The organism is Maritimibacter alkaliphilus HTCC2654 (assembly GCF_000152805.1).
Lineage (GTDB): Bacteria > Pseudomonadota > Alphaproteobacteria > Rhodobacterales > Rhodobacteraceae > Maritimibacter > Maritimibacter alkaliphilus.
The window spans coordinates 1-50847 of sequence record NZ_CH902580.1 but is presented as its reverse complement, the minus strand read 5'-3'; the positions used below and the strand labels follow the sequence as shown (position 1 = coordinate 50847).

46 protein-coding genes and 3 pseudogenes are annotated in these 50847 nt (G+C 62.9%); 14 read left to right on the top strand and 35 right to left on the bottom strand.

What is annotated here, in order from left to right; all coding sequences use genetic code 11:
* Positions 1 to 245 (bottom strand): hypothetical protein (locus RB2654_RS23980; protein WP_254655621.1); only part of this gene is annotated, 245 nt, incomplete at its 3' end.
* On the opposite strand from RB2654_RS23980, the gene RB2654_RS21420 reads away from it, so the two are divergent.
* Together RB2654_RS21420 and RB2654_RS21415 are read left to right on the top strand one after the other, a co-directional pair.
* Positions 139 to 972: an electron transfer flavoprotein subunit alpha/FixB family protein gene (locus tag RB2654_RS21420; protein ID WP_367682855.1), complete on the top strand. Its 834-nt coding sequence runs from the start codon at positions 139 to 141 to the stop codon at positions 970 to 972. The two genes, RB2654_RS23980 and RB2654_RS21420, sit on opposite strands and share 107 nt — an antisense overlap.
* A 10-nt stretch (positions 973 to 982) precedes the next feature.
* Entirely contained in the window at positions 983 to 1825 is an 843-nt protein-coding gene (locus RB2654_RS21415; RefSeq protein WP_008335882.1) for a MaoC/PaaZ C-terminal domain-containing protein, read from the top strand.
* A 69-nt stretch (positions 1826 to 1894) separates the two neighbouring features.
* Here RB2654_RS21415 and RB2654_RS21410 read toward each other — a convergent pair whose 3' ends face one another.
* The 12 genes from RB2654_RS21410 to RB2654_RS21355 all read right to left on the bottom strand — a co-directional run bounded on the left by RB2654_RS21410 (position 1895) and on the right by RB2654_RS21355 (position 14878).
* Entirely contained in the window at positions 1895 to 3466 is a 1572-nt protein-coding gene (locus RB2654_RS21410) for an AMP-binding protein (RefSeq protein ID WP_161600718.1), read from the bottom strand.
* Positions 3466 to 4260 carry an enoyl-CoA hydratase-related protein gene (locus RB2654_RS21405; protein ID WP_008335885.1) on the bottom strand — a complete coding sequence of 265 codons (795 nt, stop codon included), beginning with the start codon at positions 4258 to 4260 and terminating at the stop codon, positions 3466 to 3468. Before RB2654_RS21405 ends, RB2654_RS21410 begins: the two co-directional genes overlap by 1 nt.
* A gap of 1 nt (position 4261) precedes the next feature.
* Positions 4262 to 6157: a TRAP transporter permease gene (locus tag RB2654_RS21400; RefSeq protein WP_161600717.1), complete on the bottom strand. Its 1896-nt coding sequence runs from the start codon at positions 6155 to 6157 to the stop codon at positions 4262 to 4264.
* A gap of 127 nt (positions 6158 to 6284) precedes the next feature.
* Positions 6285 to 7457 carry a TAXI family TRAP transporter solute-binding subunit gene (locus RB2654_RS21395; RefSeq protein ID WP_161600716.1) on the bottom strand — a complete coding sequence of 391 codons (1173 nt, stop codon included), beginning with the start codon at positions 7455 to 7457 and terminating at the stop codon, positions 6285 to 6287.
* A 60-nt stretch (positions 7458 to 7517) separates the two neighbouring features.
* Positions 7518 to 8288 (bottom strand): SDR family NAD(P)-dependent oxidoreductase, encoded by a 771-nt coding sequence (locus RB2654_RS21390; protein ID WP_202795889.1) that lies wholly within the window; start codon positions 8286 to 8288, stop codon positions 7518 to 7520.
* A gap of 17 nt (positions 8289 to 8305) precedes the next feature.
* Positions 8306 to 8686 carry a Zn-ribbon domain-containing OB-fold protein gene (locus RB2654_RS21385; RefSeq protein ID WP_202795888.1) on the bottom strand — a complete coding sequence of 127 codons (381 nt, stop codon included), beginning with the start codon at positions 8684 to 8686 and terminating at the stop codon, positions 8306 to 8308.
* A gap of 7 nt (positions 8687 to 8693) precedes the next feature.
* Positions 8694 to 9845, bottom strand: a complete 1152-nt coding sequence (locus RB2654_RS21380; RefSeq protein ID WP_008335894.1) for a thiolase family protein — start codon at positions 9843 to 9845, stop codon at positions 8694 to 8696.
* On the bottom strand, positions 9842 to 10960 hold the full coding sequence (locus RB2654_RS21375) for an acyl-CoA dehydrogenase family protein (RefSeq protein WP_008335897.1): 1119 nt from the start codon (positions 10958 to 10960) through the stop codon (positions 9842 to 9844). The genes RB2654_RS21380 and RB2654_RS21375 overlap by 4 nt, the downstream gene beginning before the upstream one ends.
* Positions 10957 to 12204, bottom strand: a complete 1248-nt coding sequence (locus RB2654_RS21370; RefSeq protein ID WP_008335898.1) for an acyl-CoA dehydrogenase family protein — start codon at positions 12202 to 12204, stop codon at positions 10957 to 10959. Before RB2654_RS21370 ends, RB2654_RS21375 begins: the two co-directional genes overlap by 4 nt.
* A 154-nt stretch (positions 12205 to 12358) precedes the next feature.
* Positions 12359 to 13129, bottom strand: coding sequence for an enoyl-CoA hydratase-related protein (locus RB2654_RS21365; RefSeq protein WP_008335900.1), 771 nt, complete (start codon positions 13127 to 13129; stop codon positions 12359 to 12361).
* The gene (locus tag RB2654_RS21360; protein ID WP_008335902.1) at positions 13126 to 13995 is read right to left on the bottom strand and encodes a MaoC family dehydratase; all 870 of its coding nucleotides are present in this window, start codon (positions 13993 to 13995) and stop codon (positions 13126 to 13128) included. The genes RB2654_RS21365 and RB2654_RS21360 overlap by 4 nt, the downstream gene beginning before the upstream one ends.
* A 1-nt stretch (position 13996) precedes the next feature.
* A complete protein-coding gene (locus RB2654_RS21355) occupies positions 13997 to 14878 on the bottom strand; it encodes an NAD(P)-dependent oxidoreductase (RefSeq protein ID WP_008335904.1) in 882 nt (293 codons plus the stop codon).
* 234 nt (positions 14879 to 15112) lie between these two features.
* Between RB2654_RS21355 and RB2654_RS22695 the strand changes: the two genes are divergently transcribed.
* Complete coding sequence (locus RB2654_RS22695) at positions 15113 to 15661, top strand: TRAP transporter small permease subunit (RefSeq protein WP_050772056.1); 549 nt, start codon at positions 15113 to 15115, stop codon at positions 15659 to 15661.
* Position 15662: 1 nt separating this feature from the next.
* On the top strand, positions 15663 to 16973 hold the full coding sequence (locus RB2654_RS21345; RefSeq protein ID WP_008335908.1) for a TRAP transporter large permease: 1311 nt from the start codon (positions 15663 to 15665) through the stop codon (positions 16971 to 16973).
* A 90-nt stretch (positions 16974 to 17063) separates the two neighbouring features.
* On the opposite strand, the gene RB2654_RS21340 is transcribed toward RB2654_RS21345, so the two are convergent.
* Entirely contained in the window at positions 17064 to 18185 is a 1122-nt protein-coding gene (locus tag RB2654_RS21340; protein WP_008335910.1) for a CaiB/BaiF CoA transferase family protein, read from the bottom strand.
* Positions 18186 to 18233: 48 nt separating this feature from the next.
* Positions 18234 to 19349, bottom strand: coding sequence for a CaiB/BaiF CoA transferase family protein (locus RB2654_RS21335; protein WP_148912643.1), 1116 nt, complete (start codon positions 19347 to 19349; stop codon positions 18234 to 18236).
* Between the two features lie 182 nt (positions 19350 to 19531).
* Here RB2654_RS21335 and RB2654_RS21330 point away from each other — a divergent pair, with 182 nt between their 5' ends.
* Complete coding sequence (locus RB2654_RS21330; RefSeq protein ID WP_083783491.1) at positions 19532 to 20566, top strand: LysR family transcriptional regulator; 1035 nt, start codon at positions 19532 to 19534, stop codon at positions 20564 to 20566.
* Positions 20567 to 20662: 96 nt separating this feature from the next.
* Here RB2654_RS21330 and RB2654_RS21325 read toward each other — a convergent pair whose 3' ends face one another.
* Positions 20663 to 21736, bottom strand: a complete 1074-nt coding sequence (locus RB2654_RS21325) for a C4-dicarboxylate TRAP transporter substrate-binding protein (protein ID WP_008335914.1) — start codon at positions 21734 to 21736, stop codon at positions 20663 to 20665.
* A gap of 192 nt (positions 21737 to 21928) precedes the next feature.
* On the opposite strand from RB2654_RS21325, the gene RB2654_RS21320 reads away from it, so the two are divergent.
* The gene (locus RB2654_RS21320) at positions 21929 to 22663 is read left to right on the top strand and encodes a FadR/GntR family transcriptional regulator (protein ID WP_040885933.1); all 735 of its coding nucleotides are present in this window, start codon (positions 21929 to 21931) and stop codon (positions 22661 to 22663) included.
* On the opposite strand, the gene RB2654_RS21315 is transcribed toward RB2654_RS21320, so the two are convergent.
* Entirely contained in the window at positions 22660 to 24090 is a 1431-nt protein-coding gene (locus RB2654_RS21315) for a hypothetical protein (RefSeq protein WP_008335917.1), read from the bottom strand. The two genes, RB2654_RS21320 and RB2654_RS21315, sit on opposite strands and share 4 nt — an antisense overlap.
* Positions 24091 to 24185: 95 nt before the next feature.
* On the opposite strand from RB2654_RS21315, the gene RB2654_RS21310 reads away from it, so the two are divergent.
* Genes RB2654_RS21310 through RB2654_RS21290 form a run of 5 tightly spaced genes read left to right on the top strand, consistent with a single transcriptional unit; the run spans position 24186 to position 29086 of the window.
* Positions 24186 to 24917 carry a FadR/GntR family transcriptional regulator gene (locus RB2654_RS21310; RefSeq protein ID WP_161600715.1) on the top strand — a complete coding sequence of 244 codons (732 nt, stop codon included), beginning with the start codon at positions 24186 to 24188 and terminating at the stop codon, positions 24915 to 24917.
* Between the two features lie 60 nt (positions 24918 to 24977).
* Positions 24978 to 26135, top strand: a complete 1158-nt coding sequence (locus tag RB2654_RS21305; protein WP_008335920.1) for an acyl-CoA dehydrogenase family protein — start codon at positions 24978 to 24980, stop codon at positions 26133 to 26135.
* Positions 26135 to 27271 carry a CaiB/BaiF CoA transferase family protein gene (locus RB2654_RS21300; protein ID WP_008335921.1) on the top strand — a complete coding sequence of 379 codons (1137 nt, stop codon included), beginning with the start codon at positions 26135 to 26137 and terminating at the stop codon, positions 27269 to 27271. The genes RB2654_RS21305 and RB2654_RS21300 overlap by 1 nt, the downstream gene beginning before the upstream one ends.
* Positions 27268 to 28275 (top strand): nitroreductase family protein, encoded by a 1008-nt coding sequence (locus tag RB2654_RS23105; protein WP_008335922.1) that lies wholly within the window; start codon positions 27268 to 27270, stop codon positions 28273 to 28275. The genes RB2654_RS21300 and RB2654_RS23105 overlap by 4 nt, the downstream gene beginning before the upstream one ends.
* A 31-nt stretch (positions 28276 to 28306) precedes the next feature.
* Positions 28307 to 29086 (top strand): short-chain dehydrogenase/reductase, encoded by a 780-nt coding sequence (locus tag RB2654_RS21290; RefSeq protein ID WP_246146619.1) that lies wholly within the window; start codon positions 28307 to 28309, stop codon positions 29084 to 29086.
* 18 nt (positions 29087 to 29104) lie between these two features.
* Here the strand turns inward: RB2654_RS21290 and RB2654_RS21285 are convergent, their stop codons facing one another.
* The 8 genes from RB2654_RS21285 to RB2654_RS21250 form a co-directional block, all read right to left on the bottom strand.
* The gene (locus tag RB2654_RS21285; RefSeq protein ID WP_008335924.1) at positions 29105 to 30073 is read right to left on the bottom strand and encodes a PDR/VanB family oxidoreductase; all 969 of its coding nucleotides are present in this window, start codon (positions 30071 to 30073) and stop codon (positions 29105 to 29107) included.
* Complete coding sequence (locus RB2654_RS21280) at positions 30070 to 31293, bottom strand: CaiB/BaiF CoA transferase family protein (RefSeq protein ID WP_008335925.1); 1224 nt, start codon at positions 31291 to 31293, stop codon at positions 30070 to 30072. The genes RB2654_RS21285 and RB2654_RS21280 overlap by 4 nt, the downstream gene beginning before the upstream one ends.
* Positions 31290 to 32516, bottom strand: a complete 1227-nt coding sequence (locus RB2654_RS22690) for a CaiB/BaiF CoA transferase family protein (protein ID WP_008335926.1) — start codon at positions 32514 to 32516, stop codon at positions 31290 to 31292. The genes RB2654_RS21280 and RB2654_RS22690 overlap by 4 nt, the downstream gene beginning before the upstream one ends.
* Positions 32513 to 33838: a Rieske 2Fe-2S domain-containing protein gene (locus RB2654_RS21270; RefSeq protein WP_008335927.1), complete on the bottom strand. Its 1326-nt coding sequence runs from the start codon at positions 33836 to 33838 to the stop codon at positions 32513 to 32515. Before RB2654_RS21270 ends, RB2654_RS22690 begins: the two co-directional genes overlap by 4 nt.
* 42 nt (positions 33839 to 33880) lie before the next feature.
* A complete protein-coding gene (locus RB2654_RS21265) occupies positions 33881 to 34222 on the bottom strand; it encodes a hypothetical protein (protein ID WP_008335928.1) in 342 nt (113 codons plus the stop codon).
* A 13-nt stretch (positions 34223 to 34235) separates the two neighbouring features.
* The gene (locus RB2654_RS21260) at positions 34236 to 35348 is read right to left on the bottom strand and encodes a thiolase C-terminal domain-containing protein (RefSeq protein WP_008335929.1); all 1113 of its coding nucleotides are present in this window, start codon (positions 35346 to 35348) and stop codon (positions 34236 to 34238) included.
* Positions 35345 to 35755, bottom strand: coding sequence for a Zn-ribbon domain-containing OB-fold protein (locus RB2654_RS21255; RefSeq protein ID WP_085986944.1), 411 nt, complete (start codon positions 35753 to 35755; stop codon positions 35345 to 35347). Before RB2654_RS21255 ends, RB2654_RS21260 begins: the two co-directional genes overlap by 4 nt.
* A 287-nt stretch (positions 35756 to 36042) precedes the next feature.
* Positions 36043 to 36807, bottom strand: coding sequence for an SDR family NAD(P)-dependent oxidoreductase (locus RB2654_RS21250; RefSeq protein ID WP_008335931.1), 765 nt, complete (start codon positions 36805 to 36807; stop codon positions 36043 to 36045).
* A 705-nt stretch (positions 36808 to 37512) separates the two neighbouring features.
* Here RB2654_RS21250 and RB2654_RS21245 point away from each other — a divergent pair.
* Positions 37513 to 38523, top strand: coding sequence for an IS30 family transposase (locus RB2654_RS21245; RefSeq protein ID WP_008335932.1), 1011 nt, complete (start codon positions 37513 to 37515; stop codon positions 38521 to 38523).
* 65 nt (positions 38524 to 38588) lie between these two features.
* On the opposite strand, the gene RB2654_RS21240 is transcribed toward RB2654_RS21245, so the two are convergent.
* The 5 genes from RB2654_RS21240 to dctP are packed head-to-tail and all read right to left on the bottom strand — an operon-like array spanning position 38589 to position 45100.
* Positions 38589 to 40139, bottom strand: a complete 1551-nt coding sequence (locus RB2654_RS21240) for an indolepyruvate oxidoreductase subunit beta family protein (protein WP_008335933.1) — start codon at positions 40137 to 40139, stop codon at positions 38589 to 38591.
* A complete protein-coding gene (locus RB2654_RS21235; protein ID WP_008335934.1) occupies positions 40136 to 42286 on the bottom strand; it encodes a thiamine pyrophosphate-dependent enzyme in 2151 nt (716 codons plus the stop codon). Before RB2654_RS21235 ends, RB2654_RS21240 begins: the two co-directional genes overlap by 4 nt.
* Before the next feature lie 15 nt (positions 42287 to 42301).
* Positions 42302 to 43588, bottom strand: a complete 1287-nt coding sequence (locus tag RB2654_RS21230) for a TRAP transporter large permease (RefSeq protein WP_254655618.1) — start codon at positions 43586 to 43588, stop codon at positions 42302 to 42304.
* Positions 43589 to 43620: 32 nt separating this feature from the next.
* On the bottom strand, positions 43621 to 44118 hold the full coding sequence (locus RB2654_RS21225; protein ID WP_008335936.1) for a TRAP transporter small permease: 498 nt from the start codon (positions 44116 to 44118) through the stop codon (positions 43621 to 43623).
* 4 nt (positions 44119 to 44122) lie between these two features.
* Positions 44123 to 45100 carry a TRAP transporter substrate-binding protein DctP gene (dctP, locus tag RB2654_RS21220; RefSeq protein WP_008335937.1) on the bottom strand — a complete coding sequence of 326 codons (978 nt, stop codon included), beginning with the start codon at positions 45098 to 45100 and terminating at the stop codon, positions 44123 to 44125.
* Positions 45101 to 45290: 190 nt separating this feature from the next.
* Here dctP and RB2654_RS21215 point away from each other — a divergent pair, with 190 nt between their 5' ends.
* Positions 45291 to 46196, top strand: a complete 906-nt coding sequence (locus tag RB2654_RS21215; RefSeq protein ID WP_008335938.1) for a LysR family transcriptional regulator — start codon at positions 45291 to 45293, stop codon at positions 46194 to 46196.
* Positions 46197 to 46585: 389 nt separating this feature from the next.
* On the opposite strand, the gene RB2654_RS21210 is transcribed toward RB2654_RS21215, so the two are convergent.
* From RB2654_RS21210 to RB2654_RS23975, 5 genes and pseudogenes are all read right to left on the bottom strand, one after another.
* A complete protein-coding gene (locus RB2654_RS21210) occupies positions 46586 to 47089 on the bottom strand; it encodes a transposase (protein ID WP_342779713.1) in 504 nt (167 codons plus the stop codon).
* A pseudogene (locus tag RB2654_RS24045) lies at positions 47078 to 47263 on the bottom strand (IS110 family transposase); the annotation flags it as partial. The gene RB2654_RS21210 and the pseudogene RB2654_RS24045, both read right to left, overlap by 12 nt.
* Before the next feature lie 482 nt (positions 47264 to 47745).
* Positions 47746 to 48624 (bottom strand): hypothetical protein, encoded by an 879-nt coding sequence (locus RB2654_RS21205; protein WP_008335950.1) that lies wholly within the window; start codon positions 48622 to 48624, stop codon positions 47746 to 47748.
* 471 nt (positions 48625 to 49095) lie between these two features.
* Entirely contained in the window at positions 49096 to 49935 is an 840-nt protein-coding gene (locus RB2654_RS21200; RefSeq protein ID WP_008335952.1) for a VHL beta domain-containing protein, read from the bottom strand.
* A gap of 159 nt (positions 49936 to 50094) precedes the next feature.
* Positions 50095 to 50289: pseudogene (locus RB2654_RS23975) on the bottom strand (IS6 family transposase); the annotation flags it as partial.
* A 70-nt stretch (positions 50290 to 50359) separates the two neighbouring features.
* Between RB2654_RS23975 and RB2654_RS23095 the strand changes: the two are divergent.
* Positions 50360 to 50847, top strand: a pseudogene (locus RB2654_RS23095) (transposase); the annotation flags it as partial.

The window sequence follows — 50847 nt, the reverse complement described above, 5'->3', positions numbered from 1 at the left end:
GAGAGCGTCGATGAGCTCGTGTCGAAACTCAAAGAGAAGGGGTCGTGTGATGACGTCTGCTCTGCTGAAGTCAACTCCGGCGAACTCGCGCTGGACGCCACCGCGAAAGCCGTCACCGCCGCCAAGGCGCTTGGCGATGTGACCGTGCTCTGCGCGGGCGCTCGGCCGCGGCCGCCGGTGAGGCCGCGTCCAAGATCGACGGTGTGGCCAAAGTGCTGGTCGCGGAAGGCGACAGCCTCGGCCACCGCCTTGCCGAGGCGACCGCGGACCCTCATCGTGTCGCTCGCCGGGGATTACTCGCACATCTGCGCGCCCGCGACGACGGACGCGAAGAACATCATGCCGCGCGTGGCCGCGCTTCTGGATGTGATGGTGATCTCGGATGCCTCCGCCGTTGTGGATGCCGATACGTTCGAACGCCCGGTCTACGCCGGGAACGCGATCCAGACCGTAAAGTCGAAAGATGAAAAGAAGGTTATCACCTTCCGGACCTCGACCTTCGACCCGGCCGGTGACGGCGGTTCGGCGAGTGTCGAGACCATCGGCGCGCCGGATGCCTCGGGCAAATCCGAGTGGGTCGAGGACAAGGTGGCCGAAAGCGACCGTCCGGAACTGACTTCGGCGGGCATCGTCGTGTCGGGCGGCCGTGGCGTCGGCTCGGAAGAGGACTTCGCGCTGATCGAAAAGCTGGCCGACAAGCTGGGCGCCGCCGTCGGCGCCTCGCGCGCCGCGGTCGACTCGGGCTTCGCCCCGAACGACTGGCAGGTGGGCCAGACCGGCAAGGTCGTCGCACCGGAACTCTACGTCGCCGTCGGCATCTCGGGCGCCATTCAGCACCTCGCGGGCATGAAGGACTCCAAGGTCATCGTCGCGATCAATAAGGACGAAGAGGCCCCGATCTTCCAGGTCGCCGACTACGGCCTCGTCGGCGACCTGTTCACCGTCGTCCCGGAACTGATCGAAAAGCTTTGAGAGGGTTCTCATGCCATTGAACGAAGACCGGGTCCGCAACTACGCCTTTCCTTCGCCGCGCTTCGAGGTCACGGAAAAGGATGCGATGCTCTATGCCCTCGGGCTGGGGATCGGGTCCGATCCGCTCGACCCGCGACAGTTGCGCCATGTCTATGAACAGGATCTCGTGGTGTTCCCGACGATGCCGGTGGTTCTGGGATCGCCGGGGCTCTGGTTCGCCGATGCGGGGCTCGATTTCCGCAAGCTCGTCCACGGATCGCAGACCCTGCAGATGGAGCGCCCGGTGCCGCTGGGCGCGCAGCTCGTCTCGCGTTCGAAGGTCGTGGGGCTTTACGACAAGGGCGCAGACAAGGGTGCGGTCGTGGATGTCGAGCGGGTGATCGCCAGTGACGACGGCACCGTCGTCTCGCGGCTGGTCTCGACCTATGTGCTGCGCGGGGACGGCGGCTTTGGCGGCGAGGCACCGCCGCGCGACGGCTGGACCCGGCCCGAGCGGGCACCGGAGGCGGACATCGTGCTGCCGACGTTGCCGCAGGCGGCGCTGATCTATCGGCTGAGCGGGGACATGAACCCGCTTCATGCCGATCCCGAGCGGGCCAAGGCGGTGGGCTTTCCGCGGCCCATCTTGCACGGGCTGTGCACCTTCGGGATGATGGGGCGTGCTGTGATTGAGGCGTTCAGCCCGGACGATCCGGGCGCGCTCAAGTCCATTTCAGGGCGCTTCACGCGGCCCGTCTATCCGAGCGATACGCTGAGCGTCAGCCTGTGGAAGGATGACGCGGGCATCCTGTTCGAGGCCCGGACGGACGCGGATACCGTGGTCTTTACCGGCGGGCGCGCGACGGCGCGTTGATCGCGCGAGCTTAGGCGAAAACAAAAAGGCCCGGCGATCTGCCGGGCCTTTTCGTGTCTTTTGAGGACCTTACGCTGTTCCTGCGATCACCGCGTCGCGCAGTTTGCGCTTCATGAGCTTGCCGCTTTCCTCGCGGGGCAGGGTGGGGACGATCTCGATCCGGCGCGGGATCTTGTATTTCGCGATCCGGGGTTCGAGGAAGGCGCGGATGCTGTCGGCATCGGGCGTGGTGCCCGGCGCGGGCTGGATGTAGGCCGCGACCACTTCGCCGAATTCCGGGTCGGGCAGGCCGAAGACGGCGCAGTCGGCGACCTCGGGGCAGAGCACCAGTTCGCTTTCGATCTCGGCGGGATAGATGTTGGTCCCGGCAAAGATGATCATGTCGCGCTTACGGTCGCTGATGAAGAGGAAGCCGTCTTCGTCGAGGTAACCCACGTCACCGATCGAGATGAAGCCGTCCTTTTCACATTCCGCCCGCGCCTCGGGGTTTTTGATGTAGGTGAAGTCCGAATAGGTGCCGTTCTTCACGTAAATCTCGCCCGGTTCGTTCGGGCCGAGGATTTCGTCGTTCTCGCCAAGGATGCGGACCTCGGCGTGTTCGACGCAGCGGCCCACGGTGCCGGGTTTCTTCAACCAATCCTCGGGCGAGGCGTGGAGCGCGATGCCGACCTCGGTGCCGCCGTAGACCTCGTGCACGATGGGGCCGACCCATTCCATGAGTTCGCGTTTCACCTCGACCGGGCAGGCGCTGGCGGTGTGGCTGATGAAGCGCAGGGACGAGACATCGTATTTCTCGCGCACCTCTTTTGGCAGCTTCAGCAGTTTGACGAAGATCGTCGGCACGGCAACGATCACATTGATGCGGTGCTTTTCGATGAGCGCCAGAAATTCCTCGGCGTCAAAGCGCGGGGTGATGACGAGAAGCTCACCCTGGGTCGCGGCATAGCGCGCAAAGCCATTGGGCGAGGCGTGGTAGAGCGGTGTCGCGATCAGGCCGCGCATGTCCGGGGCGATGCCGATGGTGTCGCGAAACACGCGGGCGTTGAGGCGGGTTTCCTCGGGCGTCATCGGGTCGCGCATGACGCCCTTGGGTTTGCCGGTCGTGCCGGAGGTGTAGATGATCACGCCGCGATCCGCCGGGTTCTCGCCCGCGTGGGGTTCGGCGGCGGCGATCCAGTCCTCGTAGTTCCGTTCGCCCGCGGGCACCGTGCAATCGGCCGGGTCGAGGCGGAAGGCTTCCCGGATCGAAGGCGGCGTTTCCACGACGATGACCTCGCAGCCCTCGGGCACGAGATCGCGGACCGGGCGCAGCAAGTCGGCGTGCGCGACGAGCACCTCGGCCCCGCTGTCTTCGAGCAGGAACTGGATTTCCGGGGCGGCGAGGTGCCAGTTGAGCGGCACCGAGTAGCAGCCGACGCGCCGCGCGCCCACGTTCACCTCGATGATCGGCGTGTCGTTGCGCATGAGTTGGGCGACGATCTGACCCTCGCCGAGACCCTTGGCCAAGAGCGCGCCGGCGACCTTGTCGATGCGGGCTTCCATCTCTTCGTGGCTGACCGTGCGGTCGCCGGTGATGACAGCGGCTGGCGTGCGGCTGTCGTTTTCGGGGTCGCGCATGTGTATTTCCTTGAGTTCAGTCATCATTTGGTCTCCGTCCTCGCCAAGGGAATCCTGGTGAAATCGGGAGCCCTTTTGTTGCGAAAGGCGTCACGGCCTTCTTGCGACTCGGGCCCGGAAGAACAGGCGATCTGAAGGCGATCTTCTTCGAGAAGCTGGCTTTCGAAATCGAGCACGGCCGCGCTGTTGTAGAGCTGCCTGATGCGAGACAGGGCGTTCACCGGCCCTTGGGCGAGCTGCTTGGCCAGCCCCAGGCTTTCCTCGAAGAGGTCGTCCGCCGGGAAGATGCGGTTCACGAGGCCCCAGTCGAGCGCCTGCTCGGCGGGAAGGCGTTCGGCCAGCAGCGTGAGTTCGCGCGCGCGCGCCTCGCCCACGCGGCGGGCGAGGAGCCAGCTCGATCCGCAGTCCGCCACAAGGCCGACCTTGGAGAAGGCTTGCAGGAAAAAGGCGTTGGGCGCGCAGGTGACGATATCGGCGAGAAGCGCGAGGCTCATCCCCGCACCCGCCGCGACGCCGTTGACGGCGGCCACGATGGGCAGGGGGCAGTTGCGCAGGTTGCGCACCATCGGATGATACCAGGTCTCCAGAACGGACTTGCCGGGATCGGTCGGCAGTTTTTCCGCCATGTCGCCCCCGGCGCAGAATCCCCGCCCGTTGCCGGTGATCAGGATGGCGCGGACCGCATCGTCGTTGATGCAGGCGGTGACGGCAGCATCCAGTTCGCGGGCGAGCGCCCCCGAGAGTGCGTTCATCGTCTCTGGCCGGTTCAGCGTCAGGACGGCCACGCCGTCGATATGGTCGATCAGAAGGTCTGGCACTTCATGCTCCCGCTGCTGTCGTTTCTGGTGCCTGAAAGATCGGGACGAAGCGGATCGCCAGTCCGGACAGAACGATCAGGGCAAGGCCGAAGGCGGCACATTCGAGTTGGGTGATGCCCAGTGCCTTGATCCCCGGGGAGGCGAGAGCGAGGCCGGCAAAGAGCAGGCCGCCGCGCAGAAGGACGCCCCAGATCGTGTCCGAGATCGCGCCGGACCCCAGCATGTAGCCTTGCAGCGACCATGAAATGGCCGCGACGCCACAGGCCGCCGTCGCCACGGCGACTCCGATCTGAAGCGGCGTTCCCTGCAACACGAGCGCCGGGTTGAGGACGAAGAAGAAGGGCACGAAATACATCACGCTGGCCAGCCGCATCGCGTGGAACCCGATCTTGATCGCCGAGACCTTGGCGATGGCGGCGGCGGCATAAGTGGCGATGGCCACGGGGGGCGTGATGAAGGACAGCATGCCCCAGTACATGACGAAGAGGTGTACCGCGATGGGTTCGAACCCGACCTTGACCAGCGCGGGGACCATGACGATCGCGAGGAAGATGTAGCAAGCCGACACCGTCATCCCCATGCCCAGCACAAAGGACGTGAGCGCCCCCATGATGAGCAGCATGATCGGCGCGTCGCCCGCAAGGAACACGAGTTCCGTGGACAGGGTGCTGAGAATGCCGGTGGCCGCCAGACCGCCCGCGATCATGCCAATGGCAAGGATGACCGCGATGATCTCGGACAGGCCGCACCCGATGCCCGCGATCATGTCGCGGACTCCGGCAATGGACAGGCGGTTTTCCGGGCGAATCTGGTTCACCACGAGCAGGAGACCCGTCGCGTAGAACGCTGCGCGGCTTTCGTTCATGCCCTGCGCCAGCATGGTGATAAGCACCACGAAAACGATCAGGTAGTGCCACCCGCCTTTGAGGGCAGACATGAGCGTGGGAAGCTGGGAACGCGGGACTCCGCGCAATCCCCTGCGGGCAGCGTAGGCGTCGACCTGAAGCATGAGGCCGAAGTAGAAGAGTGCCGCCGGAATGGCCGCGGCCATCGCGACCTCGACGTAAGGCACGGCGAGGAAGGTCGCCATGATGAACGCCGTCGTGCCCATGACGGGCGGTGTCAGAACCCCGCCGGTCGAGGCGACGGCTTCGATCCCGCCTGCATAAGAGGCCGAGAAGCCTGTCCTTTTCATCGCCGGGATCGAGACGGAGCCTGAGGTCATGACATTGGAAATCACGCTGCCGCTGATCGAGGCTTGAAGCCCGCTGGATACGACGGCGACATGGGCCGCCCCGCCGCGCACGGTGCCCATGAGGGCAAAGGCCACGTCGTTGAAGAACTTGGCGGCCCCGGTGAACTGAAGCGCGAGGCCGAAGACGATGAAGCCCACCACGAGATCGGCAAAGGCCCGCATCGGGATGCCGAAGACGCTTTCAAAACTGTAGAGGTGATAGGCTGCGACCTCGGCCGGGGGCAGTGACATGCTGTTGAGCGGTCCGGGCATCTTGTCGGCAAACATCGGGTAAAGCGACACGAACAGGACGACGATGGTCAGCGGCCACCCGTTGGTGCGGCGCGCGGCCTCGAGGATGAGAACCCAGAGCAACGCGGCGACGATCTGCGCGTCGAGGGGCGCGATGAACTGCCAGCTGGAAAAGACGATGTCTTTCGCGTAGGCGACCAGAAAGGCCGAACCGCCGAGGGACAGGGCAAAGAGCAGCCAGTCGATCCAGCCCGGCACCGCCGTGGTGGCGCGTTTGAACGGCACGATCAGGAAGATCAGCGGAAAAAAGACGAGGGTCAGGACATACAGGAACGTCTGGCCGTTCATCACCACGCCGATAGCACGGCTGAAGAGGAACGTCTGGTTGACGGTCAGCAGCAGTCCCGCCAAGGAGAACAGCAGAATGGTCCATCTCTTGAGAGCAAGCGACATAGCGACCCCGAAGCGTTTGAGGGACTGAACCGGGCATACCGGCGATGGCACGTGCCCGGCCGTCTGGCCGGACACGTGGGATGGATCACCAGTCGCGGACCGGAACGTCGAAGCCTTCGGCCTCGAGCATCTCGATGCGCTTGGCTTTCCAGGCCGTGGCGAATTCCGCCTCGTCCGAGATGTTCATCGCGACCACTTCGTCCCAGGCCGCCTTGAGCGCATCCTGACGGGCGACGAGCATGTCGTTGTGTTCCTGCATCTCATCGGTCCAGACGCCGGTCTCTTTGAAATAGGCGATGGCGCCGTCATGGAACGGGACGGTGTAGTCGAGGATCTGACGATCCAGCGCGAGCCCGTAGGTCGTGGGCGTCGCGCCGTTGATGTCGTCGAAATTGCCGTAGACCGTCGACAGCATCGCCTTGACGTAATCCGCGTCACGGTCGGCGGTGGTGTTCAGGAGCATGTCGGGATAGCTGGCCATCTCGATCCCGCCTTCGGGGATGTTCACGCCTTCGGTCACGACCTTCTTGATCCAGCGCGGATCGGTGGCGCGGATTTCCTCCCAGCAGGCGTCATTGTCGAAGGGCACCGGCACCCATGTCAGACCGCGCGACGAGGCATCGGCCTTGACCGAGGTGCCAGAGTTCGTCGAGGTGAAATAGACGTCGGCCTGATCGTTGATATAGGCATCGACCGAGGCGCCGAAGCCCGGGACTTCGACCTTTTCGACGTCGTCCCATGTCATGTCGCCACAGGCGATGACGAGCGCCTGAAGTGCGCCCTGAATCGAGGGCGACCCTTGAACATAGGCGACGCGCAATCCGCGCAGGTCGCCGGGGCCTGCGACGTTTTCGGCCACCTCGGGCGAGATGGCGAGGCCAAAGCCTTGGTCGGTCATGCTGGTCATGACGAGACGGACGGGCTGCGGACCCCAGTCGGCGGCCCCGAACTGGAATGCGCCTTCCTGTGCAAAGTAGACGTCGAAGCCTGCAAGCACAAAGTCGGCGCGACCGGCCTTGAGCGTGGATTGCTGGGCAACGCCGTTGCCCGCGCTGATGACCCGCAGATTCAAGTTGTCGTTCTGCTTGAGGGCGCTGCTGATTGCCACGGCGGCAGAGTGCATCGCGCCGCCGGTGTCGTAGGTCGTCCAGACGACCGTATTCGGCAGGGCCGCATCCTGTGCGAAAGCCGCCGGTGCGCCGCAGGTCAATGTCGCGGCAAGCGTGGCACCCGCAAGGGTGCGAAGTTTCGTTGTCATCATTTCAGTTCCTCCCTGGTAATGTGACGGCCCCGGTGAGGGCCGCTGTCTTGGTCTTGGTTACACGTTGATGTTCATGCCCCCGTCGATGCCGAGGTTCTGGCCGGTGATGTAGGACGCGCTGTCGGACAGCAGGAATGCGACCGGGCGCACCACTTCGCTCGTCTCGGCCCAGTAGCCCATCGGGATGCGGGCCAGGATGCTGTCGCGGAATTTCTCGCCCCGAACGGTTTCGGTCATCGGGGTTTCCACGACGCCGAAGCTCACGGAGTTCGACCGGATGCCGTAGCGCGCCCATTCCTTGGCCGCCGTCATCGAGATGCCGAAGATCCCGGCCTTGGCAGCGGCATAGTTGATCTGGCCGATAGAACCGCCCTGGCCCGCGATGGACGAGACATGGACCATCGAGCCGATGTTGCGGCTTTCCCCGTCCACCGCGCGTTCGAGGATCGCGCGGCCCACTGCCTGCGTCCAGATATAGGCGCCGGTCAGATGCACGCGGATCACGTCGTCCCACTGGCTGTGGGTCATCTTCTTGATCATCGCGGGGCGGGTGATCCCGGCGTTGTTGACGAGGCCGGTGAGGGTGAGACCCTTTTTCCCGATATCCTCGACCGTGGCGGCGGCGAAATCAGCGTCGGAGACGTCCCCGGTGTAGACTTCGGCCTGCGGAATGTCGGCCTTCAGTGCTTCCAGCGCCTCGCCGTTCAGGTCGACGGCGACGGGCGTTCCGCCGAGGTCAGAGATCATGCCCGCAAGCGCGCGGCCGATGCCCTGACCCGCGCCGGTGACAACGATGACCTTGCCTTCGAGTGTTCCGAGGTTGTTCAATTTAAGCTCCTGCATCTTCAGTTTCGGTCGAGGCGAAAGACCGGCACGGTCAGCCCCTCGGGATGGGTCTGAAAGTCGACGCGCACCGGGTCGCCGATGGCGACATCGTCGGGGGCGTCGATGATCTTGGTCATCATGGTCGGCCCCTCGGCCAGCGTGACGTAGGCCACGACGCGCAGCGGCTTGTCCGGCATCCGGGTGATCGCGAGGCTGTAGATTTCGCCCTTGCCCGAGGCCGGTTCAAACGTGACCGTCTCGGCCCGGCAGAACGGGCAGACGGCGCGCGGGTAATGATGGGCCTCGCCACAGGTTGTGCAGCGGGCCACGACGAATTCACCTTTGGCCGTCGCATCCCAGTAGGGCTGGGCGTCGAAGTTCGCCTGTGCCAGATCAGACAAGTCCATCTCAGAGCCTTTCCAGAATGACGGTGGCGCTGCCGTGCCGGGTGGCGAGCGAGCCGCCGGTGCCGTGGGCGAGCGCGAGGTCGCAGTTCTGGACCTGCACCGCCGGGTGGGCTTCGCCGCGCAATTGGCGAACGGCCTCGATCACCTTGGTCATGCCGCCGCGATTGGAGGGGTGGTTGTTGCACAGCCCGCCGCCGTCGGTGTTGAAGGGGAGCTTGCCCTGTCCGGAGATCAGGTTGCCGTCCGCGACGAAGGCGCCGCCTTTGCCCTTTTCGCAGAACCCGAGGTCTTCGAGGGCGACCAGAACGGTGATCGTGAAGCTGTCGTAGATCGAGGCGTATTTGATGTCCCCCGGCGTGATCCCGGCCTCGGCAAAGGCGCGGGGGCCCGAGACGTTGGCGGCCGAGGTCGTCAGATCGACGCGGCCCCCGTTGGCATGTCCGACCGCTTCGCCTGCGCCGCGCAGTTTCACGAGCGGACGGGCGAGCGACTTGGCCACGCTTTCACTCGTCATCACCAGCGCCCCGCCGCCGTCGCTGACCACGCAGCAATCGAGGCGGTGGAGCGGGGCCGAAACCAGTGGCGAGTTCACCACGTCCTCGACCGTCACCACCTTGCGCAGCATGGCGTGTTCGTTGTGCTGGGCGTGATGCGAGGCGGCGACCTTGATCCATGCCAGTTGTTCTCTGGTGGTGCCAAACTCATGCATGTGGCGCGCCGCGACCATGCCGTACATCTCGACAACGGACGGGGAATAGGGGGCTTCGAACGGGGTGTCGGGGGTCGGCGCGGGCGGCATCTTGGCCGATTTCATCCCGGCGGCGCGGGGTCGTCCGGCGAGGGTGATAAGCGCCACGTTGCATTTGCCGGACGCAATCGCCTGTGCGGCATGGGCGACATGGACGAGATAGGCCGAGCCGCCGCTGTCGGTGCTGTCGAAGTGATGCACGTCGAGGTTCATGTATTCGAGCATCGACATCGGGCCGAGACCCGGCGCATCGCCCGCGCAGAAATAGCCATCGACATCGTCGAAGGAGAGCCCCGCGTCGGCCAGAGCACCGGCGGCGCTTTGCATGTGAAGCTGGGCGACCGAGATACCCTCGGCCTTGCGGGTCGGGTGCTCGTAGGCCCCCATGATATAGGCGGCGCTCATTGGACCACCTCGCGCTGCATCTCGATGTCCGCGGCCAGCGTGGCGGCGCGGTCGCGCAGTGCGCCCGCCTCTTGTCCCATCATGGCCTGAAGGAAAATCAGTCGGCGGAAGTAGTGGCCGATGGCCATTTCGTCGGTCATGCCCATGCCTCCGTGCAATTGAATGGCGGTCTGCCCGACGGTCTGAGCCGCGCGGCAGATCCGGGCGCGCACGCGGTCGTGCAGTTGTTTCGGGTCGCCCGCGTCGCCTGCATCCTCTGCCGCAAAGGCGGCGAGGTCGGTCATGCTGCGGGCGGCCTCGAGCTCGACCAGCCGATCGGCGACCATGTGGCGCAGCGCCTGAAAGGCGGCTAGCGGCTGGCCGAACTGGTTGCGCTCGTCGATATAGGCGGTGGTCAGGTCGATGGCCTTTTCGATTGTGCCGGTGGCATCGGCGGTCAGCGCACTGACGGCCAGCGCATTACCGCGCCGAATCGCCGCGCGGGCGGCATTGCCGCTGGTGATAAGGGCTTCGGCGGGCACTACGCAGTCAAAGGCGAGCCGCGCGAGCGGGCGGCCGTCGATGGCGCCATAGGGCCTCACGGTCAGACCCTCGGTCGTTCGGGGCAGTCGATAGAGCGCTTCGGCCCGCTTGGTGGCGACGAGGAATTCGGTCGTATCGGGGCCTGCCTCGCAGATGCCGAGCGTGCCAGTCAGGTGATGACCGCCCGCTCCGGCGCTGGCCGTGATGGTGGATGAGACGCCGTCACAGGGCAGACCGAAACCCGCGGGCGCCGCGATGGTCGAGCCGTCGACCAGCGCGGTCACATCCTGACCGATCGAAGTGAGCGTGCCGACGCAGACGACGGAACTGGCCACAAAGGGTTCGGGCAGGCGCGCACGACCGATGGCCTGACACAGAAGCGACAGGGCGGCGGGGCCAAGCCCAAGACCACCGTGGTCGGGATCGGCCAACAGCCCGTGCCAGCCCATCTCGGCCATGTCAGCCCAACGGGTCGAGGAAAAGCCCTTCGACGCGCGCACGTCGCTGTCCGAAATGCCGCCGGTCCATTTCTCGGCCGACTCGCGGATCATGCCGGTTTCGTCCGAAGGAGTGAGATGTTCGAGGAAAGTCATGGCCGTGTCTCCAGCGCAGCGCGGGCAAGAATGTCGCGCTGTATCTGGTTGGTGCCGCCGTAGATCGAGACTGCGCGACCGAAGAGATATTCGTTGAGTGCCCCGTCCACAAAGTCGGGTGGCAGCCCACCGAGGTCGTCGAAAGCGTCGATGAACTCCGCGCCGCGCCCGGCAGCGTAGTGGCCCAGCGTCGAGACGATCAGCTCGGCGAGGGTCTGTTGAATCTGGGCGCTGGCGAGTTTCAAGACCGAGGGACCGGTCATCGCCGAGGGGCCGTTCTTGCCCTGCGACAGGATGCGGATTTCCGAGATTTCGAGCGCGGTGAGGTCGGCCTCGACCCGGGCCAAGTCGCGCAGGAAAGCGCCATCCTTGGACAGATCGACACCGGGGATCAGGTCGGCGCGGGCCAGACGTTTCAGGCGTTCGACCTGACGGCGGCAGCGGCCCACGTTGGTGATCCCGGTGCGTTCATTGCCGAGCAGGAACTTGGCGTAGTCCCAGCCCTTGCCGCGTTCACCCACCAGCCCGTCGGCGGGGATTTTCACGTCCTCGAAAAAGACCTCGTTTAGCGAATGGTTCATGTCGATCGAGATGATCGGTTTGACCACGATGCCGGGCGTGTCCATGTCGAGCACGAACATCGAGATGCCGCCCTGCTTGCGCGGGGCCTCGTCGGTGCGGGCGAGCAGAAAGATGCGGTCGGCGTATTGCGCCTTGGACGTCCAGATTTTCTGGCCGTTGAGCAGGTAATGGTCGCCCTTGTCCTCGGCCTTGGTCCGAAGGCTTGCGAGGTCCGAGCCGGAGCCGGGTTCGGAAAAGCCCTGACACCAGAAATCCTCGCCCGACAGGATGCCGGGCAGATACTTGTCCTTCTGCGCCTGCGTCCCGAAGGTGTAGAGCACCGGGCCGATCATCGACACGCCGAAAGGCGGGATACTGGGTGCTGCGTTGCGCGCCAGTTCAGTCGAATAGACCATACGCTGGAGTTGGGTCCAGCCGGGCCCCCCATATTCAGCGGGCCAGGCCGGGGCGACCCAGCCCTTGGCCGACAGTTTTGCGAGGAAATCGACGATCTCGGGCTTGGTCGCAGCATAGCCCCGGTCGATTCGGTCGCGTGTCTCTTGCGGGACGGCATCGCGCAGAAAGGCCCGCACATCCCTGCGGAATGCGCGCAATTCATCGTCCAGCAAAAAGTCGATGTGGTCGCGTTCGTCCTGAAAGTCGCGTGCACCTTGGTCTCTCACTTCACGAACTCCGGGGCCAAGTGGTCTGAATGTCGGTCACGTCACATCCTCCAAGCGCACAAAGGCGACTCTGCGCGTAATCATTATATTGGTCTTACCATTTAGAAATTGTTCAGCTGTGCTGTCAATGGTAAGAACGTCCCGTCCGAAAAACTCAGCGATTGCGGAAGTTTGGCGGGCGTTTCTCTTTGAAGGCGGCGATTCCCTCGGCCTTGTCCTGCGTGGCCAAAAGCAATTGCAGGGCCTTGCGTTCGATCATCAATCCGGCGTCGAGCGACAGGTCGGCCCCGGTGAGGACGGCCTGTTTGATCTGGGCGAGGGCGATGGGCGCGCGGCGCGAGATACGTTGTGCAAGCGCCAGTGCCGTGTCCATGACCTCGGCGTCGGCGACGAGGTCGGAGACTAGACCGAGGTCGCGCGCTGTCTCGGCCGTCATTGTGTCACCAGTCAGCAGATACCGCATGGCAAGATGTTTGCCGATGGCGCGGGGCAGGCGTTGGGTGCCGCCCGCGCCGGGCATGAGCCCGACTTTCGGTTCCGGGAGGGCGAAGGTCGCCGAATCCCCGGCGACGATGATGTCGCAATGCAGGACCATTTCGAATCCCCCGCCAAAGGCGCGCCCGTTCACGGCGGCGATCAGGGGTTTCGGGAAATCCGCGATTGCATTCCAGTATTGTTGCGGCGCGGCCTCCATCATCTCGACGGGTCCCATGCGGTCGATCTGGTTCAGATCGGCGCCCGCGGCAAAGACTTTCGGCCCGCCGGTCAGGATCACGGCGCGGATGTCCGGGTCGGCGGCAAAGACGGCAAGCGCATCGACCAGCTCCTGTCGCAGGTCGTAGGAGAGGGCGTTCAGAACTTCGGGCCGGTTGAGCGTGATGCAGCCGACGGCCGGGTCCCGGCGGTCCGTGAGAACGAGCGTCATGGAAGGGGCCCTTTCGAAAAAGTTAATGTTCCGTTCGTGGTGATCTGCACGTCGCGTTCGACCGCCCGGCAGCGAAACAGGGCACCGGATCCCGTGCGCCAGATTTCGGTGCGGATCGTGTCGCCGGGAAAGGCTGGGGCGGAGAACCTGAGCGACAGCGCCCCCATGCGCGCGGGTTCGTCGTCGCAGACCCCGTGCAGGAGCGCGTGCCCGGCGATGCCGTAGGTGCAAAGCCCGTGCAGGATCGGCCGGTCAAAACCCACGGCTGCGGCGACGGCGGGATCGGCATGGACCGGGTTCATGTCGCCGGTCAGGCGGTAGAGCAGCGCCTGATGCGGCCCGGTGGGCATGTCGCGTGTGAGGTCCGGGGCGCGGTCGGGCAACGCCCAGACCGGGGCAGGTGGCTGACGCCGACCGCCAAAGCCGCCCTCGCCGCGCAGATAGGCGGTGCGGTTCACGGTCCAGACCGGGCGGTCCTGCGTGTCGGTCACGCGGCACTCGATCTCGACCAGCGCGCCCTTGCCCGGCCCCTTGTCCCAGAGGTTCGCGACGCGGCTGTGTCCGGTCAGCGGTTCGTCCAGTGGAATCCTGCGGTGAAACTGAATGGCCTGTTCCCCGTGTAGAACGCTGTCGGCGTCGATCCCGAGGTCGGGGTCCGCGACCCAGTGGCCGGGGGTGCAGAGCGTGGCGGCAATCGTCGGCAGGATCGCCTGTCTGTCCTCGTAGACATAGGGCAGGTCGTCCGTATCCGTCGGGTCGCGGCCAAGGCCAAGCGCCACCGCATAGAGGAGCGCGTCCTGCTGCGTGACCGTGCGGACAACGGGGGGAAAGACCAGAGTTTGGAGCCTGTCGCGGTTGAACCCCATCTCAGCGCGCCCGGATTTCTGCCATGAGCGCGCCCATCGTCTGGACGAGGGGCATCCGAAGGTCCGCCGCCTGCGCGAGATCGGCGATGATCCCGAGGTCCTTGGCGAGGTTTGCGGGACTCGGACCGTCAGAGTCTGGCATCTGTGTGCCGGAGAGGTGGCCGAGGATCGCTTCGGTGTGCAGAGCGGGGCCGATCAGGCGTTCGTCGCTGTCGATCACGCGCATCCATTCCCGCAAGACGGGCGTGTCCGCAAAGCCGCCGGTCAGGGCTACGGCCAGATCCCGGGGCGCAATGTCATAGCGGGCGGCGAGTGCCAGCGCCTCGGCCAGCGCGGCAAAAGACAGGAAGCCGATCACCTGATTGCAGGCCTTTGCGACCTGACCGCTGCCGGTGGGGCCAAGATGGGTGACGGTCGTGCCGAGCGTCGTCAACACGGGCCATGCGCGGGTCACATCAGCGTCTTCGCCGCCGACGAAAATGGCAAGCTGACCAGCGGCGGCCCCCGCGAGACCGCCGGACACCGGTGCATCCACCCAGGCGGCCCCGGCTTCCGCCCGGACCCGGGCCGCGATCTGCCGGGTCGCGTCCGGCGGAACGGTGGAGTGATCGACGATCATGGCAGGCACCCTTCCCGCGCCAACGATGCCATCGGACCCGAACAGCACGGCGTCGAGCGCCTTGGCGTCCGTGACACACAGACAGAGCACATCGACCTGTCGCGCCAGATCGGCGGGCGAAGGTGCCACCGGAACCCCGGCGTCTCGAAACGACTGGGTTTTGGCCTGTGACCGGTTCCAGACGACAAGATCGTGGCCACGTTCCTGCAACCGCCACGCCATGAGCGCGCCGATGTTTCCAAGTCCCGCAAAGCCGACGCGCATGTGGCTGCCTCCGTCCCGAGTTTCGAAAAACCTAAGCGAGTCCCCCTTGAGCCGACCAAGACTATTCACGTTGCGCGCTATATCGCGAGCCAAGGATATAACATTGGTCTCGCACCCATAGGGTTGAGTATTGGACGTGGCCCCAAGGGTGCGTGCAGGGTATCGTCAACACTTCCGTTTTCGCGCGGTCCTGCGGGGCCGCCGGGAACGGTTGCGAGGAACAGGGAGGATTCCGTGATAGACCTGATCGACGCGATGGCATCCACGCTTGCGCGACTAACCTTATGGCTCTCGGCGGTGCTTTTGCTGCTGATGGCGTTTCACGTCACGGCCGATGTCGTCAGCCGTTCGTTCTTTAACGCCCCGATCGCGGCAACGCTGGAATTCGGCACCTATTACTACATGGTCGCCGCCTCGTTCCTTGCGCTCGGTTACGCGCAGATGCGCGATCACAATGTGTCGGTCGACATCCTGGTTCACGGGGCCGGCTCAAGGGTGCGCATGATCGTGGAGTGCGTGGCCCTGATCATCACGCTGTTCTACGGCGTGGCGTTCACCTGGGCCTCGACCCTATCCGCGCTCGAGAAGACGCGGGTCGGAGCCTATACGCTGACCCAGTTCTTCAACCTCGCGACCTGGCCGTCGAACTGGATTCTCGTGGTGGCGGGCGTGGTGTTCTGCCTTGTCCTGCTGGCGCAGATCCTGCGGCTCTTCGTGGCGCTGTCCCGGGGCGAGGACCGGAGCGTCGCCCAGTTGATCGGCCAGAACAGGGAGAGCGTCTGACATGGAACCGGGAACCATTGGCATCATCGGGATGGTCAGCCTGATCGTCCTTCTGGGCATCCGTGTGCCGGTCGGCATCGCACTATCTCTCGTGTCGCTCCTCGGGCTCTGGATGATCCGGGGTTTCAATGGCGCAATGGGCGCGTTGAAGGGCATCCCTTACGATTTCACGGCACACTGGACGCTGTCCGCGATCCCGATGTTCCTGCTCATGGGCACGATCGTCGCGAATTCGGGCATGACCACAAGCCTTTATGCAGCGATGCGGGTCTGGCTTGGCTGGCTGCCCGGCGGACTGGCGGTCGCCACGAACTTTGCGGGTGCCGGTTTTGCCGCGGCCAGCGGGTCGAGCATGGCGACGACCGCAACGCTGGGGCGGATCGCGGTGCCGGAAATGCTCAAGAGCGGGTATAACCCGGGTCTCGCGACCGGGGTGGCGAGCGCGGTGGGCACGCTCGGCGCAGTGATCCCGCCCAGTATCATCGTCGTGCTCTTTGCCATTTTCGCGCAGGCCCCCGTCGGTCAGGTGCTGATCGCGGGGATCATTCCGGGGCTTCTGACGGCCTTTGCCTATGCCACGCTCATTGTGCTGCGGGTCAAGCTGAACCCGGCCCTCGCCCCGCGCCAGTCCATCGAACGGGTCGGCTTTGCCGGACACATGCGGCTGCTCGCCCCCATCTGGCCCTTGCCGGTGCTGGTGCTGGGGGTCATCGGCGGGATTTACAGCGGGTTCATGACCGCAACGGAATCCGGTGCCGCAGGCGTCGTGCTGGCCATCATCGTCGCGATGATCCAGCGCACGTTTTCGCTCTCGATGCTCTGGAGCAGCCTGAAAGAGGCCGCCACGACAACCGCGAGCCTGATCCTAATCGCCGTCGGGGCTGCGCTTTTCACCCGGTTCCTTGCGTTTTCGGGCATTCCGAACATCCTGTCCGACCTGATCGCGGCGGGCGGCGCGAGCCAGCTTTCGATCATCCTGTCGATCGCGGTTGTCTACATCCTGCTGGGCTGCTTCCTCGACCCTCTGGGTGTGCTGCTTCTGACTCTGCCGGTGCTTTTGCCGGTCTTCGCCTCGGCCGACATGAACATCGTCTGGATGGGGATCATCCTCGTGAAGTTCATCGAGATCGGGATGCTGACGCCCCCTGTGGGGTTGAACGTCTTTGTCATGAAGGGGGTCGTCGGCGACGACGTGCGACTGGTGCAGATCTTCAAGGGCGTGACGTGGTTCCTGTTGGCTGAAGTCGTGGTCATGGCGATCCTGATCGCCTTTCCGCAGGTCACGCTGTTCCTGCCGAACCTGATGCGCTGAACCGAGAGTAACAGACACGAAAAGGCCCGCGCCGGATCAAGGCGCGGGCCAAATTTTCTCGGGGACCCTGCCAGGGCCCGCGAGCTCGGCTCAGAGGAAATCCGAGAGTTTATACTCCCCCAGTTCAGACACGGTGGGCACGGCGGACACGGTGCCGCCCGACATCTTGAACGGCAGGTTGGTGACGAGGTAGTCGCCCGCCCGGTCGGTGACCGTCTGGAACGCTTCGCGGTGTTTGAGTTGCGGGTCCTCCAATGCTTCGGCGACCGTGCGGTAGCGGCCACAGGGGACCGAAGCCGCCGAGAGGATGCGCTCGCACTCCTCGGAGCTGCGCTGGATCGTCCAGCCCTCGATTGTGGCGAGCAGTTCGGGGAAGTTGTTGTAACGCGCCTCGACCGTGGCAAAGCGCGGATCCGTGATCCATTCGTCGTGGCCCGTCGCCCGTGCCAGCATTTCAAAGTTGCGCTGGGTGTTGGGCATGATGATGACGAAGCCGTCGGTGGTGCGCGACGGCTTGTAGACCGGGCGCGAAATCTTGGCCGGGAACTGCGCCTCCTGCACGTCATAGGGCATGAGGTTGACCACGCTTTCCATCAGCGACACGTCGATATGCTGCCCGCGCCCGGTCTTTTCCCGGCTGTAAAGGGCCGTGTTGACGGCGCTGAGGGCGTAGATCGCGGCGAGGATGTCGGCATAGAACAGCACGCTGTTGGCGGGCCGGGTCAGTTCGTCCTGATAACGCAGGAGCGTGAGATCGTGGCCGGACGAGGCATGGACGTTCTGCGCATAGGCGGGGCGCTCGGCCCCCGGACCGGTCTGGCCGTAGCCCGACACCGCGCAATAGATCAGCCCCGGATTGCTGTCCGACAGGGTTTCGAAATCCAGCCCGAAGCGGGTCATGACGCCGGGGCGGAAATTCTCGATCACAATGTCGGCGGTGTCGATGAGCCGCTTCACATCGGCCAGCATTTCGGAGTCCTTGAGGTTCGCGACGACGCTTTTCTTACCACAGTTGACCTGCCCGAAGTACGTGCTCATCCCATCGCGCAGGGGCGCCTGCGAGCGCATGTAATCACCCTCGGCGCTTTCGATCTTGATGACCTCGGCGCCGAGATCCGAAAGGTATCGGCTACAATAGGGACCAGCGACGAGCGTCGAGAAGTCGACGACGCGCAGGCCTTCCAGCGGGCGGGTGGGGGTGTGTTGGGTCAAAACGCGCTCCTCTCACGTATCGGGTTATTGGGCCCCGGGGGGCTATGGTCAGGATGTCACCAAGGCAGCCCAACCCTGGGCACGCAGGCGCGTGGCCAGATCGGGGTCGGGTGCGCTTGGCGGTCTGGGCGTGTCCGGCTGGCTCTTGCTGAACCGCGGGGCAGGGGCGGTTTGTGCAATCCCCTCCACGTGGACGACGCCGTCGCGTTCGGTCACCTGCGGGTGCGTCAGCGCCTCGTCCATGTCGAGGACCGGGGCATAACAGGCCTCGCGCCCGGCAAAGACGGCGTCCCAGTCGTCGCGGGTCTTGCGGGCGAAAATCTGTGCGAACACCCGCTTTTGCTCGGGCCAGGTTGCCTTGTCCATCTGCCGGTCGAGGTAGGACGCATCGAGCCCCATGCCATCGAGCAACTGGGCGTAGAACTTGCGTTCCACCGCGCCGACCGAGACGTATTTTCCGTCCAGCGTCTTGTAGCAGGCATACCACGGTGCGCCGCCGTCGATGAAATTGCTTTCGTAATCGTCGGTCCAGAGGCCCGAGGCGCGAAAGCCGTGGAAGGTTGTCAGAAGCGATCCGACCCCGTCGAGGATGGCGGCATCCACCACCTGACCCTCGCCGGTCTCGCGAGCGTGCATCACGGCGGCAAGCATGCCGAACGCGAGGTAAAGCGCACCGCCGCCGAGGTCGGAGACGAGGTTCAGGGGAATCGCCGGTCCCTGGGCCTTGGAGCCGATCATGGAGAGGGCTCCCGACAGGGCGAGGTAATTGATGTCATGCCCGACGGTCTGGGCCAGCGGCCCGGTCTGGCCCCAGCCGGTCATGCGGCCATAGATGAGTGCCGGATTGGCCGCGAGACAGTCGTCGGGACCCAGCCTCAGCCGCTCCATCGCGCCTGGTCTGAACCCTTCGATCAGGGCATCGGCCCCCGAGACGAGTTCGAGCGCAGAGTCCCGGTCTTCGGGCGACTTGAGGTCGAGGGCGATCATGGGGCGGTTGCGTTTCGTAAGGTCGAAGCGCAGGTCCCGTTTGACGCCGAGGCCGGCATCCTGCTTGCGCTCCAGCCGAATGACAGTCGCGCCCAGATCGGCCATCAGCATCGCGCAGAACGGCCCGGGGCCGATGGCGCCGAATTCGACGATTTTCAATCCTGAGAGCGGTCCCATCACGTTCCTTTCGCGGTGCTGCTGCCGGGCAAGTCCTCACGGGACGAGCCTGTCGGCAGAAAGTCGGGTTACATTGGTAGGACCTTTAAAGTATTTGATTGGAGCAATGTAAAGATATAACCTGCCTTTCATGTTTAGCCTCTCCGATCGGATCGCAGGCGGGCAACAGGGAGGAAGATACTATGACCAGCCGAACCGCATTAGCTGCTGTCGAGGCGAGCCAAGTGCTCTCGCTTCGGATGCCCGTTCTCGAGGATCTGCCCAAGGTGGAACTGCGCCAGTTGCGTTATTTTCTTGCCGTGGCGGAAGAACTGAACTTCACGCGCGCTGCCGAACGGATGGGCATTGCGCAACCGCCGTTGAGCCAGCAGATCATTTCGCTTGAACATCAGCTTGGCGCGAAACTGTTCATAAGGTCCTGTCGGCGGGTCAAACTGACGGCTGAGGGCATCGAGCTTCAGGCTTATGCGCGGCGGATTATCAACACCACCATGCTGGCCACGGAATCGATCCGCTCGATCGCGAATGGCAAGAACGGGCAAATCGCGCTTGGCTCGGTCTGTTCCGCGATCCATTCGCTGGTGCCGCATATCCTGCCGCCTTTCGCGGCGCTGCATCCGGGGGTGCGGGTGCACCTTCAGGAGATGACGGTGAAGGAACAGTTCCGCGCGCTGAACGAGGAGCGAATCGACATCGCCATCGTCCGCGAACCTATGGCGACGACAGAATTTGCCACCCAACCCCTGTTCACCGAACCCTTCGTCGCCGCTGTGAACCGCAACAGCCCGCTTGCGCGAATGAACCGTTTGTCGCTTGAGCAGATCGCACGGGAGCCGCTGGTGCAGGTGTATCGCTCGGCCAACCGGGAATACTCTGACCACATGTTCAGCGCTCTCATGGAACAGGGCTATGAGCTGAATGTCGTTTGCGAAGCGTCGGACATGCATTCCTTGCTCGGCCTGGTTGCGTCCGGCATCGGCGTATCACTGGTTCCGGCGTCGCTGGTCAACATCCAGACGGCCAACGTGATCTATGTGCCGTTGTCGGACGATGTGCAGAGCAGCACCCTCTCGCTCGCATGGAACCCGGAGGCGCTGACACCGTCGATGGACCAGTTTCTCAAGTCGGTCAGCGACTACATGAAGGGCATCGATGACCTGTCGCGGTTCTGGACGGTGAGCGAGAACCGCATGCCGGCCAGCCTTCTGGCGAGCTAGGCTGCACGGAGCGCCGCCGCTCTGGGACGATGGTTGAGACAAAAAAATGGCCGCCGGTTGTGTCCGGCGGCCATTTCTTTCGGTCACGCTAGTGGATCACATGTCCGAATAGACCTCGTCCATCATCTTTTGAACGAATGCCTCTTCGTCGTCGCCGATCTCTTCCATCGCCGCGATCCACATGTCGAGTGTTTCGCGGAACCCGCTGACGATGCCTTGGGCGTCTTCGATGCCGTTCTCTTTGGCGCGCGTAATGAGCGTCTCGTTGAAGAACGGGTTGAAGTCTTCGAGTTTGGCAATCAGCGCATCACCCGGTTCGATGATCGAATACCCGGCCTCTTCGGCACCCGCGAGAACTTCTTCGTCGGTCGCGATATAGCCGTTCGCCGCGCGGAAGATCCCGACGGCAGCGCCAGTCTGGAACGCTGTCTTCTGGGTGTCGTCGAGTCCGTCCCACATGGATTTCGTCAGGCTGATGATCGGCCCGCCGTAAGACACGCCATAGCTGACATCGAGCACGTTCTTGGCGACCTCACCCAATGAGAACTGCTGAAGCCAGCCGACCGGCCCGAGCGTGCAATCCAGTGCGCCACGCTGAAGACCTTCGTAGGTCTCGCCGATCCCCATGTTCACCGGCGTCATGCCGAGGTGGGAGGCGAGAAACGCAAAGTCACCGGGCACGCGCACTTTCAAACCGGCGAGGCTTTCCAGCGTGTCGACCGGCTTGGTGCAGAGCAGGCTGTAGGACGTCGTCGAATAGGCGCCCAGGAACATCATGTTGTTGGCTTCCATCTCGGACTTGCAGCCGGGGCATTCGGTCAGGATGTAGTCGGTGATCGCCGCGGCGAGCGCGGGTCCGCCTGAGCGCAGCATCGGCGCCAGCCCCATGGCGAGGTTCGAGACCGGCAGTTCGGCCGGGTAATACACCGCAAGCACCTGTCCGCCGTCGATGACGCCGTCCTTCATGCCCCCCAGCATCGCCTTTGCGCCCAAGAGCGATCCGCCGGAGTGCAGAGTGTAGTCGATGGTGCCTTCGCTCATCTCTTTGGCCGTTTCGAGGAACGGGATAACCCCGAATTCCACGTTGGACGAGGTGGGCGGCCCATAGGCCGCGTAGGTCACATTGACGTCCGCTGCCTGTGCCGAAGCGCCGATCGTGAGCGCTGCCATTAGGCCTACACCATTGATAATTCTCATTTCTTCCTCCCGATTTGGATGATCGTAGCTTGTTTTGCCCCGATCTCTCCTATAGTCTAACAATCATTAAATGATCAGACCAATACACAAGGCAGCATGTGTTAGAGGTTATCCATATCATTCGGGTTCAGGATGATTCAGGAGCAACAGACAGGGCATAACGGCGTGGACGAGAATATCCGTTTCAAACCAGTCAAAACGAAACGCGCGTTCGAGGAAGTGTGCGACCAGATCCGGCTTGCGATCCTGGAAGGGCGTTTGGAGGCGGGAGACAAGCTGCCCGCTGAACGGCAACTGGCCGAGTCACTCGACGTCAGCCGCGCCACGGTGCGCGAGGCTTTTCGCACATTGGAGATCGCGGGCGTGCTGTCGCTGCGCAAGGGCGTGAACGGCGGGGCGGTTGTCATGCAGGGCGATGCCCGGCCGATCACGCAGACCATTTCCGATCTTCTGTCGCTGGGGGGCCTGTCGCTGTCCGACTACATGGAGGCGCGGGTCTGTCTTCAGCGCGAGGTGATCAAGCTGGCCTGCGAGCGCGGCGAAGAGGCGGATTTCCAGGCGCTGGAAGCCAACATCGACGCAACGGAAAAGCTGACGACCGTTGCGCAGATCGAGGATCGGACCGCGCTGACCATCGAGTTTTATCACTTGCTGGCGGCCGCCACCAAGAATCAGGCCATGTCCATACTCATGTCCGCAGTGACCGAGCCGCTGGGCTATTACATCAAGCAGATCGGCGTGGATCGGAGCTGGAACGTGGCTGAATCGCGCCAGCGTTTCGTGGCACATTTGCGCGACAGGAACGCGCCCGAGGCGGAAAAGGAAATGATGTCGCACATGGAGCGGCTACATAGCTACATGCTGCAGCGGGCTCAGGAAGCGGCCAACAATCGGGGCTAGAGCAGCAGGCTCCAGACCACGAAAATCGCAAAGATCAGCGCGATGAAGCATGCGATAAATCGACCGTTCCACTTCAGGCCGACCACGCTCGCCGGCTGATTCATCTCAGCAGATGTGATCGCGACGGTGGCGGTGACCGGCGAGAGGAGCATACTGACCGACCAGCCCGTCAGGGTCGCGAGGATCAACATCGGAGCAGGGATTGCGACATTCGCTTCGACGAAGGCGCCGACCAGCAATGTGCCGGTAATCATCGGGCTGATCGCGACCATGCTCAGGCCAAAGATGACAACGACTATGAAAATACCGTAAACGAACGCGGGCAGGGCGAGGGTCTCGATAAGGGCTTCCAGAGACTGGGTCGGCACCACCTCGACGAGGATCAGCCCGAGAAAGCCGGTCGCGAGGATCAGGCAGATTTCATTCACTGGTTTGCCGAGCGACCAGAAGGCGTCGGTCAAGAGCGATCCGATACTGTCGCCTTTCGCCGGTCGTTCTGCGAGACGCCAAAGAATGGCCACCGTAGGAATAACGATGAGCAGGGCGCCCTGAAGAGGGATACCGGTCACGAGATCGATCAACGTGGCCAGACCCATGATCCCGACTAGCAGACCCATGAGCCGCAGGATGTCGGTCCAGACACCGGGCGAGTTGATCGGGTAGGTGCGGCCCTTGGGGCGGGGACCGAGCCGGTCGAGAAAGTATTGGATGCCGACAAAACCGAGGGTCGCTGCAAGGCCATAGGGCGCGTAATCGAACCAGTCGAAATCGTCGATGAGTGGAACGATCAGGTTGATGGCCACGCCGATGGGTGACCACAAGATCGTGGCGCCGAAACCTGCGATGATCGCCCCGAGAATGCGGCGTTCCTGGATAAACCTGACACGCGCGTCGCGGGTCATCCGGTGACAATGGTCGATGGCCAGCCCGAGTAGCAGGCGATAGCCGCCGATGTTGAGCAGTATGCCAAACAGATGCCCGGCAAAGGCGAGCATCCCGAACCGCCGTCCGGGCGGTTGGTCGACAACAAATCCCGCGACGCGCATGACCGGGGCCGAGCTTTTCGTCGCCGCCTGAAGGACGGCCATTGCTGTCAGGAGTGCGGGCAGGAACAGGGCCCGGCTCGCCGCCAGCATGAATGCCTCGATGTCGCCGCCCGTGGCGAGAAAGCCGATAGAGGTGATCAGCCCGACGGCGGCGATGACCAGTGTGACCCGCGAAATCTCGCGCCAGGAAATGACAAAACTGAGCGAGATGAGAGACAGGCTGAGAAGCGAATAGGCATGGACCCCGGTAATACGGTCGGCAAGGGTCGCAAGCGTGGCGAGGATGAACACCCACGCCTGCGCCGCGACCCGGCCAGAACCCGTCGTGCTCGCGTCATCCAGACGCTGCGATGCGGAACTTGAGGCCTTTTCGTTTTCCATGATTGGTATTACCAATAGAAGAACCGAGGCGAATGCAATGCCTTTTGGAGGCGCGCAACGCCCTCGTCGCTATCGAACCCAGATTGGAAGACCCCATGACCGCGCCAGCCAAACGACCCGAACCGCCCGTTTTCGAGCCCGTCAAACAGAACCGAAACTTCGAGGTGGTGGTGCAGGTCGTGCGCGAAAAGATGATGCGCGGCGAGCTAAAGCCCGGTGACAAGCTTCCGCCGGAACGGGAACTCGCCAAGCAGCTTGACGTCAGCCGGAACGTGGTGCGCGAGGCGCTGCGCATCCTCGAGAACGCCGGTCTGGTCGTGACCCGCAAGGGTGCCTATGGCGGCGCCTTTGTGTCCGAAGGCACGGCAACGCAGATGAGTCAGGTCTTGAGCGACCTCATCATGCTGAACGCGATCAAGCTCTCGGACCTCTTCGAAGCAAGGACTCTCTTGTTGGAAATGATCCTCGATCAGATCAAAAAGCGGGGTACGATCCCGGACCTGACGGCGCTCGACGCAAACCTGGTCGAGACGGAAGAGGCCGTGACGGCCCGCGACTCGGCCCGCCGCGTGGCCGTCGCGCGCGACTTTTACCATCAGATCGCCGCACTCACGGGCAACACCGCGCTGGTCTATACGACTGATGCGCAGACCGAGCTGACCCAGACGTTTCTGCAATTCCGAATTGGGGACATGGCACCGGAGGTGCTGTTGAATTCACGTCGGAATTTCGTCGAACATCTGCGCGCCGGTCGTGTCGACGAGGCCAAGGAAGAACTGCGTGCTCACCTGGATCGCGTCCACACGGGTTTGTGGGAGCGCTCTTAAAGATTGACAGTTAATGGTAGGACCTTTAAAGCTTTCCGCAAAAGTCACGGAGGACCTACCATGCTCGACACAACCGAATACGATGAAGACCTGATCATGTTTCGCGACACCATCCGCCGGATGGTCGAGAAAGATGTCGCGCCGATTGCGGCTAAGATCGATCAGGAAGACGACATGCCCCACTCGCTCGTCCCCATCTTCGGGGACCTTGGGCTGATCCAGATCATGGTGCCCGAGGAATACGGCGGGCCGGGCGGCACGCTGACCATGGCGTGTATTGCGAAGGAAGAGGTCTCGCGGGCCTCGTTCGCCGTGTCGCACCTTGTCGGAGCGACCTCGATCGCGATGGCGCTGCCGCTCACGCATTACGGCACCGACGCGCAGCGTCAGAAGTATCTGCCCGAGATTGCCGAAGGGCGCACGCTGACCTGCATTGGTCTGACCGAGCCGCAGACCGGGTCCGACGTCTCCGGCATCAAGACGACCGCCAAACGCGACGGCGACGATTACGTCATCAACGGCCAGAAGGTGTTCATCACCAAGGCGGATCAGGCGAAATACATCCTGCTGTTCGCCCGCACCTCTGAGGGCAAGGGCCATGACGGTATCTCGTCCTTCATCGTTCCGATGGACAGCCCCGGCGTGAAGATCGGCGGGAGCCCCAAGAAGATGGGTCTGCGCGGCATCAAGAACTGCGACCTGTTCTTTGAAAACGTGCGCGTGCCGGCCGAGAACCTCGTCGGTGAAGAAGGGCAGGGGTTCAAGAATGCGATGGGCGTGCTCAACCTGAACCGTCCGACCGTTGGCGCGGCTTCCGTGGGGATCGCACAGGGCGCGCTGGATGCCGCTATGGCCTATGCCAAGGAGCGCGAACAGTTCGGGCAGCCGATTGGCAACTTCCAACTCGTGCAGGCGATGCTGGCCGACATGGCGATCCAGATCGAGGCGGCGCGGGCGCTGCTTTACAAGGTTGCCGCCTTTATCGACCGCGACCCGACCCACCCGCAGGTTCCGATGTATTCGTCGATGATCAAGACCTTTGCCTCGGACATGGCGATGAAGGTCACGACCGACGCGGTTCAGGTCTTTGGCGGCGCGGGCTATCTGCAGGATCACCCGGTTGAGCGCTACATGCGCGACGCCAAGGTCTGCCAGATCTACGAAGGCACGAACCAGATCCAGCGCCTGATCATCGCGCGCGCGATGCTCAAGGGCTGATGACAGACGGGCCGAAACCGATCCGGGTCGTCGATTTCTCGCAGGTGATGGCGGGGCCGTTCTGCACCCGCCTCATGGCCGATATCGGCGCCGAAGTGATCAAGATCGAACCAACGGAGGGGGACGCCATGCGACGGCGTCCCCCGCTGCGTGACGGACAATCCACCTATTTCGGCACCCTGAACGCGGGCAAGCGGAGCGTGGTTCTGGACCTGCGCACCGAGGCGGGGCGGCAGGATGCTAAGCGGCTCATCGACGGTGCCGATGTTGTGGTCGAAAACTTCCGCCCCGGCGTGATGGCGCGTCTGGGGCTCGACTGGGACACGCTGTCGGCGCGCAATCCAAGGCTCGTCTATTGCGCGATCTCGGGGTTCGGGCAGGAGGGCGTTGCCGCGTCGCGCCCGGCCTATGCGCCGATGATCCACGCGACCGGCGGGCTGGACATGGCGCTCATGTCCTATCAGCCCGAGCTTGACCGGCCCGCGCCGACAGGCATGTTCTATGCCGACATTCTGGCGGGCGTTTATGCCTGGGGGGCGATCCAGACCGCGCTTTTGGCCCGCGAACACACCGGGCGGGGACAGTTGGTCGATGTCGCGCTTTTGGACAGCCTGATGTCGATGATGGTCTATGAATGTCAGGAGGCCCAGTTCCCGCAAATCCGCGCCCGGCATCTCTACACGCCGGTCCGGGCTGCGGACGGGTTCATCATGGTCGTGCCGCTGTCGGACAAGAATTTCGCGGGCATGCTGGCGCTCTTTGGTGGGCCGGACTGGGGCGCGGACCCTCGTTTTGCCACGGCCTCGGGGCGCGAGGCGAACTGGGACGATCTCATGGGCTATGTCGAGCTCTGGGCGCAGGACAAGCCCGCCGAGACCTGTGAGCGTCTGCTGCTCGCCGCCGGGGTGCCCTGTTCCCGCTACCGCGACGTGGCCGAGGTCATGGCCGATCCCGCAACGCAGGAACGCGGCGTGATGGGCACGGTCCGGGACGCGGCGGGCGCGTTTCAGGTCCCGAACCCGCCGTTTCGCATGTCCGACACCGATGCCCGGGTGCGGCCGGACATTCCAGAACTGGGCGAGGGCGACGCCGAATTTCTCGCCCCCCTTCGCGCAGAACTGAACGAGGGCGAATGACCGTGCAGAAACCCGAGGCCGGGCGGGCCGTTTCCGCCACCACCAGCCCCGTCGCGCGGCTCGGGGAGGCGCTGAAGGTCGAGGCCCGGTTCTGGCGCGGTGTCCTTTACGACGCATGGCGGTTTCGGCGGCATGCCTGGCTGCACCGCGCCCGGTCCGGCGAAAACCGGGACGCGCGGATGCTGGCAGATGCGCATTTCTTGGAATACGGCATGGCCCTGCGCGAGGCGCGGACGGGTTTCGGCTTTGCGCGGGCCACGCGGCTGGCGCGGGACCTGCGCGACGCCGGGCACGTGAGCGACGCCGGGGCGGTCGGGGACAGCACTCTGCGCGTCTGGGCCGCGTTCAACGCGGGTGAGGTGCCGGAGGAGGTGGCGCGTTACCTTGCCGACCGCGCCGCGCCGGGGGCGTCTGAGGCTGCCGGCGTCAGCCATCTGGACCGGGCCGGGATCGCCAAGGCCACGGATTTCGACTATCTCGCCTTTGCCGGATCGCGCCATTCGGTGCGCCGCTTCGGCCCCGATCCGGTGCCCGAGGACAAGATCCGCCGCGCCGCGCGTGCCGCGCAACATGCGCCGTCCAGTTGCAACCGCCAAACCTGTCACCTGCGCGTCTGGACCGAGCGTGACCTGATCGACCGGGTGCGCGTCCATCAGGCCGGGAACCGCACGTTCGGAGATGAACTGGGCGGGATCGCGGTCATCACCAGCGACCTGCGGCACTGGGAACATCCCGGCGAACGCTATCAGGCTTGGATCGACGGCGGGCTATTCGCGATGAGTTTTGTGCATGCGCTTCATGCCGAGGGGCTGGGCACCTGCATGCTGAACTGGTCCGTCGATGTGGGTACCGACAAGGGGCTGCGCGCGACGCTTGGGCTGGACGATGCGCAGTCGGTGATCGTGCTGGTGGGCTTTGGCACGCTGCCCGATGACCTGACCGTCTGCGCCTCGCCCCGCCTGCCGGTGGAAACGGTGCTGTCGATGAACCCGCCGCTCACGTAGGATCTGCGGTGGGCGCACCTTGACCCGCGACATGACACCGAAAGGATCGCCGATGGACCTGAACCTCAGTGGATTGAATGCGCTCGTGACCGGCGCGAGCAAGGGCATCGGGCTGGCCACGGCCCGGACGCTGGCGCAGGAGGGCGTGCAGGTCACGCTCGTCGCGCGGGATTGCGACAGGCTCGCCGACGCGGCCGCGCAGATCGAAGGGGACACCGGTCTCAGGCCCGATGTGGTGGCTGCCGACCTTGCCACCCGCGAGGGTGTCGAACGGGTGGCGGCGCGAGAGACTCCCGTCGACATCCTCGTGAACAACGCGGGGGCCATTCCCCCCGGTGATCTTGCCAGTATCGACGAGGACCGCTGGCGTGCGGCCTGGGACCTCAAGGTCTTTGGCTACATCAACATGACCCGCGCCCTTGCCCCGCGCATCGCGGAGCGCGGCGGGGTGATCGTCAACGTGATCGGCGCAGGGGGCGAGGCTTTGAGCGCGGATTACATCTGCGGTGCGGTGGGCAATGCCGCGCTCATGGCCTTTACCCGCGCCTATGCCAAGCAATTCAACAGCATGGGCGGGCGGATCGTGGGGCTGAACCCCGGCCTGGTCGCGACCGAGCGGATGCAGGTCTTCCTGAAATCCCGCGCGGCGGCGGAGTTGGGCGACGAGGGGCGCGCGGACGAGCTGACGCGAGGCCTGCCCTATGGTCGGGCCGCCGATCCGCAGGAGGTGGCCGATGCGGTCGCCTTTCTCGCCTCGCCGCGCTCGGGCTATACCAACGGCACGATACTGTCCCTGCACGGGGGCGGCTGAGGCCGGAGTCGTCTGGTGCTAGATGTCCAGCACCAGACGCGCGCTTTTCGAGCCTGAGCAACAGATCATCATCGTCTTGCTTTCGGCGCGTTCCTCGTCCGTCAGGATGATGTCGCGGTGATCGGGTCGCCCTTCGATCACATCGGTTTCACAGGTCCCGCAGGTGCCCTCGGCACAGGAAAACGGCACATGGACGCCATTCGCGATCAGCGCATCGAGGATGGTCTGGCCGGGTTCGACCACGATGGTCTTGCCTGAGCGGTCGAGCACCACTTCGAACCCGCCGTCACGGGCGACTTCTTCGCTCGACGAAAAATATTCGACATGGACCTGATCGCGCGGCACGCCGCGGGCGGCCCTTTCATAGGCGGCCAGCATCGCCTCGGGCCCGCAGCAATAGAAGTGCGCCGTGGGATTCGCGGTCAGGATGCCCCCGATATCCACCAGCGCCCCGTTCTGTTCGTCGTCGAGGTGGTAGTGCAACTTGCCCTTGCCGTCGCTCGCCTGTTCCAGCGCGTCAAGCTCGTCGCGGAAGGCGGCGGCGGAGCGGCTGCGGGCGGCGTAGTGCAGTTTCCACGCCTTGCCGGTCGCCACCAGACGACGGATCATGCACAGGACCGGCGTGACCCCGATCCCACCAGCGATCAGCACCGACAGGTCTGCGTTCTCATCGAGGGGGAAGTTGTTCTTGGGCCGCGAGATGACCGTCTTGTCGCCCACGCGAAGCGTCTCATGCACGTAGGCCGAGCCGCCCTTTGATTTTGGGTCGCGGTGGATCGCCACGGTGCAGGAGGGCCCGCCCGTGATCTCGCGCGTCAGGCTGTAGCTCCGGCGAAAGTCCTTGCCCAGTGCCACGTCGATGTGAGAGCCGGGCGCGGCCACCGGCAGGTCGCGACCGTCGAGCGTTTCGAACTCGACGGACAGGATCGTGTCTGCCTCGTAACGCATCTGGCGCACGCGGACCGGAATGTCTGCTCCCTTGCTCATCCCAGAAGTCCCCTTTCGCGGAAGGCGGCGATCTGGGCGTCGTCATAGCCCAGGATCCCGGACATGACTGCGTCCGTGTGTTCGCCCAAACGGGGCGAAGCAAAGCGCAGGTCGCTTGGCGTGCGTTCGAAGCGGTAGGCGGGGCCGTTGTATTTCAGGGTCCCCATCTCTTCGTGATGGAGCGGCCAGAAATGGTCGCGTGCGGCAAAGACGTCGTCGTCCAGAAGGTCGGACGCCTTGTTGGCCACGCCCGCCGGCACACCCGCATCGCGGCAGGCGGCCATGAGCGCGAAGGCATCCCAAGACTCGGTCGCATTGGCCACGGCGGCCTCGAGCGCATCGGGGCCTTGGTCGCGCGCGGTGGCGAGCGCGTCGGTGTCGCCCAGAAGGGCTGTGAACGCGGTCCACTGCGCTTCGGTCACGGCCTCGATCGCGATCCAGCGTTCCTCGCCCTCGCAGGGAAAGATGCCGTGGAGAATCGAGCCTGCCTTGCGGCTGCCCTGTCGCGTGATCTCCTCGCCGGTGGCCTGATAGATCAGGAGTTCCGGGGCCAGAAGCTGGGTCGTCGCCTCGACCTGACTCAGTTCGACATGCTGGCCCTCGCCGGTCTTTTCGCGGTGGATGAGCGCGGCGAGCAGGGCGCTCAGCGCATAGCGGGGCGAGACGCTGTCGGAATAAGCGCCCTTGGGCATCGCGGGGGGCCGGTCGGGCCAGCCGGTCATGGCATGGACGCCGGCGAGCGCCTGACCCTGTGCGCCGTAGCCGGGATGGCGCGCCCACGGGCCGTCGGCGCCGTAAAGCGACGAGGAGAGCATGACGATGGAGGGATTGATCGCCTTGAGGCTTTCGTAATCCAGCCCCCATTTCTTCATCACGCCGGGGCGGAAGCTTTCCGCGACCACATCGGCCCATTCGATGAGCGGGCGGATGATCTCGATCGCGTCCGGGTTGCTCATATCGACGGCGATGCCGAGCTTGGAGGAATGGAAATCCGCGAAAAAGCCGGAGCGGTTGATGCCCGGTTTGTCGTCGATGAACGGCCCGCCAAGGCGGATCGAGTCCGGGTGCTTGAAGCTTTCGATCTTGACCACCGTCGCGCCGTTGTCGGAGAGCTGCTTGGTCGCGATGGGACCGGCGGCGGCCCATGTGAAATCGGCCACCTTGAGACCTGCGAAGATCCCGGTTTTGCAGTCGAGTGCGGATGCGCTGTCGAGGCTCATGTCAGGCTTCCTTCTGTTTCCTTGGCGAAGATCGCGTCGGTATCGGCCCCGGGGGCCGGAGCCGGGCGCGGGTCCGCCAGCGGTGTTTCGGACAGGTTCGCCCAATGCGACGGCAATTCGACCGACAGGCCCCGCGCGGGGTCGTCCAGTTTGCGAAACAGCCCGCGGGCGCGGAACTGGCGGTTCTCGAATACACCAGCCACCGACGAGATCGGGGCAAGCAGGATACGCTCGCGGACGGCACGCTCCATCAGCTCCTCGGTCGTCTTGGCCTTAATGAACGACATGATCACGGCGGTGACCGCGTCATAGTCCTCTTGCGAGATGAAGAACTGGCCGTCGCCGTTCCAGTCGTTTTTGGTCAGGATCGGATCGTCGAAGCCGTCTTCGTTCATCCATTTGACGAGGGCCTCATAGGACTTGATGCGCGCCGCACCGCCGCCGCCGCCGACGGGGCCGAAGAAGATGTAGCCATCCTTCGTTTCCCACACGAGGCGCGTGAAGAAGCGGTTCGCCCGCTCCTTGCGGATCGCGCCGCCGCGCATTTCGTTGAGGCCGAGGATCTGCCACGCCATCGTCGAATTGAGCAGGGTCCAGACGATACACTCCTGCACCGAGACATCGACGCGCTGGCCCTCGCCGGTCTTGAGGCTGTGGTGATAGGCCATGAGCGCCGCCGACGCGGCCTCGGCCCCGCCTTGGATCAGGCCCACGGGGAGCGAGATGCGCACCGGCGGGCGGTCCACGTCGCCATTGAGGTAAAGGTGCCCACCCAATGCCTGAAGCGTGGTGTCGGTGGCGGCATAGTCCTGATAGGGCGCACCGCGCCCGAAGGGCAGGATCTCGGCAAAGACCAGCGCTGGGTTCGCGTCCCGCGCGGCCGCCCCGAGCCGGTCCATCTGCGCGAGCGTCAGACGCTCCCAGTCAGTCACGACGATGTCGGCCGTCTTGCATAGGCGCGCAAAGGTGGCGAGACCCTCGTCGCTGTCGATATCGAGGGTCACGCTTTTCTTGCCGTGGTTAAAGGCAAGCCACGCGCCGCTTTCCTCGCCATAGGCGGTCGGGACCGTCGGGACGGACCGGCGGAAGGGCTCGCCCCCCTCCGGTTCGACCTTGATCACCTCGGCCCCCAGGTCGGCGAGCACGCGCCCCGCCACGGCGCCCGCAAGTGCGGACAATTCCAGCACGCGGACGCCGTTCAATGCTTGTTTCGACCCCGTCATAGCTCGTAGCCAAGCCCTTCGCCGACTTTCGCGGTCATCGGCGCTTTGCCCGCTTCGGCCCAAGGCAGATCCTTTGGCAGCTTCAGCGACACGGCGCGCACGAGATAGAGGTCGGGGTCATCGAAACGGTCGGGTTTCTTGCCGCTGTCGCGGAAGGCATGCGCGGTTTCCAGAAGCATCCGCCGGGTCATGGCGATGCCCGTGTCCGAGGTGCACAGATGTTCGCGCGTGCGGTCATAGACCCGGAGCACGCCCGACTGGCAGGCGGCATCCTGCACCCACAGGCCCGGCAGGCCCGAGAACCACGTTGTCTTTTGCGCTTCGTTGTCGAAAAGCCATCCGGTCTCGCGGCGATACTTGCTCACGTAGCGGCCGAACGGCACCTGCGCGCCCTGATCGTCAAAGCCCTCGCGGCTCGGATGTCCGGTCTCGCGGCCATTATGGCCATCGAGAAAGACCTTGCGCGATTTCGGGTGCAGCGGTTCGTCCGGGCGATAGGAGAACATGATGCAGAGCGTGTTCTCGTCGTCGATGGGCACCCAGGCGTGGCCCGACAGCTCGTAAAACTCGTTCGATTGCGGCGGGACGAGGCTGAAGAAGGGCATGACGAACTGGTTCACGCGCCAGTAGAGCGTGTCGTCGTCCAGCACCCGGCGCGACGCGATCGACATGCCGAAATCCTGCCGCATGCATTCGAAGGTGGGGCGCAGGTCGCGCTTGGCGACCCATTGGTTGATCGAGCCGCCATCGTCGATCCGGCCATGCAGGATCGGCGCGTGGGCCGAGTCGATCTCGCCTTCGAGCGCCTGAAGCCAGTTACATTCCTGCACGCGGAAGGTCACCACGACGTTCTCTTCGGGAACCATGTTCCATTCAAAGGACGGCAGCGCCGGGCGGCTTTCATCGGGTTCGTCGCCCATGTAGGTCCAGACGACGCCACCCCGTTCCACGCAGGGGTAGGACTTGATCTTAACCCGATCCTTGAGCCGCGAGCGCGGCGGTTCGGCGGGCATGTCGGCCACGTTGCCGTCCACGTCGAATTTCCAGCCGTGGTAGACGCAGCGCAGGCCGCAGTCCTCGTTGCGGCCAAAGACCAGCGGTGCACCGCGGTGCGGGCAGATGTGATCGACAAGGCCGACGCGCCCCTCGCTGTCGCGGAACACGATCAACGTTTCGTCCAGCAGCTTTACCGTCTGCGGCTGGCCGTCTTTTTCGAGGTCGGAAGAGGCCATGAAGGGCAGCCAGTAAAGCCGCATCATGTCGCCCATCGTGGTGCCCGGGCCAACCCGGACGAGCGTCTCGTTATCTTCGTGCGACAGCATGTAGGGTCTCCTTGTAAAAAGTCATGTCCTTGTGCGGGCCGCTCAGTGGCGCCCAATCTTTTCGGTTCCGGCAAGGTCGCTGGCCGGGCTGTCGATGACGCCCTCGACCAGATCGCCGATGCCCAGAAATCGGGCCCACCAGCCCTGATCCGTCGTCTCAAGCGGCGGCCGGGGCACGGGGGGTTTCTCGCCCGCGCGCAGCTTGCGCAGGATTTCCTTGATGCGGAGGCGTTCGACTTCGAGCAGCGCCTGTTCCACGTCTTCGTGCCGGGCCTCGAAATCGCCGAGCTCCGGGTAGCGAAGCCTGCGGGTCCATTCGCCGTTCACCTCGATCGCCTGAGCTTCGAGGATGTAGGGGATGGCCAGATAGTCGCGCACTTTCATCGTCAGTCCTTTGTCATTGCGCCCGCGTCGGGCGGTCGGGTTCGAGCAGGACGAATGAGGAATCGTCGAAGGGCCCGACATGGGCGAGGGTGGGGCCGGGGCGCACCTGACGTGCACCGGCGCGGCCCGTGGCCTGAAGGTAGGCTTCGCGTAGATGGCCCATGCCGTGCATCCGGCCCTCGCCAAGGGCGCCGCCGAAGGTGTTGATCGGCAGCTTGCCGTCGCGCGCGCCGTGGCCGTCGCGGATAAAGGCCGCGGCATTGCCGGGTTCGGTGATGCCGAAGCCGTCGAGCCATTCCCAGACCATCGAGGAGAAGCCGTCGTAAAGCTGGGCCGAAGTCAGATCGGTGGCGCTGCGCCCGCTCATGTCCCAGAGCGCCTCGGGCTTGCCAAAGCCGCTCCACCCCGTGACCCATGCGGGGGCGGCGCCTGACGGCACGTCTTCGCCCCGGCACATGACAAAGGCCTGAGCGCCGCAGACAGGCATGTCGCAATCGTAAAGGCAATGCGGCTCGGCGATCATGCGGGCGGCCATATAGGCGTCGCGCTCGAGCGGTTTGTCGCGCCACAGGGCCTCGGGGTTGTCGGCGGCGTTGCGGCGCGACAGGTCGACGATGGCAAAGAGGTCGTCCCGCGTCAGACCGTGGCGGGCCATATAGGCCCAGCTTCGGCTGGCAAAGCGCGCGCCGAGCGTGTCGAAGCCGTAGGGGCGGGTGAACTGCTGCGCGCCGAAGGCATCGTTCGCCGCGCCGGTGCCGTACCCGCCGCCGGGTAACGCGTACATGGCGCGCAGGCCCAGAACGAAACGGCTGCTTCCGGCGATCAGGGCATTTGCGGCAGAGGCCACCATGTCTGTCGGATAGCGGCGGTAGAGGTCGGCACCCCAGCTCAGCTTCAGACCCATCAGACCGGCGACGGTCTTGAGCGAGATTTCGTCACCCCCTTCGGCATGGGGTGAGCTTGCATTGGTGGCAAAGGGCGCACCGACATAACCGTCGATGTCGTCGCGGGATAGCTTTGCGTCCGCAAGAGCCGAAACCGCCGCATCGAGCGCGAAGGCCGCGATACCGCGTGGACTGGACTTGACGAGTTCGGACGCACCAAAGCCGATAATGGCGACACTCATGACGGGCCCCCGCCGGTGATCGTGGCAAGCGGCACCCCGTCGCCATTCGCGGCGAAGCCCAGCGTGACGGGCGTGCCGGGAGCGAGGTCGCGGGTCAGGTCGTCGGGGTCGGCGGCGATGAGGGTCACGCGCGGCTCGTCCTCGATCACACATTCCGCGACTGGGGCGGGAACGCTCTGCCCCTCATAGGCCGGGACCGTCAGAACCGTGCGCCCCTTGAGCAGAACGCGCCCCTCATAGGTCAGCGCGCTGAGGCTGCCGGACAGGCAGTCCGGGCAACGCGGCGACAGCGGCCCCGCGGTTCGCCCGCAGGCGTTACAGTGCCAGAGCACCACGCGACCGTCGCGAGCAGCGTCCCAGAAGGGCTGCGTTTCCTGCGTCGGCACGGGTTGTGGTGGTCGCGTCATCTCTCGCTCGCGCATCTTCATTGGTAGGTAATATAAAATGGACTGACCATTAGATCAACGATAGAGAAACACTTGATCAAGACGCAGGAGATATAGCTGAAACTGCAATGCGGATGCGTCTGCGGCGAAGCCCTGACCACAAGCTGGTGCGCCTGCCGTGCGACGCGCCTGAGGGTTCAAGCCTGCGCATTCGCCAATGTCGGGGCTGCAATCAGTGAGGTGGATGTCCCAACCTGGTCAGATTCTATTGACCCCGGTGCGAAAAGGGCGCACCGGGGCAACTCGGGTCAGGTCGCCGTCGGCCCGCCATCGACCACCAGCTCCGTGCTGGTGATGTAGCTGCTTTCGTCCGAGGCGAGGAACGCGATGGCGTTGGCGATATCGTGCGGCTCGGCATAGCGCCCGAGCGGCGCTTGCATTTTCACCACGTCGATCATGGCTTTCTTGTAGGGCAGGGGAACGCCGCCGTCCACAAGGTCCTGAGTCGCGCCGATGGCGAGCGCTGTGTTCACAAGCGTCGGATGGACCGAGTTGACCCGGATCTGGCGCGGACCAAGTTCCACCGCCAGCGCCTTGGACATGAGCCGCACCGCACCCTTTGACGCCGTGTAGGCCGAGAACATGCGCTCACCAACGACCCCAAGCGTCGAGGACAGATTGATGATCGACGTGGTGCCGTCCGCAGCCTCCGTTTCGGTCGACAATTCAAGCGCCGTCTTGCAACCGATCCACACGCTTTCCAAGTTGATCTTCTGCTCCTTCTGGTAGGTCTCCAGCGTGCAGGTCGCGATTGGCTGCGCAATCATGATTCCGGCGGTGTTGATCAGGATATGTAGCTTGCCCGAGGTCAAAGCGAGCGGCGCCACCACTTCGGCGCAGGTCTCAGCGCTGGTCACGTCAAGCGCGACCAGATGCGCCTTGCCCCCGGCAGTCATCTCGTCCACCGTCTTGCCGCAGCCTGCGGTGTCGATATCGGCGGCATTGTCAGGCTGTTTACTGTTGCCCGCAAGAATCGGTTGCGTGCTAGGTTCAGGCCGCCAGATCGCATGCATAGCCGGTCGCAAGGTGGGAGGCATCGGCTCTATTGTCCAACCCCTTGTGCTGGCGATGCTCGATAGCTGGCTCCAAGACTGCCTTCGCGGCACCGTAGGACCGTAGCTTTTCGGTGCCGATCACACCCAGCTGCCCCCAAGTCTTGAACTACGTCCTGTAGAAGCGTCTCGCAGCCGTCTTGTCCCGACGGGATTGAACCAGAATATCAAGTAAATCACCATTGGCATCGACAGCACTCCAGCCAATGTTTTCACCCCTTGATCGGCACCACGACCTCGTCGACATGACACTTCCGCCGGGCGCGGTCGATGACGCCTGACCTTGGCGGCGAACTGAACGCCGAAACGCTCCACCCAGTCCCGGATTGTTCCGTGGGAAACCGTGATCTCTCGAGATGCAAGAAGATCCTCAACGTCGCACAAGCTGAGGGCAAGACGATGTACGCCCAGACCGCGTAGCCGATGACCGAGCGTGGAAAACGAAACCCCTTGAGACGGGACAGATCACAAGGATTCAAAATGGGGCGGCGGTACACGGCAAAGCGGTTTTCATCAACCTGACAATGCCCCTGCCCGCTTCGGGACAAAGATCCAAAGGCATTTGTTACATAATGTTCATTATGCGCCGCACTTGCTTGCCCAAGTGGATTCACAAACGAAGTGCAAATTCTGTACGAATACAGATAGTTGCATGGAGGATGTTGAATGGGAACCCACTACTCTCACCTGAAGCTGGATGAACGGCGCAAACTCGCAAAGTGGCTGGAAGCCAAGATGCCTATTTCGGAGATTGCGGATCGATTGGGCCGCGACCCTTCCACGATCTACCGAGATATCAAGCGGAACCAGTATACGGATACCGAACTGCCCGAGCTGAACGGCTACTACGCTTTGAATGCACAGGACATGTACGAGAAGCGCCGCGCGATCCATCGCAAGATGGTCGTGCATCCGGAGCTGAAGGCCACCATCGAAGATCGCCTGAAGGCTGGCTGGTCACCTGAACAGATCGCCGGCCGGATGCGGCTGGAGCGCCATCCGATCCGCGTGAGCCATGAGACGATCTATCGGTTCGCCTATTCCAAGGACGGCCGCGATGAGCAGTTCTATCGCCATCTGCCCGAGCACCGCCGGCGCCGTCGGCCGCGTGGTTACCGCAGGCACAACCGGAGCCACATATTCGATGTGCAAAGCCTCTCTCGCAGGCCCGATCGCATCTCAGAGCGCACCGAGTTCGGCCACTGGGAGTGCGACCTAATGATGTTCAGGAAGGAGCATGGAAAGGTCAACGTGACGTCGCTCGTCGAACGTGTCAGCCGCTATGCAGTTGTGATGCGCAATGAAGATCGTCAATCCAAGCCGATCATGGAGGCGCTGATCAAAGGGCTCGCTCCCCTGCCCGCCGATGCGCGCCAATCCGTCACCTTTGACCGTGGCACCGAGTTCTCAGCCTGGAAGCATCTCAAGGCCGGGATCGGTGCGGATGCGTGGTTCTGTGACCCACAAGCGCCGTACCAGAAAGGCACCGTCGAAAACACGAACAACAGGCTGCGTAAGTACCTGCCCCGCTCAACCGAACCGACGGCGCTGACAAATCGATATTTGAGGTCGATTTGCCACCGCCTCAATTCAACGCCGCGCAAGTGTTTGGATTACCGAACACCGGCGGAAGTTTTCAAAGCCAAGCTGATGGAAATCCAGAACCGTCTGGAATAAAACGACATATCAGAAGTTGCGCTTCACCGTGAGTTCACACCAAGCACATGCCACCGTTCGTTTGTTCATAAGAAACTGTCGATGGTTTTCAGAGTGTCACGCAGCGGTCCATCAGACGGGTCCGAAAGCGCAGCGACGCGCATGCGCCGCACCCAGTCGGCGGCGTCCATACGGCCCTCCAGCTTGCGCGCGCCCTCGAGCACCAGCGCAAATTTCGACTGGCCGCGCGCATGGGTGTCCGAGTACCCCTTGATGAGCCGCTGGCAGGCAAGAATCTCGACGGCAAGGTCGTAGTCCTGTCGCAAGGCCGAACTCGCCCGGGCGAGCCAGGCGTCACGATGCGCCCGCTCCTGCTGATCGCGCAGGGTGAAACGACGGATAGGCTTTAGCCCGCCCAGCACATACAGGGCGAGAAACGCCCATAATCCGTCGCTGCGATACCGGCGCCCCTTATTCACACGCCGGTCGATCCAGGCAAAAAGCCGCGGCGCAGCTTCGATCCGGCGACCCAGTCCCACTGGAAACAGACCGACAACCTCTTCGGCGCGCGGATGCATGTATTCGGTCGTGCGCAGCACTGCCCCGTTGGCGGGATCGGCATGGTCGCGCACACGAGCGAAACGTGCTGCCCGGGTCTTGAGATCCGCTACCCGGATAAGATCGTCGTAGCACAGCGCGTTGGCGAGGTATTTAGAGAACGTCTCGCTGTAGGCATAACCCTTCGCCGCACCCCCGGCACCCTTGTCCATTTCGAGGGCATGCTCGACGGCGGCGAGGTAGTCTGCCCCCAAGGCCTCGTTCTGGAAATTGACGACCTTGCGCAGCCCAGCTCCAGCCATAGCTGCTACGGGAGGCGGAAGCGCATCGACCCGCGCGACGAGGGCATCCCAGCGGCGGCGACGAGCTGAGGGGCCGGTAACAGTGAGCCGTTTTGCCGGCGCTGCTTGAATTGAGTCCCCTGCCCCTTCGGCGGCCGCGGCACGGGCCGCGTGAAATGCCGCGAGACTTGCGGTGACACCGCGCCCCGACGCTTCAATCACGGCAACATAGCTGTCCAGCGAAAACGGCAATGCACCAGAACCTGCCAGGGCGCCGAACAAACTTGCCGAGACGTGGCTTTTCGCCCGTTTAGCCATGTCATGCATGTCAAAAGCCACCGACCGTTTCGCCGCCTGGCGTGTAAGGTCGAGCACCTGATCGCGGTTCGCACGCCCATCTCCGGGAATGATTTTCTCGGAGGTGGCGAACACGCGGTGGGTCGAAGTGATGAGCGTCGTGCGTTCTTTCGTGACGAAGCCGCGCTCCACCGCGCGCCCCGCCTCCATCATTTCAGAGGCGATCACCACGTCCACGTCTCCCGGCGCGGGCATCAGCGCCAGCACGGGTTCGGCAGCGGTCTGCGGCAGCATCTCGACATAATAGATCGTCGTACCAGTGCGTTGCGCCAGGCCGGGGACTGAAGTTGACTGCGCGTGATACCCGTTCGCCTCGGCCAGTGCGACGATCCACGAAGTCAGAACCCCGCCACCCTGCCCGCCCACGGCATGGATAGATAGCTTTATCATGTCGTCGGAACGGCTGAAGCTGCCCTCAGGCAGAACGAATTGATCGGTCATGCCGCGACCTCCTCCACCATCAAACGGCGCGAAGCGCGGCGTGCCTGTAGCCAGCCGATGATCTTTCGGGTCGTCCGATCACGCCATGCCTCCCAACGGTGCGGATTATCGATGACCTCGGCTTCGTAGAACGACGGACAGAGCACGGCGGCATCCGCGACTTCGCCACAATTGCCGCAACCGACACAGCTTTCGTCGATGGAAGCTACGGGATCATCGCGCAGCGGATCGTCCAGCTCCTTGAGGGTAAGCGACGGACAGCCCGACAGGCGCATGCAGGCGTGGTCGCCGGTGCAAACGTCTTCGTCAACCCCGAATTTGGGGCGCGACACGCGGCGCCCCTCAGCGATCGCCTTAGCCTTTTCGGGCCGCTCCCGGCGCTGGCGGTTTAGCATACATTCGGACGAGGCGACGATGACCTTCGGGCCTTCGGCGTCGGTCGTCAGCGCCTCGCGCAGCGTATCGCGCACTTTCGACACGTCGTAGGTCCGGTCGATTGTGCGTACCCATTTCACGCCGACCCCGCGCACCGCTTCCGCGATGGAATTCCCGGTCTGCTTTGTTGGGTTTTTCGAGCGTGACGAGGGGATGTCCTGCCCGCCAGTCGCAGCGGCATAATAGTTGTCCACGATGACGATCACATTGTCCGACTTATTGAATACCGCATTGCCGACGGAAGACGCCATGCCATTGTGCCAGAAGCCCCCGTCGCCCATGATCGAGATCGCGCGCCGCACGCCGCCACCATCGAAAGCTGCGTTGGAGGCCGGTCCGAGGCCGAAGCCCATCGTCGTCCCCCCAAGGTCGAAAGGCGGCAGAACCGAGAACAGGTGACACCCGATGTCGCAAGCAATCTGGTGCGGTCCCATCTCCTCATCGACAAGCTTCAATCCAGCGAAGATCGGACGCTCCGGGCACCCTGTGCAGAACCCCGGCGGACGAGCAGGCACCGCGTCAGAAAGGTCGGGAACCTCCTGCTCTTCCCGGTTCGGCGCACGATGCACAGCAGACAGCATGTCGGGCGCGTGGTCCGCGAGAAAACCTCGCAACCCTTCCAGCATGACTGTCGGCTGGTATTCTCCAGCCATCGGAAGATAGCCCTTCCCGTAAGCCTTTGTCGGCAGGTCGCTGCGATGGAGCATACCGCCGAGCGCCTGTTCGATATAGTTTGGCTGACCCTCCTCAACGACCAGCACCGCGTCTTTGCCTTCGCAGAAGGACAAAAATTCTTCCTCAGCCAGCGGATAGGTCACGTTCAGGCAATAGACCGCGACATCCGAGTTGCCATAGGCATCCGCCAGACCGAGCCGTTCGAGCGCACGGTTGAGGTTGTTGTAAATCCCGCCCTGAACCACCACGCCGATCCGTGCATTCTCGGGTCCCAAAACCTCGTTCAGCTTGTTGTCTATGATGTGCTTCACGGCGCGGGGCCAACGGCTTTCGATCTTCTCGTGCTCATGCGCATAAGCGAAGGGCGGCAGCGCGAGTCGGCTCGGATCACGGCGCGGAGCGGACAGAGCGTCGCGTACGGTGAGCGGAGGGGCCACGTTATCGCGCGCTTCGAACGTGCCATGCACGTGACAAGCACGGATGCGCAGCTCAAGAATGACGGGCGTATTGGTCGCTTCCGAAAGCTCGAACCCGTCGCGCACCGCCTTGGTCATGGAGACAAGATTGGGGCGTGGGTCGAGTAGCCAGACCTGAGACTTCATCGCGAAAGCATGCGTGCGCTCCTGCATGATGGCAGAGCCTTCGCCGTAATCCTCGCCCACGATCAGCATCGCGCCGCCTGTGACCCCGCCCGATGAAAGGTTGGCAAGCGCGTCCGACGCGACGTTTACCCCGACCGGCCCCTTGAAGGCGACCGCGCCTCGGATTGGGTAATGAACGCTCGCGGCAAGCATCGCGGTCGCGGCAGCTTCCGATGCGTTCGCTTCGAAGCGCACGCCAAGCTCGCCCAGAATACCCTGCGCGTCGGCCAGAACGTCCATCAGGTGACTGATCGGCGCGCCCTGATACCCGCCCACATATCCGACACCGGACTCTAGAAGCGCCTTGGTTATGCCGAGGATACCCTCGCCGCGAAAGGTCTCCCCCGCACCGATGCGCAGGTCCTGGACTTCTTTTTCAAAGGAACGTTCAGCCATGGTTTTCTCTGTTCGTCAGTTTGCGAGCAGCAGCCGAGGCAGCCACAACGCGATTTCAGGCCAGACGACGATCAACATAAGAACAGCCATCTGAATGCCGAGGAACGGCAGGGTCGCAAGCGTGATGGTGCCGAAGGAAATGTCCTTTGGCGCGACGCCCTTCATCACAAAAAGCAATAACCCGAAGGGGGGTGTGATGAGCGCGACCTCAAGGCTCAGGAGGTAGACGAGGCCGAGCCAGATCAGATCCACGCCGACCGAGTTTGCGAGCGGTAGGAAGAAGGGCAGCGTGATCATCATCATCGACACCTGGTCGATGAAGCAGCCCAGAAGCAGCAGAACAACCAGAACCAGCAGAATGACCTGAAGTTCGGACAACTCGAACGCCGTTATGACCTTGAGGAGCCCCGATGCTGCGCCCGAGAACGCGAGGATCTGAGAATAGGTGATGGAGCCGACGATGATGAACAGGATCATGGCCGAGATTTTGGCCGTTTCCATCATGGTCTTGCCGATGACCGACAGCGACAGCCGGCCATAGGCAAGCCCGGCGATCACGGTTGCGGCAACCCCGATGGCCGCGCTTTCGGTCGGTGTCGCGATCCCGGCCAGCAGGCTACCGACAACGGCGACGAAGATCACGAATAGCGGCAGCACGTCGCGCAGGAACGGCAGGGCACGCTGGAAGAAGCTTCCGTCATCCTCGATTGTCTCGGTCACGTCATCCCCGGCCAGTGCGCGGATCAAAATATAGGTGATGAAGAGCACCGCCATGATGAGTGCGGGGATGATCCCCGCAACAAGCAGCGCCGAGATCGAGATTTTGGCGAGCGAGCCCAACAGGACGGCTAGCGCCGAAGGCGGGATCAGAATCGCGATGCCCCCGACGGCCACCATTGGCCCGATGGCAAGGCGCGGCGCGTAGCCGGATTTCAGCATCTGGGGCAATAAGGAACTTCCCAGCATCGCTGTGTTCGCCATCGACGACCCGGAGAGCGCCGCGAAGAGCGTACCCGCCACGACCGACACGATGGGCATCCGGCCCGGCACTCGGCGTATGAGCTTCTCAACCGCGTGGATCGCCGCACCCGCCATGCCGGAGTGCAGCATGAGCTCGCCCATCAGGATGAACATCGGAATCGGAGCGAGCGAATAGTTCTGAAGTGATTGCACGCCATTGCGTACCACTTGACCCAATCCGTTCGTCCCACCGAGAAACAGGTAAGCCCCCACGACGTTGACGCCGAGAAAGACAATAGCCACGGGCAGACCGATGACCATAAGGCCAATGACAAGCCCCACGAGAAGGGAAAGCGCCCAGTACCATTCCATCGCTACAGACCCACGACTTCGGACCGGTCCCGTAGCCCTGCCGTACGCAGCGCGAACTCTATCGCGAGCGTGACGAAGGCAAAGGGCGCGACCGTCAGGACCCACCATTCGGGAATGACGAAACTGCGGATCATGATGCTTCCCCGTGCTGCGGATCCGCTCATTTCCTGCCACGCATAGACGGCGAGGATGGTGCAAATCGCTGTCCCGAAAAGGTTGGCGAGGCGTTGCACCACCGCCGAAGCTCTAGCCGGCAGCATCGCCACGGCCACGTCGACCCGCACGTGCGCGCCCCGAGTTAGTAGCCATGGCGCGATCAGGAAGGCCGAGGCCGTGAGCGCAAGTTCCACAAAATCCACCTGCCAGTAGAAGAGTTTCGACCCGACTTGCCGGGCAACGACGTCCCCCACCGTGGTCACCACGGTGAGGGCGATAAGCGCTGCGCCGATCATTGCGGCGAATTTCAGGACGGCATCGAAACCGCGCACCAGACCGGACATGGCGTTACCCGGCAGTGTCGGGCGCCAGCAGTTCCTTGAGCTTGGCTGCGTTCTCGGGCGCAAGCTCTTCGATCTCTGCCCATCCGGCGTCGGAGGCGCGGCGCAGGAATTCCTCGCGATCCTCGCCCGTCAGCTCAATCGCTTCGATCCCGGCTTCGGCTTGCCTGGCAAGGTCCTGAACCGAGAGATCTGACATCTCCTGCCCCTGCCCTTCGATCCAGACGGCCGCCTCGTTCAGACAGGATTGCGCGGCTTCAGACAGATCGTTCCACTTGTCCAGATTCACCAGCACGTTGCCGTCGGACAGATAAAAACCCGGCTCGACCCGATATTTCAGATGTTCCTGAAGGCCGAAATCGAAGATGCCCAGACTCGTCCAACCGAGGCCCTGCACGACGCCGCGTTCGACCGCAGTGTACATCTCGGACGGCGGCGTCTGAACGAGCTGCGCGCCGAGTGTATCGAAGAAAGCGCGATAGACGGGGGCGATCCGCAGGCTCTTGCCAGTAAGGTCGAGAGGGTCTGCCTCTTCGGTCAGATACAGATAGAACGGAACGTCCTCGTGCGTCCGAGCAAGGTAGACTGCGTTCATCCGCTCCTGATGGATCTGGTTCAATAGCTCATGCCCGCCGTTCTCGCGCTGTTCAGCCACGGTGTTGGTCGAAAGCTTAATTGCTGCAGCTTCTGGCACGATAGAGGCATAGAAGGACTGCGAGCTATATCCCACGTCCACGACGCCGCGCCGCACCGCCTCGCCCAGTTCGAAGGTCGGCACAGCCTCAGGCCCCCCGACAAATTGGAGCTGAACGCTTTCGGTACAGGTTTCGTTGACCCGGTCCACGAAACCATTCAGCGGAATGTTTTGCGGCGTGTTTTGTGGAAAGGCCGTGACAACACGAAGGGTCGTGACTTCCGCGAAGCTGACCTGAGCGGACGCCACAAGGATGGCTCCAGCAACCGCCGGGGCGAGTTTGTTGAACATTTCTATCCTCCCAAATGCAAGACCCATGCTTTTTTCTTCTGACAAGGGCCTTCAGAGCACCAAGGCAGACCATGCGATCTTTCTTCGTAACCCGGTTTTTCAGTTGTTTTGGCTCCGGGCGTCAACAAGTCTTCCCCTGACGCGTTGATCGTGCAACTGCTTATCATGTCCAAAGCCATGCAAAAACGTTATGAGTCTTAACAACCGCCACCTCTCAGCCTTTGTGACCGTCGCACAGGCCCGCTCGCTCGGGCGGGCCGCCGAACAGCTGCATATCACGCAACCCGCCTTGTCTAGGATCATCCGCAATCTCGAAGAGACTGTTGGTGCGCAACTCTTCGAACGGCACCCGTTGGGCATGAGCCTTACCCCACATGGACAGGCGCTCTTGCCTCGAGCCGAACTGCTTCTGGCTGATTGGGGAGCCGCGCTCGAAGAACTGCGGTCGATCTCCGGCGCGACCACCGGCACCCTGCGCATCGGTTGCGTCGCGGGCGCGGTCGATCCGCTGATACGACATGCGATGTCACAAATGCTTGACGCACATCCCAACATCCAGCTCCGCGTCACCGACGCCATCGAGGATCGATTGATCGACGACCTTTTGGCCGGTCGGATCGACCTAGCGGTGGCCGGAGCGGTATCAGGGGCGAGCCAGTTCGATCTGGAACAGGTCTACGTCACCAGCGACTGGTGGCAGGTTTACGTGCGGCGCGATCACCCACTTCAAGACATGGCGCGCCCGGCCCTTTCCGATCTTGCTCGCTACCGCTGGGTGATGGTTCCTGAAGACAGCATCGCGCATTTTAAGCTTCGCGAAGCTTATCACGCTACCTCCATGACTGTGCCCGATATCGCAGTCGAAACGCGCTCGCTGACCGTCGCGGTCAACGCGCTACTCGCGTCTCCTCTCGTAACCCTCATGCCGGAATCGCTCTTGCGCCACGAAGTCGAACTCGGGCTTATCTCGCAATTGACCATCCCGGCACTCGCGTGGAAGCGGGAACTCTACATCTACCGCCGCCGGCGCGGCTCTCTGACCTTTGCTACGCGGGCGTTTCTGGACTTCCTTCGAGGTACCGGAATCGCCGGGTGAAATGGCTCAACAAACGCACCCCACAGGTTGGCCTGCCGCCCATTTTCGACGCGGTAGGCCATGACGTCGCCTATGCTACAGCACGTCAGCTGTGATCGACCCATTGTGGTGAAGACTTGCCAGAGCCCAACAGCGTTCCGCCGACAAGGTGCAGCAGCCCCCCCCAAACGATCTCGTCGATTGTCACCCCAAGCGTATCGGCCAGTGCCTTTGAGTGTCGCGGTCGACCCGTTCTTGCGCCCCGCCGTTTAGGGATGAGCAGTCTCTTCGTGCAACCTCAACGCCGTGAAGACACGAGGGCCGAGACGACGTGACCCGGCCCTCGCATCGTTGCACCTCTTGTCTTACCTATCTACTAGCAACTGTATCTGTCAGGTGGCCTGATCGGCTCATTTTTGACGGTGTTTGCAGAGCCCGTTCGCAATCGTGACGAGCTTGCGTGCGACGGCAGTGATGACAACCTTGTGTGGCTTTCCCGCGGCTCGCAGGCGGTCAGCGAAGGTTTTCAGGATCGGGTTGTGATGGCTGGCGACGAGGTCCGCGTGGAACATGACGTGTCGCAGCTTGCGCCGTCCTCCTCCAATGGCGCGCTTGCCGCGCATGGAACCGCTGTCATGTGCGATTGGGGCCAGTCCCGCGAGCGCGGCGGCCTGCTCACCGGAGAGCTGGCCGAGTTCGGGCATCTCGGCGATCAGCATAGTGCTGGCGCCGGGGCCGATCTCGGCAACGGAACGCAGGACATCGGCAATCGCAGCCAGGTCATTATCCGAGGCTATTGTCTGCTCGATCCGAACGTTCAGCTCTGCAATCTGGCGATCGAGAAGGCCTTTCAACTCGGCATCCATGGCAACCAACATATCCGGCGACCCCAGCTGTCCGTGCTTTGATGTCAACGCCCTGAGACGGCGTATCTTTTCATGTGGCAACACTCGTCCCGCATCCGGCCGGAAGGCCATGAAGCGCGCAATGAGTTCCGCGTCGATCCGATCGGTCTTGGCGCGTGTGCTTCGGCTCGCGGCGAAGGCCTTGATCTGGGTGGGCGGCAATTGCCGGGTCGCAGTCCCAGCAGTATCAAGGGCGGATTACAGACACCATTCTTGTCCACCAGTGGCCTCGAAGCAAACCAGGGCGCCCGGTTCACGAGCGAGTTGAGCGACTTGCTCGTGCCCTTCAACCTTGTTCGGCGGCCGCGCATGCTTGCTTTCTGATAGACAGTAGATATCCAACCAATCGCGGCTGACGTCTATGCCAATGATCCGGTCCCGTGATACCGTATTCATGCTCTCTTCCTTCTGCTCCGCGGTCCTCGGCGACCGCATTCAACCGATCGAGACGATGAAGAGAGACGGTGCTGGCTCGCTAGGAAACGTGGTCAAACCCACAAGGCTCAGATGCCAAACACCGCCCCGTCAGCAACCTCTGCCAAGGCGCCTGACGGGGTCAGAATAGCAAAGCCGAGATACAACAGGCTCAAAGTTAGGAGGCAAAGCGTCTACAAATCTAGGCGCGCCTCAGTCCAAAGCGGTTTCCCCTGACGCCTCCATTCAACCTACTGAATACAAAGCGACCAAGCGTCGTGGCCTAGATTTACAACAACCTGCGCATCCTGATCCGCCATCGGACGGTAGCAGCGACCATCGGAATTCCAACTGCCCATATACCTATAGGGCTGCCCGCCGAATTCTACCCAGACCTGGGACAGGTCGTTCTTGTCGGTTTGAATGATATAGCTAAATTCGCTGCCTGACGGATCGTACACAAGCTCGGCCCGCCCATTGCCTATTGTCGGCGTAAGTGTCGCCGCCATACAGCGGTAACTTGCATAGTCGGTTTGACAATTGCCAACGAACTGCTCACCGCGACGGTTCGGATCCGGCATTTGCGGCGCGCCGGCCATCGAAGTGCTGGAAGAACCGACTGGCTGCGCAAGCGTAGTTCCCGCTGAAGCGAGGTCAGGATTGCCACGGTTCGTTACGCATTCTTGAACTTTCAGCGCCGCTGCCGCAGTGCCCTGCAATTGCATTTCGTACCACACCTCGCCCACGCGGATTTCCATTCGATTGCCGCTGGCAATAGCGTCATACTCGCCTTTGTGGGGCCACAGAATAACCCAGTCACCGCTACCCCATCCGCTAATTCCCAATTGCCGTCCATCTACATCGAACAAGCCATAAGGGGTTTCGCCAGAGAACCGATGTTTGATGGCAATCTGCCATTGGGGGGATTTATCGTACCCGAAACGCCAGGTCAGGCCCGGCGTTTCCATCTCTGCCGCACAAAAAGCGAAACCCTCGTCCGTGCTGCCCGAAAAGACGTTCCAGCCGCGCACATCGGCATAAAAATCCCCCTGCGTCACCTCAGGATCATCGACAATATTGATTATCCCGTCACCTATTTCCGGCGCTTGGGCAAATGCTGAAACAGGCACGCAAGCTGCAACTGCGCACGACAACAGACATAACGAACGGAGCAAATTCATACCCTTCCTTGACGCTTACGCCTCAGCTTCTTGATGGCCGTGGAATAAGGATAACCTTGAGTGATGATCGTGCTTTCAGATATTGAAGTTTCGAGCTGACCCATGCCTATCCAGGCAATGAAGGCCTGCCCTCGAAGCCTTTCCGCCTGTTCAGAGACTGGGTTTCCAGCCGGGACAGCGACATCGATTTCAAGTACTTCCTCCCAAATAAAAAAATGATGCATAAAGTATAGGGAAGCGGAGGCCCGTTGGTATCGACGGGCTTTCCGAAAAGCGTCAGAGACCTGACCCAAAGCCAATCACCGGACCACTTGACGGATTAAGCCGCTTCGCTCGAAGACCCCAGACCGGCGATGCAAAGCAAGAGTAGGCAGGCGTGAACTCTGGGCATCATCGGCTTACCCTTGCGCTGATCGTGTCTCACCCGTCACCGAATATTTCCATCATGTTATAGCCAGGTTGCGAGGCCTCTAGAACGCCATCCACGCAATCGCCGTTTTGATCAACTGCGATCCATTTGTGGGTTAGGTAGGTTGGCTGCTGGTAGTCCTGACCATGTGCCAAATCCTGATAAAACTGCCGCTGACCGTTCTGATCGATCCAAAAGATCTTGAGTGGACGGAAGCTGCTGTTGGCAATGTGGAGGGTGGCAGTTTGACCAGAGTTTCCAGAACGAACGCTACCCGCAGCAGGACAACCCGCACCTTGTCCGCGCGGTGAAGACATTGCGGCGACGCTGCTGGGCATTGACGTTGGGTTTTGGAAGCAGTCGTAAGTCTGCTTCGTCATCGCGTTCGAACCTTTGAGGGAGAATGTTGACGTCTCTACGCCACCCCCGGGCAACGAAAGTGCGAAACTGATTGTGTTGGCGTTTGCAAACAAATCAAGCAAGCCGTTCGGTTCGGAGTTCGATGTCGTGTATGCGAGCCATTCTCCCGAATAACCCATCTGCACGTAGTTCCCCTCGGCACGGTTGTTATCAAACCAGATCAAAACCTGCTCACCGATGCCTTCATCGTTGGTGCGTCGCGTTTTCAGGCCGAATGCAGTGGAACTGGCCTGATGTGTGAAAATCATCGAGGCGCCATTGTTGCCGGGCATTGTCGCGTAGCACTCGACGACCTGGCCATTATCAGTTGCCCTAAAAAGCGACCAGGGACCTGCGTTCCCATATTGCGTTGACTGGGCTGAAGCTGAGAAGGGAACCGCTAAAAACACCGCTGCGCACATCAGCAGCCGCGACATCTTCTGGATCGACATTAATTACCCCTGATTCGGGAGACCCCCCTCCCGATGGCGGCAGCTAAATCCAACTACCATGGCGTTACTCTACGCAGATCCAATCAATGCGCAAGCAGGATCTCGGGGACTGTCAGCCTAACGGTTCACAACCTCCGCAAGGACAAGCAAGCTGACCTGTCATGCCGCGAAGAGGCCGTGCCACTCGGCGAGAGCGGCGGCACGGTTCTGCATATAGGTGGATCGTGAGGTTGAAGTGGTTGTGGACCGAGGCGAGGACGGAGGTAAATCCTGCAGACCTCGCATCTGCCGGATACGCTGCATCGCCTGCTCCAGCCTTCGGAACGGCGGGTGTGTATTCTCGGCGCGGTTGTTCGTCCTGACCTGCTCCCCTGAAAAGTCCTCCTTTTGAGGTTAGCCTGTTCTCCAGACGAGGAGACAGACGATGAAGAGAAGCCGTTTCAGCGAAGAGCAGATCATTGGCATCCTGAAGGAGCACCAGGCTGGGCTCGGCGCGAAGGCGCTGTGCCGTAAGCACGGGATCAGCGACGCGACATTCTACAAGTGGCGATCGAAGTATGGCGGCATGGAGGTTTCCGATGCCCGCCGGCTGAAGGCGCTGGAGGCAGAGAATGCCAAGCTGAAGAGTTGGAGGGATCGGAAAAGGCCCCAGTGGGGCGTTTTCCCCGAACAACGCTGGCCGAGCATATGCTCGACGTCGCCACGCTGAAGGAGATGTTGGGAAAAAACTTCTGAAGCCCGGTTCGAGGAGACGCGCCGTGGACTGGGCTATGACAGAGAAGAGCTACTCGCAGCGGCGGGCTTGCGCCCTGGCCGGGATCGATCCGCGTGTGTATCGGCGGCGCCCGACGCGGCCGGAGGACGAGGAATTGCGAGAGCGGCTCCGGGAGCTGTCGGGAGAGCGCCGACGGT

Excerpts from the sequence above, each read along its gene's own strand:
- RB2654_RS21415 (WP_008335882.1), top strand. The coding sequence starts at position 983 with ATGCCATTGAACGAAGACCGGGTCCGCAACTACGCCTTTCCTTCGCCG.
- RB2654_RS21410 (WP_161600718.1), bottom strand. The coding sequence starts at position 3,466 with ATGACTGAACTCAAGGAAATACACATGCGCGACCCCGAAAACGACAGC.
- RB2654_RS21395 (WP_161600716.1), bottom strand. The coding sequence starts at position 7,457 with ATGACAACGAAACTTCGCACCCTTGCGGGTGCCACGCTTGCCGCGACA.
- RB2654_RS21380 (WP_008335894.1), bottom strand. The coding sequence starts at position 9,845 with ATGAGCGCCGCCTATATCATGGGGGCCTACGAGCACCCGACCCGCAAG.
- RB2654_RS21375 (WP_008335897.1), bottom strand. The coding sequence starts at position 10,960 with ATGACTTTCCTCGAACATCTCACTCCTTCGGACGAAACCGGCATGATC.
- RB2654_RS21365 (WP_008335900.1), bottom strand. The coding sequence starts at position 13,129 with ATGACGCTCGTTCTCACGGACCGCCGGGACCCGGCCGTCGGCTGCATC.
- RB2654_RS21360 (WP_008335902.1), bottom strand. The coding sequence starts at position 13,995 with ATGGGGTTCAACCGCGACAGGCTCCAAACTCTGGTCTTTCCCCCCGTT.
- RB2654_RS21355 (WP_008335904.1), bottom strand. The coding sequence starts at position 14,878 with ATGCGCGTCGGCTTTGCGGGACTTGGAAACATCGGCGCGCTCATGGCG.
- RB2654_RS21345 (WP_008335908.1), top strand. The coding sequence starts at position 15,663 with ATGGAACCGGGAACCATTGGCATCATCGGGATGGTCAGCCTGATCGTC.
- RB2654_RS21335 (WP_148912643.1), bottom strand. The coding sequence starts at position 19,349 with ATGGGACCGCTCTCAGGATTGAAAATCGTCGAATTCGGCGCCATCGGC.
- RB2654_RS21330 (WP_083783491.1), top strand. The coding sequence starts at position 19,532 with ATGACCAGCCGAACCGCATTAGCTGCTGTCGAGGCGAGCCAAGTGCTC.
- RB2654_RS21325 (WP_008335914.1), bottom strand. The coding sequence starts at position 21,736 with ATGGCAGCGCTCACGATCGGCGCTTCGGCACAGGCAGCGGACGTCAAT.
- RB2654_RS21315 (WP_008335917.1), bottom strand. The coding sequence starts at position 24,090 with ATGGAAAACGAAAAGGCCTCAAGTTCCGCATCGCAGCGTCTGGATGAC.
- RB2654_RS21310 (WP_161600715.1), top strand. The coding sequence starts at position 24,186 with ATGACCGCGCCAGCCAAACGACCCGAACCGCCCGTTTTCGAGCCCGTC.
- RB2654_RS21305 (WP_008335920.1), top strand. The coding sequence starts at position 24,978 with ATGCTCGACACAACCGAATACGATGAAGACCTGATCATGTTTCGCGAC.
- RB2654_RS21300 (WP_008335921.1), top strand. The coding sequence starts at position 26,135 with ATGACAGACGGGCCGAAACCGATCCGGGTCGTCGATTTCTCGCAGGTG.
- RB2654_RS23105 (WP_008335922.1), top strand. The coding sequence starts at position 27,268 with ATGACCGTGCAGAAACCCGAGGCCGGGCGGGCCGTTTCCGCCACCACC.
- RB2654_RS21290 (WP_246146619.1), top strand. The coding sequence starts at position 28,307 with ATGACACCGAAAGGATCGCCGATGGACCTGAACCTCAGTGGATTGAAT.
- RB2654_RS21285 (WP_008335924.1), bottom strand. The coding sequence starts at position 30,073 with ATGAGCAAGGGAGCAGACATTCCGGTCCGCGTGCGCCAGATGCGTTAC.
- RB2654_RS21280 (WP_008335925.1), bottom strand. The coding sequence starts at position 31,293 with ATGAGCCTCGACAGCGCATCCGCACTCGACTGCAAAACCGGGATCTTC.
- RB2654_RS22690 (WP_008335926.1), bottom strand. The coding sequence starts at position 32,516 with ATGACGGGGTCGAAACAAGCATTGAACGGCGTCCGCGTGCTGGAATTG.
- RB2654_RS21270 (WP_008335927.1), bottom strand. The coding sequence starts at position 33,838 with ATGCTGTCGCACGAAGATAACGAGACGCTCGTCCGGGTTGGCCCGGGC.
- RB2654_RS21265 (WP_008335928.1), bottom strand. The coding sequence starts at position 34,222 with ATGAAAGTGCGCGACTATCTGGCCATCCCCTACATCCTCGAAGCTCAG.
- RB2654_RS21260 (WP_008335929.1), bottom strand. The coding sequence starts at position 35,348 with ATGAGTGTCGCCATTATCGGCTTTGGTGCGTCCGAACTCGTCAAGTCC.
- RB2654_RS21255 (WP_085986944.1), bottom strand. The coding sequence starts at position 35,755 with ATGACGCGACCACCACAACCCGTGCCGACGCAGGAAACGCAGCCCTTC.
- RB2654_RS21250 (WP_008335931.1), bottom strand. The coding sequence starts at position 36,807 with ATGCATGCGATCTGGCGGCCTGAACCTAGCACGCAACCGATTCTTGCG.
- RB2654_RS21245 (WP_008335932.1), top strand. The coding sequence starts at position 37,513 with ATGGGAACCCACTACTCTCACCTGAAGCTGGATGAACGGCGCAAACTC.
- RB2654_RS21240 (WP_008335933.1), bottom strand. The coding sequence starts at position 40,139 with ATGACCGATCAATTCGTTCTGCCTGAGGGCAGCTTCAGCCGTTCCGAC.
- RB2654_RS21235 (WP_008335934.1), bottom strand. The coding sequence starts at position 42,286 with ATGGCTGAACGTTCCTTTGAAAAAGAAGTCCAGGACCTGCGCATCGGT.
- RB2654_RS21225 (WP_008335936.1), bottom strand. The coding sequence starts at position 44,118 with ATGTCCGGTCTGGTGCGCGGTTTCGATGCCGTCCTGAAATTCGCCGCA.
- dctP (WP_008335937.1), bottom strand. The coding sequence starts at position 45,100 with ATGTTCAACAAACTCGCCCCGGCGGTTGCTGGAGCCATCCTTGTGGCG.
- RB2654_RS21215 (WP_008335938.1), top strand. The coding sequence starts at position 45,291 with ATGAGTCTTAACAACCGCCACCTCTCAGCCTTTGTGACCGTCGCACAG.
- RB2654_RS21200 (WP_008335952.1), bottom strand. The coding sequence starts at position 49,935 with ATGTCGATCCAGAAGATGTCGCGGCTGCTGATGTGCGCAGCGGTGTTT.